Here is a 56,514-nt window from a genome sequence, read left to right as displayed (position 1 = left end):
TCGCGTACGGTGCTGCGCGCCCTGGAAGAACTGGCGCCGGATCTGTCACGCGGACTGGTCGCCGAATACGCTTGGCTCGACCCGCTGAAGGTCGCCGCGCACTACGGCTGTGATCTGCTGGCGCTGAATTGGATGCTGTGCACCCCGGAGCGCTTGCTGAAAGCGCAGAAGCAGGGGTTGCATGTGTCGGTGTGGACGGTCAACGAGCCGGCCCTGATGCGCCGGCTCGCCGATTTTGGCGTGGATAGCCTGATCACAGACTTTCCCGGTTTGGCCACTGCCACGATCGGGAATCGCTGAGCAGGTTCCCCCCGACCGGCTCAGGCCGCCGGTCGGGGTATTTCAAAAAATCCGGTTCAGGCCGTCGAACGCCGCTACGCGGTAGGCTTCGGCCATGGTCGGATAGTTGAAGGTCGTGTTGACGAAGTACTTCAGGGTATTGAGCTCACCCGGCTGGTTCATGATCGCCTGGCCGATGTGCACGATCTCCGAAGCCTGGTCGCCGAAACAGTGCACACCGAGGATTTCCAGGGTGTCACGGTGGAACAGGATCTTCAGCATGCCCACCGGCTCGTTGGAGATCTGCGCACGCGCCATGCCCTTGAAGAAGGCCTTGCCCACTTCGTAGGGGATCTTGGCCACGGTCAGCTCCTGCTCGTTCTTGCCGATCGAGCTGATCTCCGGAATGGTGTAGATGCCGGTCGGTACGTCATTCACGAAGCGCCAGCCATCGTGCTCGACGATGTTGCCGGCGGCCGAGCGCCCCTGGTCGTAGGCGGCGCTGGCCAGGCTCGGCCAGCCGATCACATCGCCCGCGGCGTAGATGTTCGACACCGAGGTGCGGTAGTTCTCGTCCGTCTCGATCTGGCCGCGGCTGTTGACCTTGATGCCGATGTTTTCCAGGCCCAGGCGATCCGTGTTGCCGGTACGGCCGTTACACCACAGCAGAGCATCGGCCTTGATCTTCTTGCCCGATTTCAGGTGCAGGATCACGCCGTTGTCCAGGCCTTCCACGCGCTCGTACTCCTCGTTGTGACGGATCAGCACGTTGTTGTTGCGCAAGTGGTAGCTCAGCGCATCGGAAATCTCGTCGTCGAGGAAGCTCAGCAGCTGGTCACGGGTGTCGATCAGGTCCACCAGCACGCCCAGGCCACTGAAGATCGAGGCGTACTCGCAGCCGATCACGCCGGCTCCGTAAATGATCAGGCGGCGCGGGGTGTGGCTCAGCGAGAGGATGGTGTCGCTGTCGTAGACGCGCGGGTGGTTGAAGTTGATGTCCGAGGGGCGATACGGGCGCGAGCCAGTGGCGATGACGAACTGGTCGGCCACCAGGCGCTCCACGGCGCCGCTGGGGGTGACGACTTCAACGGTGCGCTCATCGACGAAGCTGGCGGTGCCGTTGAACATGTCGATGCGGTTGCGCGCGTAGTAGCCGGTGCGCGAGGAGACCTGCTTGGAGATCACCCGCTCGGCGCTTTTCAGCACGTCCGGGAAGGAGAACCAGCGCGGCTCGCCGATCTGGCGGAACATCGGGTTGGTGTTGAACTCGATGATCTGCTTCACCGAGTGACGCAGCGCCTTGGACGGGATGGTGCCCAGGTGCGTGCAGTTGCCGCCGACCACGCGACGGCTGTCCACCACCGCCAGCTTGCGCCCGTACTTGGAGGCGTTCATCGCCGCCCCCTCGCCTGCCGGGCCCGTGCCGAGAATCACCACGTCGTAGTTGTAGACAGCCATGCGTACTCCTTCAGAACAGGCCGGGGCGCCCGCTTGGCGCTCCCGGCGAAGCCCCGGCACCACATGCGCCGAGGCGGATCGAAATCATTGGCGCAGCTTAGCCCTGCGGCAAAAGGCTGCACATTAGCGGTTGGTCGGCAGGTAGGCGAATTTTGCCGCCACTACATGCACTGACCAGCCTGCGGGCCGCCATCATGCCCGCCAAAGCTTTCATTCAGGCGACGGGAACAGCGCTTCGAAGCGCGTCGTCGCGCGCGTCACGAAACCCTCGCCCTGGCGCACGATGAAGAAGGCCGCCAGCCCATTGCGCTCGGCAAAGGTATAGCCCTCCTCCGGCCCCAGCACCATCAGCAGGGTCGACAGGCCATCGGCACGCAACGCCTGTGCCTCCGCCACCGTGACGGCCGCCAGGGCATGCCTGACCGGTGCCCCGGTGCGCGGGTCGAACGTGTGCGAATAGCGCTGCCCACCCTCCTCGAAATAATTGCGGTAGTCGCCGGAGGTGGACAAGCCAATGCCATCCAGCGCCACCGAACGCTCCACCTGCCGCTCACGCTCGCCGCTGGGCACTTCCAGGGCGATACGCCAGGGTTTGCCATCGGGCTTGTGGCCCACAGCCTTGAGCTCCCCGGTGATCTCCACCAGGTAATCGGTCAGGCCCAGCTCAGCCAGCCGAGCACTGACCCGATCCACCGCGTAGCCGGCAACGATGCTGTCGAAGTCCAGTTGCGCGTCCACGTCCTTGCACAGCTGCTCGCCGTTCAGACGCAAATGTCGATGACCGACGCGGGCGCGCTCACGCTCCAGTGCAGGGGCATCGGGCACCTTCTCACTGCGCGACTGTGGACCGAAGCCCCAGAGGTTCATCAGCGGCTCGACGGTGAGATCGAAAGCACCGCCGCTCTGCTGCGAAAGCTGCTCGCCGTAGCGCCAAAGCGTCAGCATGTCGGCCGGCAAGGCCATGCATGCACCGGCAGGCAAGCCATTGAAACGGGACACCACGGAGTCATCACGGTAAGTGGAAAACTGCTCGTCCAGGCCTGCCAGGATCGCATCGACCTCATTCTTGAGTTTCGCCGCGTCCGGTGACTTGCCAGTTGGCACGTACTGCACGGTGTAGCTGCTGCCCATGGTCGGCCCGCCGAAGTGCTCGACGGATTGCCCGCAACCGCTCAGGGCTGCCAGAACCAGCAGGATCAACAGGCTTGCACGGGACAAGGTCATCTCCTTCAGCCGCCCGGCGAGCGGCGCCGGGTATTCTACCGCAAGCACCCAGCGCCACTGTTTCCGCTCTGGCAAAGGTGCATTACCAAAAGAAAACGGGAGCCGAAGCTCCCGTTTCTCAACCGGTTCAGGCGTCAGCCTTGGCCGGGGACTTGCGCTTGAACAGGTAGCACGCCCCCATCAGCACGATCCACACCGGGATCGCGTACACCGACACGTCGATGCCAGGGATCTGCAGCATGATGCCGAGGATGAACACCACGAAGGCCAGGCACAGCCAGTTGCCGTAGGGGTACCACAGCGCGCGGAAGAACGGCTGTACACCCTTGGCCACCATGGCCTTGCGGAACTTCATGTGGGCCAGGCTGATCATCGCCCAGTTGATCACCAGCGCGGCGACCACCAGGGACATCAGCAGCTCCAGCGCCTGGTGCGGGATCACATAGTTGACCACCACGCAGGCCAGGGTGATGAACGCCGAGACACCAATGGCCAGCAGCGGTACGCCACGGTCATCCACCTTGGCGAAGGCACGCGGGGCGTCGCCCTGCTCGGCCAGGCCAAAGAGCATGCGGCTGTTGCAGTACACGCAGCTGTTGTAGACCGACAGCGCGGCGGTGAGCACCACGAAGTTCAGGATGTTGGCCGCAATGTCGCTACCCAGCAGCGAGAAGACCTTCACGAACGGGCTGCCGCTGTAGGGGTCTCCGGCGCTGCTGATGCTCTGCAGCAGGGCATCCCAGGGGTACAGCGAGAGCAGCACGGCCAGGGCGCCGATGTAGAAGATCAGGATTCGGTAGATGACCTGGTTGATCGCCTTGGGAATCACCTTTTTCGGCTCGGCGGCTTCGGCGGCAGTGATGCCGACCAGCTCCAGGCCACCGAAGGAGAACATGATGATCGCCAGGACCATGATCAGCCCCTTCCAGCCATTGGGGAAGAAGCCACCGTGGGCCCACAGGTTGCTCACCGAGGCCTGCGGACCGCCGGTGCCGCTGACCAGCAGCCAGACGCCGAGCAGGATCATGCCGATGATGGCGACGACCTTGATGATCGCGAACCAGAACTCGGTCTCGCCGAAGGCCTTCACGTTGAACAGGTTGATGGCGTTGATCAGGACGAAGAATACTGCCGCCGTCGCCCAGGTCGGGAAGTCCGGCCACCAGAACTGGATGTACTTGCCGACTGCGGTCAGCTCCGACATGCCCACCAGGATGTACAGCACCCAGTAGTTCCAGCCGGACATGAAGCCGGCGAAACCGCCCCAGTACTTGTGCGCGAAGTGGCTGAAGGAACCGGCAACGGGCTCCTCGACGATCATCTCGCCCAGTTGTCGCATGATCAGGAAGGCGATGAAGCCGCCGATGGCGTAGCCGAGGATCATCGACGGGCCGGCGGATTGCAGAACGCCGGCAGAGCCCAGGAACAGGCCGGTACCGATGGCGCCGCCGAGGGCGATCAGCTGGATGTGGCGGTTCTTCAGGCCACGCTTCAGCTCGCCTTCGTGCAGATGTTGTCCATCCATTTGAAGTCTTTCCGGTTTCAGGAGTTGGCAGATTTTGTCGTTGGAATGGTGGAGCCAGTAACGAAAAACGGGAGCCCGAGAGCTCCCGTTTCCCTTATACCGCCTGAATCAGCGCGGGAAAGCCGGCGGGTTCACGCCAGCCATGTCTTCCATCACGCGGACGACCTGGCAGCTGTAGCCGAACTCGTTGTCGTACCACACGTACAGGACGACGCGGTTGTCGTTGGCGATGGTCGCCTCGGCATCGACGACGCCCGCATGGCGGGAACCGACGAAGTCGGTGGAAACCACTTCCTGGGACGACACGAAGTCGATCTGCTTCTGCAGGTCCGAGTGCATGGCCATCTGGCGCAGGTACTCGTTGATCTCTTCGCGGTTGGTGGCCTTTTCCAGGTTCAGGTTCAGGATGGCCATGGAGACGTTCGGCGTCGGAACGCGGATGGCGTTGCCGGTCAGCTTGCCTTTGAGAACCGGCAGAGCCTTGGCGGCAGCGGTAGCGGCGCCAGTCTCGGTGATCACCATGTTCAGCGGCGCGGCGCGGCCACGACGGCTGCCTTTGTGGAAGTTGTCGATCAGGTTCTGGTCGTTGGTGAACGAGTGAACGGTTTCGACGTGGCCGTTGACGATGCCGTACTGGTCGTTGACAGCCTTCAGCACCGGCACGATGGCGTTGGTGGTGCAGGAAGCAGCCGAGACGATCTTGTCGTCAGCGGTGATGTCGCCATGGTTGATGCCGTGAACGACGTTCTTCAGCGCGCCCTTGCCCGGAGCGGTCAGGATCACACGGTCGATGCCAGGGCACTTCAGGTGCTGGCCCAGGCCTTCGGCGTCACGCCACTTGCCGGTGTTGTCGACCAGCAGGGCATTCTTGATGCCGTACTGGGTGTAGTCGATCGACGCCGGGTCGTTGGAGTAGATCACCTGGATCAGGTTGCCGTTGGCGGTGATGGTGTTGTGTTCTTCGTCGATGGTGATGGTGCCATCGAACGGACCATGCACGGAGTCACGACGCAGCAGGCTGGCGCGCTTGACCAGGTCGTTCTCGGCGCCCTTGCGGACGACGATGGCGCGCAGGCGCAGGCCGTCGCCACCACCGGTCTTCTCGATGAGGATACGGGCCAGCAGGCGGCCGATACGACCGAAACCGTACAGGACCACGTCGGTGCCTTCGCGGGCGCCGCCGTTCTGCTTGCCGACCACGTCGGCCAGCTCGTCCTTGGTGAACTGCTCGATGCTGCGGCCGTTACCTTCGGACTTGAACTTGGCAACCATCTTGCCCAGGTCTACGGAAGCGGCGCCCAGCTTGAGCTCGCTCATCGCCTTGAGGATCGGGAAAGTGTCGTGAACCGACAGCCCGCCTTCTTCGGCCAGGCGGTGACGGGCGAAACGGTGCGCTTTGAGGATCGCGATCACCGAACGGTTGATCAGGCCACGGCCGTAGATCGAGGTCACCACGTTGTTGTTACGGTACAGCTGACCGATCAGCGGAATCATGGCTTCCGCGAGGGCTTCACGATCGATCCACTCACCGAGACACTGGTCGGGCTTCTGGGTCACGGGCAATACCTTCCACATGTAGGAGAAGAAAAAAGGGGCTACATTATGACGGTGTGAACCTTCTCCGGCAATCCGCGACCGTCGCATGACTGACATCCGTCAATCGGGATAGTTACAATCCGGCCGGTCAAATTCCTCGACCGGAGCCACGAACGCCCGTGTCCGTACTGCGCATACCTACACTGCCGACCGCTGCCGGCAAACAATCCTGGGGCAATCTCCCCGGAGCCGCCCTGAGCCTGGCCATCGCAGAAGCGGCCGGCCCAGCCAAACGTTTCACCCTGTTGCTGACTGCCGACAGCCAGAGCGCCGAGCGTCTGGAGCAGGAGCTGCGCTTCTTTGCGCCGGACCTGCCGGTGCTGCAGCTGCCGGACTGGGAAACCCTGCCCTACGACGTGTTCTCGCCGCACCAGGACATCATTTCCCAGCGCGTCGCCGCCCTCTATCAACTGCCGGAACTGCGCCGCGGCGTGCTGGTGGTGCCCATCACCACCGCCCTGCACCGCCTGGCACCGGCCAAGTTCCTGCTCGGCAGCAGCCTGGTCCTGGACGTCGGTCAGAAGCTCGACGTCGAGCAGATGCGCAGCCGCTTCGAGGCCGCCGGCTACCGCTGCGTGGACACCGTCTACGAACACGGCGAGTTCGCCGTGCGCGGCGCACTGATCGACCTGTTCCCGATGGGCAGCGAGCTGCCCTACCGCATCGACCTGTTCGACGACGAAATCGAGACGCTGCGCACATTCGATCCGGAAACCCAGCGCTCCATCGACAAGGTGGAGAGCATCCGCCTGCTGCCGGCCCGCGAGTTCCCGCTGCGCAAGGAGGCGGTGACCGGCTTCCGTGGTCGTTTCCGCGAGCGCTTCGACGTCGACTACCGCCGCTGCCCGATCTACCAGGACCTGGCCAGCGGCCTGACACCCGCCGGCATCGAGTACTACATCCCGCTGTTCTTCGAAGAAGGCGAGACGTCGACGCTGTTCGACTACCTGCCGCAGGACACCCAGGTGTTCTCCCTGCCAGGCATCGAGACCGCCGCCGAACAGTTCTGGACTGATGTTCGCAACCGCTACGAAGACCGCCGCTACGACCCAGAGCGCCCACTACTGCCTCCAGCTGAAGTGTTCCTGCCGGTAGAGGACTGCTTCGCCCGCCTGAAAAACTGGCCGCGCGTGGTGGTCAGCCCGGAGCCGATCGAGGTTGGTGTCGGCCGCGAACGCTTCCCCGCCGAAGCGCTACCTGAACTGGCCATTGAGGCCAAGGCCACTGAGCCGCTGGCACGCCTGCGCCAGTTCATCGAGCAGTTCGACGGTCGCATCCTCTTTACCGCTGAATCCGCCGGTCGCCGCGAAGTGCTGCTGGAACTGCTGGCGCGGTTGAAGCTGCGCCCGGTGGAAGTCGAAGGCTGGCCGGGCTTCCTGGCCCACAAGGACCGCCTGGCGATCACCATCGCACCGATGGACGAAGGCCTGCTGCTGGATGCCGACAAGGGCCAACCGGGCATCGCCCTGGTGGCCGAGAGCCCGCTGTTCGGCCAGCGCGTCATGCAGCGTCGGCGCCGCGAGAAGACCCGCGACGGCGGCGAGAACGTCATCAAGAACCTCACCGAGCTGCGCGAAGGCGCACCGGTGGTGCACATCGACCACGGTGTCGGCCGCTACATGGGCCTGATCACCCTGGAGATCGACGGCCAGAACGCCGAATTCCTCGCCCTGGAATACGCCGACGAAGCCAAGCTCTACGTGCCGGTGGCCAACCTGCACCTGATCGCCCGCTACACCGGCAGCGACGACGCCCTGGCGCCGCTGCACAAGCTGGGCTCGGAAACCTGGCAGAAGGCCAAGCGCAAGGCCGCCGAACAGGTCCGTGACGTCGCCGCCGAGCTGCTCGACATCTACGCCCGCCGCGCAGCCCGCAAGGGCTACGCGTTCAAGGACCCGCAGGTCGACTACGCCACCTTCTCCGCCGGCTTCCCCTTCGAGGAAACCCCGGACCAGCAGACCGCCATCGAGGCGGTGGTCGCCGACATGCTCTCGGAGAAGCCGATGGACCGCCTGGTCTGTGGCGACGTGGGCTTCGGCAAGACCGAAGTGGCCATGCGCGCGGCTTTCGTCGCGGTGCACAGCGGCAAACAGGTCGCCGTGCTGGTGCCCACCACCCTCCTCGCCCAGCAGCACTACAACAGCTTCCGCGACCGCTTCGCCGACTGGCCGGTGAGCGTCGAGGTGATGAGCCGATTCAAGTCCGCCAAGGAAGTCGAAGGCGCCGTCGCGCAGCTCGCCGAGGGCAAGGTCGACATCGTCATCGGCACCCACAAACTGTTGCAGGACGATGTGAAGTTCAAGAACCTCGGCCTGGTCATCATCGACGAGGAGCATCGCTTCGGCGTACGGCAGAAGGAGCAGCTCAAGGCGCTGCGCAGCGAGGTGGACATACTCACCCTCACCGCCACGCCGATCCCGCGCACGCTCAACATGGCGGTGGCCGGCATGCGCGACCTGTCGATCATCGCCACACCACCGGCGCGCCGTCTCTCCGTGCGCACCTTCGTCATGGAAGAGCAGAAGTCGGTGATCAAGGAAGCCCTGTTGCGCGAACTGCTGCGCGGCGGCCAGGTGTACTTCCTGCACAACGAAGTGAAGACCATCGAGAAGTGCGCCCGCGACCTGGCGGAGCTGGTTCCCGAGGCACGTATCGGCATCGGCCACGGGCAGATGAACGAGCGCGACCTGGAACGGGTGATGAGCGACTTCTACCACAAGCGCTTCAACGTGCTGGTGGCCTCGACCATCATCGAGACCGGCATCGACGTGCCGAGCGCCAACACCATCCTCATCGAGCGCGCCGACAAGTTCGGTCTGGCCCAACTGCACCAGTTGCGCGGGCGTGTCGGCCGCAGCCACCACCAGGCCTACGCCTACCTGCTCACCCCGCCGCGCAAGCAGATGACCCCGGACGCCGAAAAGCGCCTGGAGGCCATCGCCAACGCCCAGGACCTCGGCGCCGGTTTCGTGCTGGCCACCCATGACCTGGAAATCCGCGGCGCCGGCGAACTGCTCGGCGATGGCCAGAGCGGGCAGATCCAGGCAGTGGGCTTCACCCTCTACATGGACATGCTCGAGCGCGCGGTGAAAGCCATCCGCAAGGGCGAGCAGCCGAACCTGGAACAGCCTCTGGGCGGCGGCCCGGACATCAACCTGCGCGTACCGGCGCTGATCCCCGAGGATTACCTGCCGGACGTTCACGCCCGCTTGATCCTCTACAAGCGCATCGCCAACGCCGCCGACGAAGACGGCCTGCGCGAGCTGCAGGTGGAAATGATCGACCGTTTCGGCCTGCTGCCTGACCCGGCGAAGAACCTGATCCGTCTGACTTTGCTGAAACTGCAGGCAGAAAAGCTCGGGATCGTGAAGGTAGATGCCGGCCCCCAGGGCGGACGGGTAGAATTTGCCGCCGATACCTGTGTCGACCCACTGGTGCTGATCAAGATGATCCAGAGCCAGCCCAATCGGTACAAATTCGAAGGGGCCACCCTCTTCAAGTTCCAGGTGCCCATGGAGCGCCCGGAAGAACGGTTCAACACGCTGGAGGCGCTGCTCGAGCGCCTCACGCCACAGACTCACTAAGGAACCCTGTGCATGCGCCTGTTCCAACCCTTGCTGCTGTCGCTGGCGCTTCTCTCGCCAGCCGCCTTCGCCGAGCCTTACCAGGTGGAGCTGATTCTCTTCCAGCAGTCCGGCGACGCTGTGTTCGCCAGCCGCCCCGCGCCCGACGACTGGGCCAAGGGCGCGCAACCACCGGGTCCTGACAGCTCGCGCCCAACCGCGATGGATGCCCAGGTCGCCAAGCTCAAGCAGAACGAAGGTTTCCAGGTCCTGATGCACAAGGCCTGGCGCCAGGAGATCGATGCCAATCCGGTGAAGATTTCCCTGAGCGAAGGCGCCCAGCGTGACGGCCACTTCCCGGTGGAAGGTACCGTCACCCTGAGCCAGCAGCGCTTCGTGAACACCCAGACCGACTTCTGGATCAACCAGTTCGGCCAGGACGGCCTGCTCGCCGCCAGCCAGCACATGGTCCAGGAAGCCAGCCTGAAGAACAGCGTATTGACCTACCTCGACCACCCGAGCCTGGGCATGCTGATCAAGGTGACCCCGCTCAACGCCAAGCCTGCCTCCGCCCCGCCGCCAGGCATGGAGGACGAGGCACCAACCGGGCCGGACGCGCCGCAGCAACAACAGGCTCCGGCCGCCCCGGCAGACGGCGGTTTCGACGCACCGCCGCCGGCGCAATAACGAAAAAGCCCGGCATTCGCCGGGCTTTTTCTTTTGCTCTCTGTAGGAGCGAGCTTGCTCGCGAACCACCTGGCACCGTGTCTTGCCGCTTCGCGAGCAAGAACTAGGCGCCCCTCGCTCCTACAATAATGACTCAACTCACCAGCACGCGCCCCAGCACCTCGCGCACCTTGCCGATGCCTTCGTGCAGCGCCTGCTCGATCTCGGCCATGGTGATGATGCCGCTGGACTTGCCAGCCGCCGGGTTCACCACCAGCGACAGACAGGCGTAAGGCAGGTCCAGCTCGCGGGCCAGTGCGGCCTCAGGCATGCCGGTCATGCCGATGATGTCGCAACCGTCGCGCTCCAGCTTGGCGACCTCCGCCACGGTTTCCAGCCGCGGACCCTGGGTCGCGGCATACACGCCATGGCTGCTGTACGCATAGCCCAGCGCCTGCAGGGCGGCGATCAGCTTGAGCCGCAGCGCCTCGTCATAGGGATGGCTGAAGTCGATGTGAGTGACATGCTCGATGTCACCGGCGAAATAGGTGTGCTCGCGGCCCCAGGTGTAATCGACGATCTGATGAGGCACACAGAGATGGCCGCTACCCATGGCGGCATGGATGCCACCCACCGCGTTCACCGCCAGAATGGCCTCGGCACCGGCCTGTTTCAGCGCCCAGAGGTTGGCGCGGTAGTTCACCTGATGCGGCGGGAAACGATGCGGATGACCGTGGCGGGCAAGGAAAAGCACCTCGCGGCCGGCGAACTCACCGCGCTGGATGGCCGCCGACGGCGCGCCATAGGGCGTATCCAGCTCGATGGCGTCCTTCAGGCTCAAACCTTCCAGCTGGGTCAGGCCAGTGCCGCCAATGATGGCGTAGACAGTCATGGCAAATCCTTAATCAATCAGTTGTGCGGCACGCAGCTCGCCGACGGCCTGTTGCCAGCGTGGCAGCTGCTTGTATTCGATACCCGGCCAGGCCTTGGCGCGCATGCGCTGCAGACGCGGCGGTGCAGTGACCTCGAGGCGCTGCAGGGCGCTCAGGGCCAGCTCGGCGGAGGCGCGGTCGTTGCACACCAGGCCCATATCGCAGCCAGCGCTCAGCGCGGCCTCGATGCGATTGGCAGCATCGCCGACGACATGGGCGCCAGCCATGGACAGGTCATCACTGAAAATCACGCCGTCGAAGCCCAGCTCACCGCGCAGGATGTCCTGCAACCAGCGGCGAGAGAAGCCGGCCGGATTCGGGTCGACCTGCGGATAGATCACGTGGGCCGGCATCAGCGCATCCAGTTCGCCGGAAAGGCGCTGGAATGGGACCAGGTCTACAGCGCGGATCTGTTCCAGTGTGCGCTCGTCCTCGGGAATCCCCACGTGGGAATCCACCTCCGCCCAGCCGTGACCGGGGAAATGCTTGCCGGTGGAAGCCATGCCTGCGGCGCGCATACCGCGGATGAATGCACCAGCCAAAGCAACAGCACGCTCCGGATTGCCTTCGAAAGCGCGACTGCCGACCACGGCGCTGCGCTGGTGATCCAGGTCCAGCACCGGGGCGAAGCTCAGGTCGAGCCCCACCGCCAGCACTTCGGTTGCCATCAGCCAGCCGCACTGCTCGGCCAGTCGTTCGGCATTGGGATTATCGGCAATGGCGCGCATCGCCGGCAGACGCAGGAAGCCCTGGCGCAGGCGCTGCACGCGACCACCCTCCTGGTCCACCGCCAGCAGCAGGTCGGGACGTACGGCGCGAATAGCTTCCATCAGCTCGCGCACCTGGCGCGGCGATTCGATGTTGCGGGCAAAGATGATCAGGCCACCGACTTCCGGGTGGCGCAGGATCTGGCGGTCCTCGGCGGTGAGCCAGGTGCCGCCGATGTCGAGCATCAGGGAGCCTTGCATGTGCATTCCTTTCAATTCAGTTGTGCTGCCTGCCAATCGGGACAGGCAGTCTCTTCGATTCGAACCCGGCAATGGAGGGGCACCCGCGGAAAGAGTTCCAGCAGGTCGTCATTGCGCAGGCGGATACAACCGTGGGACAGCGGCGTACCCATGGGTTCGCAGTCCGGTGTGCCGTGCAGATAGATGTAGCGGCGAAAGGTATCGACCTCGCCCATCCGGTTGCGCCCCGGTTCGCTGCCGCTGAGCCAGAGGATGCGCGAGAGAATCCAGTCACGGCCGGGAAAGGCCTCGTGAAGCTCAGCCGTCCAGGTCTCACCGGTCCAGCGTCGCCCCTTCAGTACTGCGCCCCTGGGCAAGCCATCGCCGATGCGTGCACGGACCTGATGCAAGCCTCGTGGCGTGCACCCGGAGCCGTTTCGCTCCCCCGCACCGTTGACGGCGCTGGATACCGGAACACGCAGGACAAGACGCCCTGCGGCAAAGCCGTAGAGCATCTGGTCAGCAAGGGAGATATGGAGAAGATCGAGATCAGCCATGGCCGGCTACTGTAGCCGATCGAACCGACGCAGCCCAGCGCGAAGCCGGGCTCGGATCAGACTTTGGCAGGCGCCTGGGAGGCGCTCGATTTGGTACGCGGCTTGAGTTGCGCGCCCGCCAGCGATGGATCGCTGACACCACTGTCGGCACGCATGCCGGCGGCGAGGAACGGCACCATCAGGCGCATCACCTGCTCGATGGAAGTGTTCACGCCAAAATCGTTCTCGGCCATGGCACGCAGCGCTTTGATGCCGGACATGCTGAACACCGCGGTACCCAGCATGAAGTGCACGCGCCAGAACAACTCCAGCGGCGGCAGTCGCGGCGCGGACTCGTGCACCAGCAGCATGTAGCGGCGGAACACCTTGCCGTAGACCTCTTCGAGGTACTTGCGCAGGTGCCCCTGGCTCTGGCTGAACGCCAGGCCCAGCAGGCGCATGAAGATCGACAGATCATTGCCGCTACGCGGCTTCACCGCCATGGCCTGGACCACGAGCAGTTCGAGCAGCTCTTCCAGGGTGGCGCGCGGCGCATCGGGTTTAGCCTGGCGGCGATCCAGCTCCTTTTCGAGGCTGGCGCAGAACGGACCGAGGAAGCGCGAGAAGACCGCCTGGATCAGCGCCTTCTTCGAGCCAAAGTGATAGTTCACCGCCGCGAGATTCACCCCCGCCTTGCTGGTGATCAGACGCAAGGAGGTTTCGGCGAAGCCTTTCTCCGCGAACAGCTGTTCCGCAGCATCCAGGATGCGTTCGACGGTTTCCGACTGGGCCATGGCTACTCCGCCTGACAAACACTTGTTTGAAACATACGTTTCAGCGTCTTGTATTGTCAAGCAAAGTGCGATGGATTGTTACCAATATCATGGCAATGCGACGAGACACCTTATGTACAGCAAGACGCTTGCCAAGCCCCAAAGGTTACATGCACGAACGTACCACCGACAGCCATGCCCAATAAAAGCATTGCCAGCCCGTCATCACTGTATATAATTCCAGTCACTGTATAAAAAGCCAGAGTATGGACATGCTGAAGCTCACGCCGCGCCAAGCCGAGATCCTCGCCTTCATCAAACGCTGCCTGGAAGCCAACGGCTACCCGCCCACCCGCGCGGAAATCGCCCAGGAACTCGGCTTCAAGTCACCTAACGCCGCCGAGGAGCATTTGAAGGCCCTCGCCCGCAAAGGCGCCATCGAAATGACCCCGGGCGCCTCCCGCGGCATTCGCATCCCCGGCTTCGAGCCCAAGGCCGCCGCCAATGACGACGAACTGCCGATCATTGGCCGCGTCGCCGCCGGCGCGCCGATCCTCGCCGAGCAGAACGTCGACGACACCTGCCGGATCAACCCGACCTTCTTCAACCCACCAGCCAACTACCTGCTGCGTGTACGCGGCCAGAGCATGAAGGATGTCGGCATCATGGACGGCGACCTGCTTGCCGTGCACGTCACCCGCGAGGCGCGCAACGGCCAGATCGTGGTCGCGCGCCTGGGTGAAGAGGTAACGGTGAAGCGCTTCAAGCGCGAAGGCAGCAAGGTCTGGCTGCTCGCCGAGAACCCGGAGTTCGCCCCCATCGAGGTCGATCTCAAGGAACAGGAACTGGTCATCGAAGGCTTGAGCGTCGGCGTGATCCGTCGCTGAACAGGAGATACCCATGCAGTACCCGCAGCCGCAGAACCTGCCGCAACTCCCGCTGTTCCAGGAAGCACTCTGGGCAAGCGGTACTGCTCCCCTGCTCCCGGAGCTGATGGAAGAAGAGCCCATCGCCGAAGAAAGCGCCTTCAGTGAGATAGCCCTGCGTGGCCTCCCCGGCCAGTGCCTGATGCTGCTGGCGCCAATGCTCCGCGAGCTGAGCGAGGAAAGCGACTCGCGCTGGCTGACCCTGATCGCACCGCCGTCCAGCCTGACGCCGGACTGGCTGCGCAAGGCCGGTCTGAACCGCCAGGGCATCCTGCTGCTGCCGGCCCGCGATCAGGCCGCCGCCCAGGCCCTGGCCTGCGAGGCACTGCGCCTGGGCAACAGCCATACCGTGGTGAGCTGGCTGAACCTCAGCGCGAAAGCGCGCGCGCAACTCTCCCGCGCAGCCGTTGCCGGCCAGGCGCAGAGCCTGAATATTCGTCTGGGTTGATCGGATCGAGAAACTTCGCCGCGAACGCGGCGAAGCGGCAGAACTCAGTGCAGGACGCGCGGACCTTCGTCGTCCATGCTCATGTCGCTGCCTTCGGCGAGGCGACCGGCCATCTGTACACCGACATTGAACATCGCCTTGGCGATCTCGATGTGCTGACCCTGCAGGAAGCCCTTGGCATCGGCGGAGAACTCCAGGGTCACCAGCGCCTCCTCCTCGTCCGCACGACGCAATACGATACGCCCGTCAGGCAGCTCGACAATTTCCAGAAATGAGGTTGGCATAGCGACGTTCTCCACAGCAGAACGCGTAGTGTAACAGCCACACCCGCTACACCCTAGCCAAAGCTTGCGCGGACCGACCGGAAGGCCGGCACGCAGTGAAGCAGGGATCAGAGCTCAGTGAGCGAGGCGCGGAAGCGCAGCACCAGCTCCTTCAGGGCTTTACGCCAGGCCTCCAGCTCATCATTGCCCAGCTCGACCGGCGCCTCGTCGTCGACATTCACCGCCTGGATCAGCGGCTGGGTCGGATCGACCTTGGCTTTCTTCGGCTCGGTCGGCGGCTGGAACAGCGCGGCGTAGGCGGCCAGCAGGCGACCCAGCCAGGCTTCCGGCGATTGCGCCAGTTCGACCATCTCCGCCAGCTCCGGGCTTGGAGCGGCAGCCAGCACCTCGGCGTTCAGCAGCATATCGACGCGCGGAGCACCAGCCTGGGGCAGGCGGTAGTAGCCGGCGATCTCATGGGCGACGCCCAGCACCGCCCCATAGAGATGGAACAGCGCCGCTTCGCGCTCGGCCTGGATGCGCGCCTGGGCATTCATCGCGCGCGCGGACTCGGCGTTGCGCCAGGCTTCCAGGGCAAGGCCGGCGAAGAACAGCTTCTGGTTGGTACGGGTATAGAGTTCGTTCGCCATGACCGGGCCCTCTGCAGTCGACTTCGGCAGTATAAGCACGCCCCACCTCAGCGCGGCGCGCCTTCCATCAGCGCTTGTCTTCGACCTTCCACTTGCCGCCGTCGAAGAACGCGCGCCAGCCGGTGGGCTTGCCGTCGACCTCGGACTGCACGTACTGCTCCTTGGTCTTGCGGCTGAAGCGGATGACTGCCGGACGACCATCCGGGTCTTTCGCCGGAGCGGAAAGCAGGAAGTGGTACTTTGGATCCAGCTCTTCCTTGTGCGGCAGCAGTTCGGCCACCAGCGGAGCACGGGTCTCGCGGTTCTTCGGGAACTGGCTGGCGGCGAGGAACAGGCCGGAAGCACCGTCACGCAGTACGTAGATGTCGTCGACCTTCTCGCACTTGAGTTCCGGCATGCGGATGGCGTCCATCTTCGGCGGCGCAGGCTCACCATTCTTCAGCAGCTTGCGGGTGTTCTTGCAGGTCGGGTTGGTGCAGCCAAAGAACTTGCCGAAGCGACCGGTCTTGAGCTGCATCTCGCTGCCGCACTTGTCGCATTCCAGGCTGGGGCCTTCGTAGCCCTTGATGCGGTACTGACCCTCTTCGATCTCGTAGCCGGCGCAATCCGGGTTGTTGCCACAGATGTGCAGCTTGCGTTTTTCGTCGACCAGGTACGCATCCATCGCGGTGCTGCAGATCGGGCAGCGGTGCTTGCCACGCAGTACGCGAGATTCGGATTCGCCTTCGTCATCGGCTGCGATCTCGTCGCCCGGAATCAGGTTCACGGTCGCCTTGCAGCGCTCTTTCGGTGGCAGGCTGTAGCCCGAGCAGCCGAGGAACACGCCGGTGGAAGCGGTACGGATCATCATCGGCCGACCGCACTCGCGGCAGGGGATGTCGGTCAGGGTCGGCTGGTTGGCGCGCATGCCGTCGTTGGCAGCCTCGGCCAGGTCGAGCTTCTTGCGGAAGTCGCCGTAGAACTCGTCCAGCACGTTTTTCCAGTCACGCTCGCCCTGGGCCACGTCATCGAGGTTCTCTTCCATGCCGGCGGTGAAGCCGTAGTCCATCAGGTTGGAGAAGCTCTCGTTGAGACGATCGGTGACGATGTCGCCCATTTTCTCCGCGTAGAAGCGGCGGTTGTGGGTGGTGACGTAGCCGCGCTCCTGGATGGTGGAGATGATCGCCGCGTAGGTGGACGGGCGACCGATGCCACGTTTTTCCAGTTCTTTGACCAGGCTGGCTTCGGAGAAGCGCGCCGGCGGCTTGGTGAAGTGCTGGCTCGGGTCGAGCTTGAGCAGCTTCATCGCATCGCCCTGGTTCATTTCCGGCAGGACGTCGTCCTCGCCCGGCTTGCTCTGCTGCGGCAACACCTTGGTGTAGCCGTCGAACTTGAGGATGCGGCCCTTGGCGCGCAGTTCGAAGTCACCGGCAGCTGCGCTGACGGTGGTGGACAGATACTCGGCCGGCGGCATCTGGCAGGCCACGAACTGGCGCCAGATCAGGTCGTACAGGCGCTCGGCATCGCGCTCCATGCCCGACAGCTGGGTCGGACGCAGGTTGACGTCGGAAGGACGAATCGCTTCGTGCGCTTCCTGGGCACCTTCCTTGCTGGAGTAGAAGTTCGGCTTGGCCGGCAGGTATTTCTTGCCGAACTCGCTGTCGATGAAGCCACGCACCATATCGATGGCGTCGGCCGACAGGTTGGTCGAGTCGGTACGCATGTAGGTGATGTAGCCGGCTTCGTAGAGACGCTGGGCCATCATCATGGTCTTCTTCACCCCGAAGCCCAGGCGGTTGCTTGCGGCCTGTTGCAGGGTGGAGGTGATGAATGGTGCCGAGGGCTTGCTGGAAGTCGGCTTGTCCTCGCGCTTGGCGATGCTGTAGCTGGACGCCTTGAGCTTCTCCAGGGCAGCAGTGGCCTGGGCTTCGTTCAGCGGCTTGAAAGCTTCGCCCTTCTCGCGCACGACTTCGAAGCGGACCTTGTCGTTCTTCGGCGTGCCGAGGTCGGCGTGGACTTCCCAGTACTCTTCCGGGACAAAGGCGCGGATCTCGCGCTCACGCTCGACCACCAGCTTAACCGCCACCGACTGCACACGACCGGCAGACAGGCCGCGGGCGATCTTGGCCCAGAGCAGCGGGGAAACCATGTAGCCCACCACGCGATCGAGGAAGCGTCGCGCCTGCTGGGCATTCACGCGGTTGATATCCAGCTCGCCGGGCTGGGAGAAGGCCTCCTGGATGGCCTTCTTGGTGATTTCGTTGAAGACCACGCGCTTGTAGCGCGAGTCGTCGCCGCCGATGGCCTCGCGCAGGTGCCAGGCAATGGCCTCCCCTTCGCGGTCCAAGTCGGTTGCGAGATAGATGGTGTCGGCATCCTTGGCCAGGCGACGCAGCTCCTCGATCACCTTTTCCTTGCCGGGCAGGATCTCGTACTTGGCCTTCCAGCCGTGTTCCGGATCGACGCCCATGCGGGTGACGAGCTGGCGCTTGGCCTTCTCCTTCGGCGACAGGGCCGGCGCCTCGGCAGCGCTCTTGCGCGTTTTTGCCGCAGGCTCCTTCGACGCGGACGAGCCGCTGGTGGGCAGGTCGCGGATGTGGCCGATGCTCGACTTCACCACGTACTGGTTGCCCAGGTACTTGTTGATGGTCTTGGCCTTGGCCGGTGATTCCACGATGACCAGCGATTTACCCATGGATCGGAAGATTCCTGCGTCGAAAAGATGAATTTATAAGGAGGGAGGAGCTAGGAGCGGCACCGCTATATATAGTGGCGGTCGCGCCAAGGTCAAGCTTGGGTTTCGCCGGACGGGCCGGTCTGGAGACCCAGCGGATCGTTTTCGGCGCTCACCAGAGCGAAGCGCGGAACGTTCTCGCCATTCACCTCTACCGCCTCGGTGAACATGCTCAGCGGGCGTACCCAGAGGCCGAATTCGCCGTACAGCGCCTGGTAGATCACCAGCTCTTCCTCGGTTTCCGAATGCCGGGCGACGCCGAGCACGCGGTACTGCTGTCCCTTGTAGTGTCGATACAGTCCGGGCTGCAAGTGCATGTCGGTTCTCCCTCGGCCGGCCAAAAGGCGGCGATTGTGCTGATTGCGCGGCCGCCGGGCAATCCCCACCCGACAAAAACGAAAGCCGGGGCACAAGGCCCCGGCTCTCCCATCGACGAAAGCTTAGACGCGTTCGAAGACGGTGGTGATGCCCTGACCGAGACCCACGCACATGGTGGATACGCCCAGGGTGCCACTGTTCTGCTTCATCACGTTCAGCAGGGTGCCGGAAATACGCGCACCGGAACAGCCGAACGGGTGACCCAGGGCGATGGCGCCGCCGTGCAGGTTGACCTTCTCTTCCATCTTGTCGAGGATCTTGAGGTCCTTCAGCACCGGCAGGGCCTGTGCGGCGAAGGCTTCGTTGAGCTCGAAGAAGTCGATGTCGTTGATGGTCAGGCCGGCGCGCTTGAGCGCCTTGTTGGTCGACGGAACCGGGCCGTAACCCATGATCGCCGGATCAACGCCCGCCACGGCCATGGCGCGAACCACGGCCATCGGCTGCACGCCGAGGTCCTGGGCGCGCTGGGCGCTCATGACGATCATGCAGGAAGCGCCGTCGGTGATCTGCGAGGAAGTACCCGCGGTCACGGTGCCGCCCTTCGGGTTGAAGGCCGGCTTCAGGGCCGCCAGGCTTTCCAGGGTGGTTTCCGGACGGATGGTTTCGTCGAAGTCGAAGACCTTCAGGAAGCCGTTCTCGTCGTAGCCTTCCATCGGGATGATTTCGTCTTTGAACTTGCCTTCCTGGGTCGCTTTCCAGGCCAGCTGGTGCGAACGCACGCCGAACTTATCCTGCGCCTCGCGGGTGATACCGTGCATCTTGCCCAGCATCTCGGCGGTCAGGCCCATCATGCCCGACGCCTTGGCGGCATACAGGGACATGTGCGGGTTCGGATCGACGCCGTGCATCATGCCGACGTGGCCCATGTGCTCCACACCACCGATGACGAAGACGTCACCGTTGCCGGTCTGGATTGCCTGCACGGCGGTGTGCAGGGCGCTCATGGACGAGCCGCACAGGCGGCTGACGGTCTGGCCGGCACTGGTGTGCGGGATCTGGGTCATCAGCGACGCCATGCGTGCGATGTTCCAGCCCTGCTCCAGGGTCTGGTTCACGCAGCCCCAGATCACGTCCTCGACTTCCGCCGGGTCGATCTTCGGGTTGCGCTCCAGCAGTTTGCTGATCAGGTGCGCGGACATGTTCTCCGCGCGGGTGTTGCGGTGCATGCCACCCTTCGAACGGCCCATCGGGGTGCGGCCGAAGTCGACAATGACGGCGTCTCTCGGATTCAGGCTCATAAATTCACTCTCGCTCTATTCGTTGCGCACTCAACCGAAGAACTTCTGGCCATTCTTGGCCATTTCACGCAGCTTCGCGGTCGGGTGGTACAGCGCACCCAGGTCGGCGTACTGGTCGGCCAGTGCGACGAATTCGGCCACACCGATGGAGTCGATGTAACGCAGGGCACCGCCACGGAAGGGAGGGAAGCCGATGCCGTAGATCAGGCCCATGTCGGCCTCGGCAGCGGTCTCGACGATGCCATCTTCCAGGCAGCGTACGGTTTCCAGGCACAGCGGGATCATCATGTAGTTGATGATGTCTTCGTCGGTCAGCTCGCGCTGCTCGGTGACGATGGACTTCAGCAGCTCATAAGCCTGCGGATCGGTGACTTTCTTCGGCTTGCCGCGCTTGTCGGTCTCGTAGGCGTAGAAGCCCTTGCCATTCTTCTGGCCCAGACGGTTGGCGTCGTACATCACGTCGACGGCAGTCTTGCCTTCCACGGCCATGCGGTCCGGGAAGCCTTCAGCCATCACGTCGCGGCCGTGGTGGCCGGTGTCGATGCCGACCACGTCGGACAGGTAGGCCGGGCCCATGGGCCAGCCGAACTTCTCCATGATCTTGTCGATGCGCACGAAGTCCACACCGAAGCCCAGCAGCTTGGAGAAGCCACCGAAGTACGGGAACAGCACGCGGTTGACCAGGAAGCCGGGGCAGTCATTCACCACGATGGGATTCTTGCCCATCTTCTTGGCGTAGGCCACGGTGGTGGCGACGGCGACGTCGCTGGACTTCTCGCCACGGATGACTTCGACCAGCGGCATCATATGCACCGGGTTGAAGAAGTGCATGCCGACGAAGTTTTCCGGACGCTTGAGCGCCTTGGCCAGCAGGTTGATGGAGATGGTGGAGGTGTTGGACGCGAGGACCGCATCTTCCTTCACGACGCCTTCAACTTCGGCCAGAACGATCTGCTTGACCTTCGGATTCTCGACCACGGCTTCGACGACGATGTCGACGTTGCCGAAGTCGCCGTAGGACATGGTCGGGCGAATGGCGTTCAGGGCCTCGGCCATCTTGGCCGGAGTCATGCGGCCTTTTTCGACGCGCTTGCCCAGCAGCTTCGAGGCCTCGTTCAGACCCATCTGGATACCCTCTTCGCGGATATCCTTCATCAGGATCGGAGTGCCCTTGGAAGCGGACTGGTAGGCGATGCCGCCACCCATGATGCCGGCGCCCAATACGGCGGCCAGTTTCACGTCCTTGGCGATTTCGTCGTACTGCTTGGCTTTCTTCTTCAGGTCCTGGTCGTTCAGGAACAGGCCGATCAGGCTCTGCGCAACCGAGGTCTTGGCCAGTTTCACGAAGCCCTGGGCTTCGATTTCCAGCGCCTTGTCACGACCGAAGTTGGCGGCTTTCTGGATCGACTTGATCGCTTCGACCGGAGCCGGGTAGTTCGGGCCGGCCTGGCCTGCAACGAAGCCCTTGGCGGTTTCGAAGGCCATCATCTGCTCGATGGCGTTCAGCTTGAGCTTTTCCAGCTTCGGCTGACGGCGAGCCTTGTGATCCAGCTCGCGGGCGATGGCGCGCTTGACCAGGTCCAGGGCGGCAGCTTGCAGTTGCTCCGGAGCCACGACGGCGTCGACGGCGCCGACTTTCAGCGCGTCTTCGGCACGGTTTTCCTTGCCCGAGGCAATCCACTCGACTGCGTTGTCGCAACCGATGATGCGCGGCAGGCGAACGGTGCCGCCGAAGCCCGGGTAGATGCCCAGCTTCACTTCCGGCAGGCCGACCTTGGCGGTGGCGCTCATGACACGGAAGTCGGCAGCCAGGCACATTTCCAGACCGCCGCCCAGGGCGATGCCGTTGATCGCGGCTACGGTCGGAACGTTGAGGTCTTCGAAGTCGCTGAAGATCTTGTTGGCTTCGAGGTTGCCGGCCAGCAGCTCTTCGTCAGGCAGTTTGAAGTTGTCGACGAACTCGGTGATGTCGGCGCCGACGATGAACACGCCCTTGCCGCTGGTCACGATCACGCCCTTGACGGACGCATCGGCCTTGATGGTATCGACTGCTTGGCGCAGTTCATTCAGGGTGAGTCGGTTGAACTTGTTGACGGACTCGCCCTTGAGGTCGAAATTCAGTTCGACGATGCCGCTCTCAAGAGCCTTAACCGTGATGGCTTTACCTTGGTAAATCATCAACTGATCTCCACGCTAGGGAAGCTTGAAATCACACGTCGGACACCGTGTATCGGGACCGCTCGGCAGCGCCGAGGATAGTCCCAAAGCTTGCGGCACACCCGCCGACGCGATAGCCGGGGCGTTCTGTCCAAGTCGTTGCACACGGCAAACGCTCGATTCATACGCCCGTTTGATTTGGGTGCGCCCACCTTCTAGCAAAAGCCAATGCTTGTCAATCGGCGAGACGTAACAGTCGCAAAGCGGCCGGGGCGTCTGGGCCGGAGCATTCAGCGCAGCCCTGACACCCTATTCACCACGCCTATCGTGACAATTACTACCTGGCACCGACGTCCCGAGAGCCACTGTTCAAACCCCATGGCCCGCGCTAGAGTCGGGCGCAATGGCGATCTGCCTGCTGCCAACGCCGGCAGACGCCTGGAACCTGTGGAATACAAAACAACAAGAAGCCCATGGCTCCAAGGAGTTGGAACGATGCCCAGCCGTCCGCTCGTGCGTCTGCTGTCTGCGCTCGCGCTCACCACCCTGCCCCTCATCGCTGCCGCCGACGCCGCCAGCGACCTGCTCAACGTCCATCAGACACGCCTCGCCGCCCAGCGCAGCCTCGGCGACTTCTTCATGTTCAATGCAATGGAGGGCGACCAGAAGTACGCCAGGATGGTCGAGGCCTCGTCGCAGAGCGCCACCGACGCGCTGGGCAAGCTTGGGGAAATGCCCGGCAACGAATCGAAGAAGCTCAAGACCGAGCTGCTGGACGAATGGAAGGCCTATGCGGCCCAACTGCACACCCTCACCGGTGCACTGGACAAGAGCGGCTACACCGACCTGCAACCGGTGGCCGACCTCGCCGCGCAGAACCGCAAGCTGCTGGATACCGCCGAGCAGCTCTACACGAAGATCCAGGACGAAAGCGGCAGCAAGGTGCCGCCGCTGACCCAGCAGACCCGCGAGCAGAGCCTGTTGATGCAGGACATCGCGGTGGACTACGCCTCGCGCAACGCTTCGGTGGGCGCCAGCTTCTTCGGCGGCGGCGAGGAGCGCCCGCTGGATGACCTGGCCAACCGCTTCGCGATCAACCTGGTGAAGCTGCAACAGGCGCCGCAGACCACGCCGGAGATCGGCCAGGAGCTACGCGGCGTGGCGATCAAGTGGCGCTACATCGAGAAATCGCTGCAGAACTACAACCAGAACAGCGTGCCCTTCCTGATCAACAAGTACTCCGACCGCATCATCGAAGACCTGGAGAAAGTCTCCGGCCTTTATGCCGCGCAGCAGAGCTGATTGCCTCAGGCATGCTGTTTAAGGAAGGTGGCGACCCGTTCGAGGTCGCTGCTATCGCCCCGCTCCCCCCAATACAGCGCGAGGAACTGGGGCGTTGCCTCGACCATGTAGACGTCCTTGGGCAGGCTGGCCAGAGCCTGCGCCAGCTCGGCGGGGGCGCTCGCCTCGCGCCAGCGATCCAGCCAGACGCCCGGCTCGCTTTGCCAGTAGCACCAGACATCGCGGCTCCTGCCGCGGGCGCGGTGGTACTGCGCGCACTGGCGCGGCGGCTGCCGCTCCAGCCAGTGCGGCCACTCCTGCTGCGCCATCTGCATGGCCAGGCCCAGGCGCCGCGCCTGCAGACGCAGGTCCATCTGCCCACGCTGGCCGCGCGAAGGGATCAGCCACGTCAGTGGGCTGAGCACCAATGCGATGAGAAGAATTACCATCCATGTGGTCATATCGGTTATACCGGTCAAACAGGTCAAGCACGGCCATTGGGGCCATACTGATTGATAACGAGTCCCCCGGAGGAGACGCTCATGCCCTACCAACACATTCTGGTCGCCGTCGACCTCACCGAAGAATGCGATCCGGTGATGAAGAGGGCGGTAGCCCTGGCCAAGGCCAATGACGCCCGGCTCTCGGCGGTGCATGTGGTCGAGCCCATGGCCATGGCCTTCGGCGGCGACGTGCCGATGGACCTGTCGATGCTGCAACAACAGCAGTTCGACCAGGCCAAGGAACGCCTGCACCAGTTCACCCTCACCTACGCCGAGATCACCAGCTCCCAGTGCCACCTGGTCTATGGCCAGCCGCGCCAGGAAATCCACCGTCTCGCCGATGAGCAGGACTGTGACCTGATCGTCGTCGGCAGCCACGGCCGCCACGGTCTCGCCCTGTTGCTGGGCTCCACCGCCAACGACGTGCTGCACGGTGCGCCCTGCGATGTCCTCGCCGTGCGCCTGCAGAAAACCAGCTGAGCCAACCCATGTAGAGAGCGGGCCCTGCGGGGCCCGTTTTGTTTCAGGCGCCGAGCATATCCCCGCTCATCAGCAGCGGCCGCACCTTCTGCAACTGCGCCTCCAGCGAATAGCTCATGCTCGACGCCATGGAGAAGAAGCTGAGGAAGGCCTTCAGGTTCGAGTCTCCGTCGCAGGTCTCGTGAATCCGCTGCCAGAACGCCTGGTTCACCAGCTGCAACTGCTGGAATTGCTTCACCAACCCCTTCAGCTCCCAATCCGCATGCCGCCCTTCACGGAAGTTGAAGTACTGTCGCATCAGGTAAAGCGACACCGCGCGCAGGATGAACTCCTGGTTGCTGGCGAACGGCAGGTGCTGCTGCGCCATCGGCTTGAGCTTGCCCAGCAGCGGGCAGGCGCTGGTGGCCATGATCACGCCGAGCAGCGCGCGCAGCCCCTCTTCCAGCCCCGCGTGCTTGATGTACTCGCGCTCCGGCGTGCGCACCTGCACCGAGACCTTCTTGAAGGCCGGCAAACCACGAAAATCCTCGATCACCCGGTGCAGATCCACCGCCGCCGGGCAGTGGCTGTACTGCGCCGGATTCAGCGGACAGTTGCTGCACCGGTTGTTTTCCAGGCGCGTCCAGCGTGGTGTCTGGGCGGCCAGGTGCGGGTCGTATTGGCGCTCCAGCTCGATGCGGTAACTGAACTCGTGCTCATCATCCAGGGTGATGCGGTACTCGATTGCCATTCGGCCATCCCTAACAGTCTTTGATCAGCGATACGCACGGGCACATCACCGGACCGAACGGATCACTCTTCCAGTTCGGCCCAGCGTTCGATCAGCCGGTCCAGCTCTTCCTGCAGGGTACCGAGCCGCGCCAGGGCGGCCTGGGCTTCGTCCTGCGGGCGCTGGTAGAAGTCCGGCGACGCGGTCTCCTCCTGCAATGCAGTCATTTCCGCCTCCAGGGCTTCGATCTGCCCGGGAATGGCTTCCAGCTCGCGCTGCAGCTTGTAGCTCAGCTTCTTCTTCGGCGCGGCTTCCGCCGGCGCACTCACAACCGCCGGCTGCTCGGGTGCGGGGGCGGCAGCGGGCTTGTCGCCCTTTTCTTCACCCACGCCGAGCAGCTTCGGCGACCCACCCTGGCGCAGCCAGTCCTGGTAACCGCCGACGAATTCGCGCACGCGCCCTTCGCCTTCGAACACCAGCGTGCTGGTCACCACGTTGTCGAGGAAGGCCCGGTCGTGGCTGACCATCAGTACGGTGCCGTCGAAGGTCAGCAGCACTTCTTCCAGCAGTTCCAGGGTTTCCACGTCGAGGTCGTTGGTCGGTTCGTCCAGCACCAGCAGGTTGGCCGGCTTGCTGAACAACTTCGCCAGCAACAGGCGTGCCCGCTCACCACCGGAGAGCGCTTTCACCGGGGTACGGGCGCGCTGCGGGGAGAACAGGAAGTCGCCCAGGTAGCTGAGGACGTGGCGATTCTGCCCATTGATCGTGATGAATTCGCGACCTTCGGAAATGTTGTCAATGACGGTTTTTTCCGGCTCCAGCTGGTGACGCAGCTGGTCGAAATAAGCCACTTCCAGTCGGGTGCCTTCCTTGACGTTGCCGGAAGTCGGCTGCAGATCGCCCAACAGCAGCTTGAGCAGCGTCGTCTTGCCGGTGCCGTTGGCGCCGAGCAGGCCGATGCGGTCACCGCGCTGCAGCACCAGGGAGAAATCACGGATCAGCGCCGGGCCGCCCGGATGGGCGAAGCCGGCTTTCTCGACGACGATCACCTGCTTGCCGGACTTCTCGGCCGTCTCCATCTGGAAGCTGGCCTTGCCCTGGCGCTCGCGGCGTTCGGCACGCTCGTTGCGCATCGCCTTCAGCGCACGCACGCGGCCCTCGTTGCGGGTACGACGGGCCTTGATGCCCTGGCGAATCCACACTTCCTCCTGGGCCAGACGCTTGTCGAACAGTGCGTTGGCCGCCTCCTCTGCCGCCAGTTCCTGCTCTTTATGCACGAGGAAGCTGGCGTAGTCGCCGTTCCAGTCGATCAGGTGGCCGCGGTCCAGCTCGAGGATGCGGGTGGCCACGGCCTGCAGGAAGGAGCGGTCGTGGGTGATGAACAGCACGGCGCCGGGGAAGTCCGCCAGGGCGTTTTCCAGCCAGGCGATGGCGCCGATGTCCAGGTGGTTGGTGGGTTCGTCGAGCAGCAGCAGGTCGGGCTCGGCCACCAGCGCCTGGGCCAGCAGCACGCGGCGACGCCAGCCACCGGAAAGCTCGGCGAGGGTCTTGTCGGCCGGTAGTTGCAGGCGGCTCAGGGTGGTATCCACCAGTTGACCGAGGCGCCAGCCGTCGCGGGCTTCGAGGTCCTGCTGGACGCGCGCCAGCTTGTTCAGGTCCTCTTCGCTTTCGATGTGCATGCTCAGGTGGTGGTAGCGTGCGAGCAGCTCGCCGACCTCGGCAAGGCCCTCGGCAACCACGTCGTAGACGGTACGGTCGTCGGCTCGCGGCAGTTCCTGCGGCAACTCGCCGATCTTCAGCGAAGGTGCACGCCAGATGTCGCCGTCGTCGGGCTTCTGTTCACCCTTGACCAGCTTGAACATGCTCGACTTGCCGGTGCCGTTGCGGCCGATGACGCAGACCCGCTCACCCCGGGCGATCTGCCAGGACACCTTATCCAGCAGCGGAGTGGTGCCAAAGGCAAGGGACACGTCGGTGAACTTGAGCAGGGTCATTGGGTATCTCCACAAACAGGGCGCGCAGTTTAAGGGAAAGCGCGGAAAAGTCAGAGGGGTGCGGATAAAGTGCGCTGACGAGACATTCGTCCGCCTTTGAGCCAGGCAGCCCTGGCGGCGCTTTCGCCCCCCGCGCGCAACAGGCTAAGCTACGTGGCAGCGGGCGCGCGCCATCCAGCGCCCACCGATCACCTTCCCGGAAGAGCCATGCGCGGTCGCCTTTTCTCACTGTTCTCCTGCCTCATCCTCAGTCTGTCCGCTTCGACAGCCAACGCAGCGTCCCTGCCCCAGCAGCGCCAGATGTACGACGAGGCGCAGAAGGCCCTTGCTCGCGGCGACAGCGGCCCGTACTTCAGCTACCAATCGGCATTGGCCGATTATCCGCTGCAGCCGTACCTGGCCTACGACGAACTGACCAACCGTTTGAAAAGCGCCAGCAACGCCGAGATCGAGCGCTTCATCGAGCAGCATGGCGACCTGCCGCAGATCAACTGGCTGAAGCTGCGCTGGATGCGCCAGCTCGCCGACCGCGGTGACTGGAACACCTTCGTCCGTTATTACGACCCGAAGATGAACTTCACCGAACTGGACTGCCTCTACGGCCAGTATCAGCTGGGCCACGGCAACAAGGCCGAAGGCTACGCCACCGCCGAGAAGCTCTGGCTGGTGGGCAAGCCGCAACCCGACGCTTGCGACACCACCTTCGCCCTGTGGCAGGCCGATGGCCAGCTCACCGAGGAGAAGGTCTGGAAACGCCTGAAGCTGGCTGCCGAAAAAGGCAACTACAGCCTCGCCACCGTTCTTTCCAAGCGCCTGCCGACCCTCGGCAGCCAGGGCACACTGATGGTCAATGTGGCGCAGAACCCTGCGCAACTGAGCCAGACCACGCGCTTCGGCGCCCGCGACCACGCCACCGCCGACGTAGTCGGCCTGGGCCTGCGCCGCCTGGCCAAGCAGGACCCGGAAAAGGCCATCAACCTGCTCGACTACTACAGCTCGGTGCTGCCGTTCTCCAGCGACGAGAAAGTCTCCATCGCCCGCGAGATCGGCTTGAGCCTGGCGCGCCGCTACGACCCACGCGCGCTGCCGATGATGGTCAAGTACGACCCGCAACTGCGCGACGACACCGTCACCGAATGGCGCCTGCGCCTATTGCTGCGGCTGGGCCGTTGGGAAGAAGCCTACGAGCTGACCCGCGCCCTACCGCCGTCGCTTGCTGAGACCAACCGCTGGAAATACTGGCAGGCGCGCTCGCTGCAACTGGCGCAGCCGCAGAACAAGCAGGCCATCAGCCTGTACCAGCCGGTGGCCGGCGAACGTGATTTCTATGGTTTCCTCGCCGCCGACCGGATCAACGCCCCCTACCAGCTGAACAATCGCCCGGTATCGCTGGACGCGGCGACGATGCAGCGCGTGCGCAATGCGCCGAGCACTCGCCGCGCCCTGGAGTTCTACGCCCGTGGCGAGATCATCAACGCCCGCCGCGAGTGGTACCACGCTGCCCGCCACCTGAGTCACGACGAGTTGCTGGCCCAGGCGAAGATCGCCTACGACATGCAATGGTACTTCCCGGCCATCCGTGCGATCAGCCAGGCCAAGTACTGGGACGACCTGGATATCCGCTTCCCCATGGCCTACCGCAACACCCTGGTGCGCGAGGCGCGCAACCGCGGCCTGCACTCCAGCTGGGTATTCGCCATCACCCGCCAGGAAAGCGCCTTCATGTCCGATGCGCGCTCCGGCGTCGGTGCCACCGGCCTGATGCAGCTGATGCCCGCCACCGCCAAGGAAACCTCGAAGAAATTCGGTATCCCGCTGGCCTCGCCACAGCAACTGATCGTGCCGGACGTGAACATCCAGCTCGGCGCCGCGTACCTGAGCCAGGTGCACGGCCAGTTCAACGGCAACCGCGTGCTCGCCACCGCCGCCTACAACGCCGGCCCCGGCCGTGTACGGCAGTGGCTGAAGGATGCGCGTCACCTGGCCTTCGATGTCTGGGTCGAGACCATTCCGTTCGACGAGACCCGCTCCTACGTGCAGAACGTGCTGTCCTACGCAGTGATCTACGGGCAGAAGCTCAACGCGCCGCAGCCCATCGTCGACTGGCACGAACGCTTCTTCGACGAACTCTGACCCCTTTACCGCCCGGCACCCGCCGGGCGGTCTTCATCCCCTCAAGGAAAAGGAAATTCCATGCGCCAGTCGCTCCTCTCCCTCACCGTCCTGACCGCCGGCCTGCTCAGCGCGAACCTGGCTCTCGCCGCCTGCGAGAAGCCGCGCAACGCCTTCGACAGCGTGTACTGCCTGAGCACCGAATACGCCCAGGTGGACCGCGAGCTGAACAATGAATTCGGCACCCTGCGCAAGATGCTCAACGATGGCCAGAAGGCTGCGCTGAAGAAAAGCCAGATTGCCTGGATCAAGGACCGCGACGCCCAGTGCAGCTACGAGCGCGACGGCGGCTACTTCGTCAACCTGCAATGCGCCGTGGACAAGACCAACGAGCGCCTGGTGGTGCTGCGCGAACGCGAGCGCGAGTGCCAGAGCACCGGTTGCGTCGACAGCAAGCTGTAAGTTCCCGCGTCATCCGGCGCGCCCGTCCGGGCGCGCCGCCTCAGCGTCATTCCAGCGTTATTCCAGCACTTCCACCGGCATGCCCAGCTTCAGCTCGCCGCGGTTCTCCGCCAGCAGGTTCTGGCCGAACAGGGCTTCGCCATTGACGTTGCGATAGCCCAGCAGGGTCGCCAGTGGCTCGCGAGCGGCATCGCGCTCGCCGGTGTGCGGGTCGATGGTGGTCAGGATGCAACGCGAGCAGGGCTTGGCCACCCTGAAGGTGACCTCGCCGATACGGATGCGCTTCCAGCCATCTTCGGCGAAAGGTTCCGCGCCGGTGACCACCAGGTTCGGGCGGAAGCGCAGCATCTCCAGCGGGCGACCGACCTTGGCCGACAGATCGTCCAGCGAACCCTGGCCAATCAGCAGCAGCGGGAAGCCATCAGCGAAATGCACGTGCTCACCGGGTTCGGCGTAGGCGGTATCCACCTGCCGCGCGCGCTGCTCCGGCATTTGCACCAGACGCACATCACGACCGAGGAAGCGGCTCAGCCACTGCGCGGCCTCATCGCCGGCGTCCGGCACCTGCAGCATGTCGCGCCAGATCAGCACGCCGCGCAGGTTGTCGTCGCGGCCAGGCACCTTCACCAGCAGCTCATCCATGCCGGGTGCGCGCAGGCGCAGGGCGGCGAAGTCATCCTGCCAGCGCGCTTCGATGCGACCCATCTGCGGCAACAGGCGCTGGGTCAGGAAGCGGCCATTGGACGCCTCCACCACCATCCAGCGTCGATCCCCTTCCAGGCCCAGCGCATCCAGGCGGATGGACTGCAGGGGCTCGTAGGCGGTGGACTTGACCGGGTAGCGGTAGAGCTCGCTGAGCGTGTACATCGGAGGCTTCCTTTCGTGCAGGCGAAAGCGACCTTATACGGCGTGGGACGGGCGTCTAGCAATGCCGGCGGTCCTGCAAGAGCGAGCTTGCTCGCGAACGCTTTTCTCCGGACGCAAAGGCATCAGGCGGTTCGCGAGTATGAACCAGGCGCCCCCTCCTGCGGAAAGCAGCTAGGCCGGCACCTTCTGCAACCGACGACGCACCACTTCCACCAGTTGGTCGGGCTGGAACTTGGAGAGGAAGTCGTCGCAGCCGACCTTCTTCACCATGGCGTCGTTGAAACTGCCCGACAGCGAGGTGTGCAGCACCACGTAGAGGTCACGCAGGCGCGGGTCGTTGCGGATCTCGGTGGTCAACCGGTAGCCGTCCATCTCCGGCATCTCGGCATCGGTAAAGACCATCAGCAGTTTCTCTTCCATGTCGATGCCTTCGTCTGCCCAACGCTTGAGCTGCTGCAGCGCGCGCAAGCCATCGGTGGCCACGTGCAGGCGCAGGCCGAGCTGGCCAAGGGTGTCACGCAATTGGGAGATGGCAACGCTGGAATCGTCCACCACCAGTACTTCGCGGCCACGGGTCTGGCTGAGCAGCTTGTCGTCCAGGCGGTCGCTGGAAACGCGGGTGTTCATCGGCACGATCTCGGCGAGCACCTTCTCCACGTCGATGATCTCCACCAGGCGGTCCTCCACCTTGGTGATCGCGGTCAGGTAATGCTGGCGGCCGGCGCCACCGGGCGGCGGCTGGATCGACTCCCAGTTGAGGTTGAGGATGCGCTCCACGCCGCCCACCAGGAAGGCCTGCACCGAGCGGTTGTACTCGGTGACAATGATGGTGCTGTTGGCATCCGGGGTCAGCGCGCGCATGCCGATGGCGCGAGACAGGTCGATCACCGGCAGGGTCTGGCCGCGAAGGTTGATCACCCCGCAGATCATCGGGTGGCGCTGCGGGATCAGGGTCAGGCGCGGCAGTTGCAGCACTTCCTGCACCTTGAACACGTTGATCGCGAACTGCTGCCGCCCGGCCAGGCGGAAGACCAGGATTTCCAGGCGGTTCTCGCCTACCAGTTGGGTGCGTTGATCGACAGTGTCGAGAATACCGGCCATGCCTGCTCCAGATTCGGAATGAGTCGTGCGGGAACGCTATCGGCCGAATCCTGCAGAACAAGATACTGGCCGTGCGCCATCATGCACGACTTGTCCGGTCCGGGCCAGACTGCTCAGCCCATTGGTGCGCCGAGCCGCCCGACGGACGAAAGCAGCGGCGAATCCGCCGGCAAGTGCATGGAGAGCGCCGCCGGGCGGACTTCGAAGCGAAGTTTGCGACCTTCCAGCGGCTCGCCGTCGAGGTTGACGTCCAGCCCCTCGCGAGCCTCCACCTCGACCCAGGGCACCCGCGCGCGGATGAACACATCCTGCGCACCGAAGCCACTGCCGAGCAATGCGCCAAGCGTACCGACCATGTCCTGCGGGGTCGGCAGGATGCTTACGTCCAGCAACCCGTCATCCGCCGTCGCCTGTGGGCAGAGCACATGTCCACCGCCCGCCTGCCGGCCGTTGCCGATACCCAGGGCAAGGAACTCGCCTTCCCATTCGAAATCCGGCCCAGTGAAGCGCCCCTGCGCTGCATGCACTTCGGAAAAGCGCGTCAGCCCCGTGAGCAGGTAGGCCGCTCCGCCGAGCAGCTTCTTCAGGTCTTCCGGAGTGTTGGCCGTGACCTTCGAGCCGAAGCCGCCGGTAGCCATGTTGAGGAACATCTGTCCGTCCACTTCGCCCAGGTCGATGGGCCGCGCCGGCACCTCCAGCAGGGCCAGCGCAGCGGCCGGCTCCAATGGCACGCCGGCGGCACGGGCGAAGTCGTTGGCGGTGCCCAGCGGCAGGATCGCCAGGCTCGCCTTGCCACCGGCCTGGGCCAGCGCCTCGGCGACATCACGGACGGTGCCATCGCCGCCGCCGGCGATCAGCGTCGTGTAGCCCGCCGCCAGCCCCTCTTCCACCAGCCGTCGGGCGTCCCCGCCCTCCCAGGTCACCCTGACATCCAGCGCTCGACCCGTCTCGCGCGTGGCCAGTACGGCGGCGCGGACCTCTTCGTTGGCAGCTTGCTTGCCGTGCAGGATCAGCAGGGCCTTGGGTTGTGTCATGGCGGGTTTCCTCCCGGTGAGTCCACTGGATATGGACTCAGACTAGCGCGAGGAAAATTCCTCCCACTTGATTTGCCGGTCAGGCCGGGTACCCGGTGATCTCCCGGATGCTCTGGTACAGCGGCTTGAGCTGCTTGTACATGCGCTGGTAGACCTCGCTGTACAGCCGTTCGTAGGTGCGCTGCGCCTCGGGGCGCGGGTGGAAGACATCACCGACACGGGTCATGCCGGCGATGGCGCTGGTGAAGTCCGGATAAAGCCCCAGTCCCACCGCGCAGTCGATGGCTGCGCCCAGGCCGGAAGCTTCGTAGACATGCGGGCGTTCCGCCGGCAGGCCGAAGATGTCGGCGGTAAGCTGCATCGCCGCATCGCTCTGCGAACCGCCGCCGGCCACGCGCAGGCGCTGGATGCGGGTGCCGGAGCGCTTCTCGATGCGCTCCTTGCCCTGGCGCAGCGCGTAGGCCAGGCCTTCGAGGATGGCGCGATAGATATGCGCGCGGGTGTGCACGTCGCCAAAGCCGATGATCGAGCCCTTCGCCTCCAGCCCCGGCTCGCGGATGCCCGGCGTCCAGTAGGGTTGCAGCATCAGCCCCATGGAGCCGGCGGGCACGCTGTTGACCAGTTCGTCGAACAATTTCTCCGGCTCGATACCCAGCTCCTGCGCGCGCTGCATCTCGCGCAGGCCAAATTCGCGCTTGAACCAGCTGACCATCCAGAAGCCGCGGTAGATCATCACTTCGGTATTGAAGTGATCGGGAATCGCCGCCGGGTAAGGCGGAATCAGCGGGATAGTCTCCAGATAGCGCGAGCGAGTGGTGTTGATGGTCGCGGTGGTGCCGTAGGACAGGCAGGCCACGGTCGGATCGATGGCGCCCGCGCCGAGCACTTCGCAGGCCTTGTCGGCGCCGGCGGCGATCAGCGGCAGGCCCTCGGGAATCCCGGTCAGCCGGCTGGCTTCGGCGCTGATCTCACCCAGTTTCTCGCCGGGCTTGAACAGCTCGGGCAGCTGTTCGTGGCGCACGTCCAGCACCTGCCATTTCCAATCGCGCGGCGCAGCCCATTGCAGCTTCTTGTAGTCGAACGGCAGGTAGGCCACGCTGCAGGCCACCGAGTCCACGTAGCGGCCGCACAGGCGCTGGGTGAGAAAGCCCGAGAGCAGCAGCAGCTTGTGCGTGCGCTGGTGGATGTCCGGCTGCTGCTGGGCGACCCAGTTCACTTCGGCCTGGGTGCGGAAGTAATCCACCGCGCCCTGCGCGCCCACCAGCTTGAACAGCCATCCCCAAGGCCCCTTGATCGACTCGCCCAGCTCGGCGCGGCGCTGGTCCAGCCAGATGATCGCCGGGCGCAGAGCCTGGCCGGCCTCGTCGACATGGATCACCGTCCCGCGCTGGGTGGTCAGCGAGACGCCACGGATGCAGCTGCGGTCGATGTCTACACTGGCCCACAGGCGCTTGCAGGCCTCGCCCAGTTGCTCCCAGTAGTAGTCCGGGTGCTGCTCGGCCCAGCCGGGCTGCGAGGAGAAATAGGCCTCCAGCTCGACCTTGCCCTTGCCCACCAGATTGCCCTGGAGGTCGAAGAGCAGCGCACGCACGCTCTGGGTGCCATTGTCGATGGCCAGCAGGTAGTTGTTGTTATCCATGCTGTTGTTCATGTCTCTCTCGGTCAGTGCGGAAGGCTGTAGCAGCGACGCCACAGCGCCAGGTAGTCCTGTTCTTCGCGTTTCCACCGGTTGTCATCCCAACCCAGGCGTGGCTGGCACAGCGCGCGAATCCTCGGCAGCTCGTGGGCGCCGCCATCGGCCAGCAGCAGGCCGACGCGGGTACGGCGCAACAGCAGGTCATCCAGGTGCAGCACCAGCTCCCCCTCCGCCGCCCAGGCCAGCTCGGCCCAGAGCGAATCGGTATGACCGATGCATTCGCTACCCACGGTTTTCAGCACCCGCGCCAGCTCCGGCAGCGCCCGACCATGTCGGCCGCGCAGGCGGGTCTGCTGCGGCGGCGTCAGCCCCGGCAGATCGACAGTTTCGACAGTTTCGACAGGCTCGAAGACCTGCTCGCCGGCTGCCTCGAGCGGCCGCTCCAGCATCGGCGCACAGGCCGCCAGAACTTCCAGCGCCAGCAGGCGGAAGGTGGTCAGCTTGCCGCCGGCCAAGGTCACACAGCCCGGCTCGACCCACAACGCGTGCTCGCGCTTCTCGTCCGAGGGCTTGAGCGATGGCGCGCCATCGCTGACCACCGGACGCACGCCGGCCCAGGTGGAGCGCACATCGCCGGCGGTGATCTGTGCAGAAGGAAACTGCTGCGCACAGGCGGCCAGCAGGTAATCCACTTCCTCGCGGCTGATGGCAGCGTCATCGTCCAGCGTGTCGCGGTGATCCAGGTCGGTGGTACCGACCACAGTCGCACCCTCCCAGGGGAAGACGAACACCGGGCGTTTGTCCTGCCCATGCATGAAGCTGAAGGCGTGGGCCACCGGCAGGCGCCAGGCCGGCAGCAGCAGATGGCTGCCACGCAACGGGCGAATATGCTCGCCGCCGTTTTTCTGCCGCAGCGCATCGGCCCAGGCGCCAGTAGCCAGCGCCACGGCACGGGCGCGGAAAGTGAAGAGCTGGCCACTCTCGCTGTCCTCGGCGACCAGTCCCTGAACGCGACCATCTCGGCGGTCCAGTTCGATCACCTTCAAGCCGTTAAGGGCTTCACCGCCTTCGGCGCGCGCTTCGCCGAGCACACGCATCACCAGGCGTGCGTCGTCAGTCACCGCGTCCTGGAAGCGGGTACCGCCCAACAGGCGGTCTTCCTTCAGGCCCGGCGCCAGGTAGCGCAGTTCTTCGAGGCGATGGAAGAGGTGATTGCGCCGCCCCGCCAGCGCGTCGTACAGCGACAGCAGCGTGCCGAACACGCGCGGGCCGGGGAAGCCGCCCTGGTAGTGCGGCATGATGAAGCTCAGCGGATCGACCAGCCCCGGCGCCTCGCCCAGCAGGCGCTGGCGTTCGCGCACCGAGTCGCGGGTCAGGCCGAACTGCCCCTTGGCGATGTAGCGCAGCCCACCGTGAACCATCTTCGACGAGCGGCTGGAAGTGCCCCAGGCGAAGTCGCGCTGCTCGATCAACAGGCAGCGCCAGCCACGCCGTGCGGCCTCGCGCAGGATGCCAGCGCCGGTGATTCCACCGCCGACCACGAGCAGATCCCAGTCGCGCGCCGCCAGTTCCGGCAACGCCTCGGCACGCCAGGCTGCATTCCAGGCAGGCATCGGCTCAGTCCTGCAGCAGAGTGCCGGGGTTCAGCCGGCCGGACGGGTCGAAATGCCCGGCCAGCGCCTTGATCGCCGCCATGCCCAGCGGGCCCTTTTCCACCGGCAGATAGGGCGCGTGGTCCTTGCCCACGCCGTGCTGGTGGCTGATGGTGCCGCGGTGATTGGCAATGGTCTGGCTCGCAGCGTGCTTGAGCTTGCGCCAGCGCTCGTGCGTCTGCGCATAGCTGGCCGCCGGGCGGAACACGTAGGTGGTGTAGATGCTCGAGCCTTCGCCATAGACGTGCGACAGGTGGGTGAACACATGCACGCGCTCGCCTTCGGCGGCCAGGCCCTCACGCAGGCTGTTTTCGATACGGTTCAGCAGATTGTCGACGTTGGACCAGTCGGTGGCGGTTTCCAGGGTGTCGACTACGTAGCCGTTCTCCCACAGCGCTTCGCGCAGGTAGGGGAAGCGGAAGCGGTTCTGCGCCCACTTCTTGCCCAGCAGGGTGCCAGTGAACACGCCGCCAAAGGCCTTGAGAATGCGCCGTGCAGCACGCAGCGAGATCGCATTCTGGGCGCGATCGCCGGTGACGCCGAAGGTCAGCATGCACTTGCCCTCGGCCGCGCCGCGCAGCTTCAGGTAGCGCTCCAGCCAGGCGATCTGCCCCGGATGGCCGGCCAGTGCGAGCTGGGTGGTGGTTTCCACGGCATTGGACAGGCGCAGCATGGACAGCGGTACGCGCGCCTGCACCAGGGTGCGGATGCCTTCCAGCGCCTGCTCCCAGGACGGCAGGAATACCGCGTAGAAGCGCTCGTCCTCGGCGATGCGCGTGACCCGCACCTTCACCGACGAGAGAATGCCGAAGCGACCTTCGGAACCCATGACCACTTCGCGCAGGTCCGGACCGGCGGAGGACGCCGGGAAGGTCGGAATCTCCAGGCTGCCGGCGAAGGTTTCCAGAGTGCCGCCGGCGAACAGTTGCTCGATGCGTCCGTAGCGCAGCGACTGCTGGCCACTGGAACGGCTGGCAACCCAACCACCGAGGGTGGAGAGCTCCCAGGACTGCGGAAAGTGACCGAGGGTATAGCCACGGGCGCGCAGCTGGCTTTCTACTTGCGGGCCGTTGGCGCCGGGGCCGAAGGTGGCGATCAGGCTCTGCTCGTCCAGTTCCAGCAGGCGGTTCATGTGCTCCAGGGAAACCGTGAGCACCGCCTTGTCGGACACCGGCGGGTTGATGTGGCCGGCCACTGAAGTACCGCCGCCGTAGGGGATCACCAGGCAGTCCCAGAGCTCGGCGAACTTCAGCAGCTCGCGAATCTGCTCGGCGGTCTGTGGGTAGGCCACGCCATCGGGGAACACGCCGAAGTCGCCTTCGCGCATCGCCAGCCAGTCCGGCAGGCTCTGGCCGCGGGCGTGCAGCAGCCGGTCGCGGGCCTCGCGCACCACCAGCGGATGTTCGGGCAGGCGCGAAACCGGCACCTTGGCCAGCACCTGCTCCAGCGTCGCGTCCGGCAGCGTCAGGCCAGGGCCGACCAGATCGGCGAGAAAGCCACGCCCGTTATCGGGCAGTTCCACCACCGTCGTTTCTTCACCCCAGCCGTTCCAGCGTCGCATGCCCGCTCCTTTTATTCAGCGTCTCTGTCTGCAATTTCGATTGCTATTTCGGTGCCGCTTGATGGCTGCCTATACTAGCCAGCCGCCCTGCCCTGTCACTGTCGGATCAAGACAGGCGCAGTTGCCGATCGAGACACCCAGAACAAGAACTCACGCCATGCATTCCCTCGGCTACACATCCGTCCCTGCACTGCTGAAGTACCTGCGCCACGCCGAATCGCTCGGCATGGACCTGGACGTCGCCCTTCAGGCAGCGGGCCTGGAGCGTTCGCAACTGAGCGACAACAGCCAGCGCCTGCCCAGTGAAGCCCACGAGCGCCTGCTGCAACACCTGAGTGCGCATTCCGGCGATCCGCTGTTCGGCCTGCACTCCGCACGCTTCGTGCAGCCGGGCTCGTGGAGCGTGCTCGGCTACATCACCATGAACTGCGCCAACCTGGGCGAAGCCATGGGCCGCATCATTCCCTACGAGAAGCTCGTCGGCGACATGGGCGTCAGCCGTCTGGAGCCTGGCGCGGACCACATCAAGCTGATCTGGAACTGTCGCCACGAGGCTGCGCAGATCCGCCGGCACATGGTGGAAAACGTGCTGGCGTCCTGGCTGCTCTATGCGCGCTGGATCGCCGACACCAATGGCTCGCCCCAGGAGGTCTGGTTCGAGCACGCGCAGCCCGAAGGCACCGACGTCACCGAGTACGAGCAGCTGTTTGGCTGCCCGGTGCGTTTCGAGCAGCCCTTCAGCGCCCTGCTGGTCCCCCTGCAGTTGCTGAGCTATCCGTTGCGTCAGGCTGACGCCAACCTGCTGCGCACCCTGGAAGAACACGCCCTGGCGCTGATGGCCGAGCTGGACGACGACGAGCCGCTGCCACTGAGGGTAAAGAACGCCCTGCGCCTGCTGCTCAAGGATGGCCTGCCGCGCAAGGAGCGCGTCGCCGAGCGCTTCGACATGACCGTGCGCACCCTGCAGCGCCACCTGCAGCAGGCGGGCACCAGCTACCAGCAGATCCTCGACGAACTGCGTCAGGAACTGGCCGAGCACTATCTGGTTCACAGCGACCTGCCGATCCAGGACATCGCCCAGTACCTGGGCTTCACCGAGTCGCGCTCGTTCCATCGCAGCTTCAAGGGCTGGACCGACCAGACGCCCGGCGAGTACCGCCAGCAGCATAAAAAAACGCCGGTCTGAGACCGGCGTTCTTCATTGTGCTCCCAACACTCAGTCCAGCAGTTCGCTGAGCGGAATGAAGGTCAACCAATCGCCTTCAGCCAGGGTCGTCCCCTCGCGCACTTCCGCCAGTCCTTCGGCCCAGGCTGCGCTGCGCAGCACACCAGAACTCTGGTTGGCATAGGGCACTGCGCGGCCATTCTCCAGGCGCGCACGCAGGTACTCGCGGCGGTTGCCCGGCTTGGTCCAGTTGAATCCGGCGGGCACCTGCAAGCGCAGCGGCTCGACCTTCTGCATGCCGAGACGGTGCATCAGGTAGGGCCGCGCCAGTAGCGCGAAAGTCACCAGGGTGGACGCGGGATTACCCGGCAGGCCGATCACCGGCACCTGCTGGTAATGGCCAACGGTCAGCGGTTTGCCCGGCTTGATCGCCAGCTTCCACAACGCCAGCTCGCCCGCTTCGCGCAGGGCCGCACCGAGGAAGTCCGCCTCGCCGACCGACACGCCGCCAGTGGAAAGAATCAGGTCGACATTCGAAAGACCGGCCAGCGCGGCGCGGGTGCGCTCCAGGTCATCCGGGAGAATGCCGGCGTCCACCACGTCGCAACCAAAACGTTGCAGCCAGGTGCGCAGCAGATGGCGGTTACTGTTGTAGATCTGCCCGGGTGCCAGTGGCTGGCCCGGCTCCACCAGCTCATCGCCGGTGGACAGCAGCGCTACGCGCGGACGGCGGCGCACAGTCAGTTCGGCATGGCCGAGGGAGGCGGCCAGCCCGATCTCGATCGGCCCCAGCCGCGTGCCCGCCGGCAACACACAGTCGCCCTTGCGGGTTTCCTGGCCCTGCGGGCGCACGTGCTGCCCCACCTCGAGCGCTTCGAGGAAACGTACGCGGCCGTCTTCCAGGACCTCGACGTTCTCCTGCATCTCGACGCAATCGGCGCCTTCGGGTATCGGTGCGCCAGTGAAGATGCGCACGCAAGTGCCCGGCAACAGCGGCTCGCCCGCCTGCCCGGCGAAGATTTTCTGACTGACCGGCAACGCCTCGCCCTGCCAGTCGGCCTGGCTCAACGCATAGCCGTCCATCGCGCTGTTCGGCCAAGGCGGCAGGTCCAGCCCGGCGAGCAGCGGCTCGGCCAGTACGCGGCCATCTGCCTCGCTCAGCGGAAGAGTTTCGATATCGAGGATCGGGGACTGCTCCGCCAGGGTCAGCAGGCGTGCCAGGGCGTCCTCGACCGGCAGCAGCCCCGGCTTGTCGCAGCAGCTCATCCGCGGCTCTCGCAGGGCGCCGCCTTCTTCAGGTGCGGCACGAAGTTGCACGGACGATGGCTGGCGTCCAGCTGTTCGCCGAGGATGCCATCCCAGGCGGTGCGGCAGGCATTGGTGGAACCCGGCAGGCAGCAGACCAGGGTGCCGTTGGACAGGCCGGCCAGCGCGCGGGACTGCACGGTGGAGGTGCCGATGTCGGCCACGGAAATCTGCCGGAACAGCTCACCGAAACCGTCCACTACCTTGTCCAGCAGGCAGGTTACCGCCTCCGGAGTACTGTCGCGGCCAGTGAAACCGGTGCCGCCGGTCACCAGCACGACCTGCACTTCGTCCTCGGCGATCCAGGTCGCTACCTGGGCACGGATGCGATAGAGGTCATCCTTGAGCAGGACGCGAGCGGCCAGGTTATGGCCGGCGGCCTTCAGGCGGTCGACGAACAGCTGGCCGGAGGTGTCGGTTTCCAGGGTGCGGGTGTCGCTGACGGTGAGAACGGCAATGTTCAGCGGGACGAATGGCTGCTCGGCCTTGTGGCTCATGATGAGGGCCCTTGCTTGTGAGGTTGGAATGCGCGGTGTTATATCACAGGCCCGCCCCGGAGACCCTGACATGCCACAAGCCCCGCTGCCCTCCTGTTCCGTCCTGATTCTCGCCGGAGGACGCGGCCAGCGCATGGGCGGCCAGGACAAGGGCCTGCTGGAATGGCAGGGCCGCCCGCTGGTGAGCTACGCCGCCGCCCTCGCCCGCCCGTTCAGCGACGACCTGATCATCTCCTGCAACCGTAACGCGGACCTCTACGCCGGCTTCGCCGACCGTCTGGTGCAGGACGACAGCACGGACTTCCCCGGTCCGCTGGCCGGCATTCGCGCAGGCCTGGCCAGTGCACGCCACACCCACCTGCTGGTACTGCCCTGCGATGCGCCGCGCCTGGATGCCGACCTGCTGGAGCGCCTGCTACGCGCATCCGCCGCCGCGCCGGACCTCGTGCACATGCTGCGCTGCGGCACGCAGTGGGAGCCGTTGTTCAGCATCATCCCGGTGGCAATGCGGGCACAGATAGAAGCTGCCTGGAACCAGGGCGATCGCAGCCCGCGCCATGTGTTCTCGAACTTGGGCCTGCAGGCCGTGGATTGCCCGGCCGATGACCCGCGCCTGGCCAATCTGAATACCCCGGAGCTGCTCTATCACGCCCGATAGCGACACAGGCGAATATTTTCCGGGAACTATGCTGCAAAGCTTCCGGTCAGACTTTTCGTACTTTTATGTTCGCTCATCAGGAGATTCACCCATGAACAAACGGATGCTTCCCGCCTTCCTGCTCGCCCTGGGCTTTAGCGTGCTCGCTGGTTGCTCCACCCCGTCCGTCATCACCCTGAACGATGGACGCGAGATTCAGTCGGTCGACAAACCCAAGTACGACGAAGAATCCGGCTTCTATGAGTTCGAACAGCTGGATGGCAAAACCGCCCGCGTGAACAAGGATCAGGTACGGACCGTCAAGGACCTCTGATTCTCCCGGTGGTACGAACGCCCCACAGGCCCTGATCGGTCTGCGGGGCGTTCGTGTATTCAGGGGGCCTGGAAATTTTTTTCAAAAATTTTTAGCTAACCCCTTGTGCATCAAATGTTTTTCGGTAGAATGCGCGCCATCAAACGGAGCGTAGCGCAGCTTGGTAGCGCGTCTCGTTCGGGACGAGAAGGTCGCTGGTTCGAATCCAGTCGCTCCGACCAAATCCCGAAAAACCCGCCTAACGGCGGGTTTTTTATTGCCTGCAATTTTCCTCGGACGAAGAATTCACAGGCATGAAAAAGCCCGTCCTGTTGGACGGGCTTTTTCATGGGCGAATCAGAGCTGCCCGGACTTGCGCAGCGCAACCTGCGACAGGGCGCTCCAGTCCAGCTCGCCGTCACCGTGGGCGATGGCTTCGAGAAGATTGTCACGCAGGACGCTGGCAAGCGGCAGCGGCACGCGTTGCTCATGCCCGGCCGACAGCGCCAGGCCGACATCCTTGAGCCCCAACACCAGGCGGAAGCCAGCCGGATCGAAGCGCTGCTCAGCGATCTGCGCGCCGTAGTTGCGGTAGACCGGCGCGTTGAACAGGGTGTTACCCATGATCTCCATGAACTCGCCCGGCGCCACGCCGTAGGTCTTCACCAGCGCGGCACTCTCCCCCATCGCCTCGATGGCACTGGCGATCATGAAGTTGCCGGCGATCTTCACGGCGACGGCGCGCAGCGGGTCGTCACCCAGCGGCCAGGTCTTCTGCCCCAGCACATCGAGCACCGGCTGCGCCTTGGCGATGGCCGCCTCGGGGCCAGCCACCAGGATATTCAGTTTGCCGGCGGCGGCGACATCGGTGCGACCGAATACCGGCGCGGCAACGAACTCGACGCCCTGCTCGCGGTGCAGCTCGACCAGCTCACCCACGAAGGCAGTGGACAGCGTGGCCATGCTCAGGTGTACCAGCCCGGCCTTGGCCGAAGCCAGGGCGCCGCTGTCGAGCAGCACGGCACGGGTAGAGGCATCGTCGGCCAGCATGGAAATCACCAACTCGACATCGAACGCCTGCACGGGTGTGACGGCGGCGATGGCTCCCAGCTCTACCAATGGCTCGGCGGCGCCGGGCGAGCGATTCCACACAACGATTTGGTGGCCGGCCTTGATGAGGTTGGCAGCCATGGCAGCACCCATGCCGCCCAATCCGAGAAATCCGATCTTCATTGCAATGCGCCTCGCATCGGTTGATTGAGGAGGGGAAAGCCGCCGAAGGCATCAGCGGCTGAGGAAGACAGCGACCTGCTCGGCGTCGAAGGGCCAGTTGAGCTCAGCACCGGAATCACAGCGGCGCAGGACGGGAATGGTCAGGCCGTATTGCTCGACCCATTCCTCGCGGTCGGCGATGTCCACCAGTTCGACCAGCAGGCCGTGCTCGACGAAGGGCATCAGCACGGCTTCGGCCACTTCGCAGAGGTGGCAGCCAAGGGTGCCGAAGAGTTGGCATTCCGGAGGCATGGAGGGCTCCTGAGTGGATGACATGAATTCAGACTCCAGCGTGCTTGAGCAGCGTGTCTGCCACGGCGCGGGCTTCTCGCCCTTGCTGCGCCGGCCCCTGCATGTGGGCCATCACCAGCACGCCTTCGAGCAGGTATTGCAGCTGGCGGGCCAGGGCTTCCGGCTCCGTCGCCCCCAATCGCGATAGCTGGGCTGCGAAGAAGCGGCCGAGAAAGGCCTTGTGCTCGGCGGCCTGCTGGTGGATGGGATGCTCGCGGTCGTGGAACTCGCCGGCGGCGTGGATAAAGGCGCAGCCGCAGAAGTCCGGGCCATTGAGCACTTCCTGCAGGCCGTCGAAGACCGCCAGGATCGCCTCGCGCGGTGCGAGGATGCGTTCGGCCGCTTCCACGCGCTCGACCATGCGGGCATGACGCTCTTCCAGCGCCGCCATGATCAGCTCGTCCTTGGACTTGAAGTGCTTGTACAGCGTCATCTTCGCGACGCCCGACTCGGCAAGGATTCGGTCGATACCGGTGGCGTGATAGCCCTCACGGTAGAAGAGATCCTGGGCGGTGGTGAGCAGCAGCTCGCGTTTGCTGGATGCCATGGCATTACCTCCTGACCGGACATTATGCGCGAGGCTCGGCGCTCGTGGGGAGCCGGACCACTGTCGACGGCGACAATGCGGATGCCGATTGGTGGACGGTCAATTCGCTTGAACTATACAGACCTGTCTGTCTAATATCTATCTCGTCGTCCCCACAACAACATCGCAAAGGACTCCCGCCATGAAACTCCACGACGTCCCGCTTTCCGGCAACTGCTACAAGGTTCGCCTGTTCCTCGGGCTCATTGGCCAGAAAGCCGAGCTGCTGCCGGTGGACCTGATGGGCGGTGCGCACAAACGCCCCGCCTTCCTGGCGATCAACCCGCGCGGCCAGGTGCCAGCACTGGAAGATGGCGAACTGCGCCTGGGCGATTCCCATGCCATCCTCGCCTACCTCGCCCGGCAGTACGCCGAGCCGCACTGGTACCCGCAGGACGCCGTTACCCAGGGGCGCATCGCCAACTGGCTGAGCTTCTCGGCCAACGAGGTGCAGCACGGACTGGCGATGGCGCGGGTGATCCAGTTGTTCAAACGTCCTGGTGACCTGGCTGCCGCTCAGGCCAAGGGGCGTCATGCGCTGGAACTGCTGGACGCCACGCTGGCCGACCACCGCTGGCTGGCGCAAACGGACAAGCCGAGCATCGCCGACATTGCCGTCTACCCCTACGTCACCCTGGCGACGGAAGGAGGCCTGGAGCCATCCGGCTATCCCTATGTGCAGGACTGGCTGGCCCGTGTGCGCGCCCTGCCCGGCTACGTCGCGCAACCCGCCTTCTGACTCTTTTCTGATTCTCTTGTAATTGACCGCGCCGCCGCCCATACGGCGGCGCTCCCTTGCGCTCCACGAACAGGAAATTCCGATGCGTCTGCCACCCCTGTTGCTGGCCGGGCTGCTCGCCCTTGCCTGCCTGAACGTCCAGGCTGCCGGCCTGCGCTTTTCGCTGATCCGCACTTCCGGTGTCACGACCCTGGATGCATTTACCGTGGCCGGAGGCGGCTGGACGCAAAAGGTCCCACTCAACCATACCGCCGTGCTGATCCAGCACCACGCCGCGACCCTGCTGTTCGACACCGGCCTGGGAAGTCAGGCGGACGCACAGTTCAAGCAGGACATGCCCTGGTGGGACAAGCCGCTGTTCCAGTACGAAGGGCTGAAACCGGTGCGCGAGCAACTACAGGGAAGCGGCATCCGCCTCGATCGGATCATCCTGTCCCATGCCCACTGGGATCACGCCTCGGGCCTCGCGGATTTCCCCGACGTGCCGGTCTGGGCGACCTACGAGGAAATCAATTACGCCCACATCGCCCGGCCACCGGCCGTGTTTCCCAGCCAGTTCCGCCATCCGGTGATGTGGACGCCCTTCCAGTTCGAGTCCGGCCCTTTCCTGGGCTACGACCGCAGCCTCGACCTGTTCGGCGACGGCAGCCTGGTGCTGGTACCGATGCGTGGTCACACGCCTGGCTCGGTCGGCTTGTTCATTACCCTCGAAGATGGCCGGCGCTTCTTCTTCAGCGGCGACACCACCTGGCGCCTGTCCGGCTTCACCGGTCCCCGCGAGAAGTTCTGGGTCAGCCGCAAGCTGGTAGACAGCGACCGTGACCAGACCCTGGCCGAAGTGGCCCGCGTGCACGAACTGATGCTTGCCTATCCAAACCTCACCGTGGTGCCCGCCCATGACGCCCAGGTGCAGGACAAACTGGGCTACTACCCCCACTGGATTCAGTGAAAGCCACGCCAGTCGCCGCCCAGCGCTTCAATAGCCAGCTCACTAATCAGCGACTAAGGTCTAAGGGTCGTCAACATTCGGTAATGATTTAGTAGATAGGCTGTAACAGATTGACATGCCGACCCTGATCCAGTCGGCATCATCAAACTGCCCCAAGCGCTCGAGGAGACAATAACAATGAGCAAGACCCCGATCGCCCGTGCCGTGGCTTTGGCCACGCTGGGTACCAGCTTGACCGTTCCGACCATTGCCCATGCCGACTTCATCAAGGACAGCAAGGCCACCGTCGAACTGCGCAACTTCTACTTCAACCGCGACTTCCGCCAGGACAGCCCGGCCCCTACCCAGAACAAGGCCGAGGAATGGGCCCAGGGCTTCATCCTCAAGTACGAATCGGGCTATACCGACGGCACTATCGGTGTCGGCGTCGACGCCCTGGGCACCCTGGGCCTGAAACTCGATTCCTCGCCTGACCGCAGCGGCACAGGCCTGCTACAGCGCTCGCGCAGTGACGGCCGCGCCGAAGACAGCTACGGCGACCTGGGCGTTACCGCCAAACTGCGTGCATCCAAGACCACCCTGAAGGGCGGCACCTTGATGCCGAAAATGCCGGTGGTGCAGTTCAACGATACCCGCCTGCTGCCGCAGACCTTCAGCGGCTTCGCCCTGAACTCCGCGGAGCTGGACGGCCTGACCGTCGATGGCGGCCGCCTCTACCAGGTGAACCAGCGTGACTCCTCCGACTACGAGGACATGACCATCACCGGCGGTGGCAAGCGCAACATCAAGTTGGGCGATGCCACCACGAGCAACAAATTCCTGTTCGGCGGCCTCACCTACAAGTGGACCGACAGCCTCAGCACCAGCTACCACTACGGCGGCCTGGAAGACATCTACAAACAGCACTACCTGGGCCTGATCCACGTGCTGCCGATCGCCGACAAGCAGTCGCTGAAGTCCGATATCCGCTGGGCCAAGTCCGATGACGACGGCGGCAGCAACGTCGACAACAAGGCGCTCAACGCCATGTTCACCTATGCCCTGGGCTACCACGCCTTCGGCGTCGGCTACCAGAAGATGAGCGGCGACACCGGCTTCGCCTACATCAACGGCACCGACCCCTACCTGGTGAACTACATCCAGATTGGCGACTTCGCCAACAAGGACGAGAAATCCTGGCAGGCTCGCTACGACTACAACTTCGCCGGCCTCGGCATCCCCGGCCTGACCTTCATGACCCGCTACGTGAAAGGTGACAACATCGACCTGATCACCACCGACGGCGAAGGCAAGGAATGGGAACGCGACACCGACATCGCCTATGTCTTCCAGGACGGCCCGCTGAAGAACCTCGGCGTGAAGTGGCGTAACGCGACCATGCGCACCAACTACACCAACGATTACGACGAGAACCGTCTGATCGTCAGCTACACCATGCCGCTCTGGTAACCCTCACGGCGTGACGAAAAAGCCCGGCATCTGCCGGGCTTTTTCTTTGCTTCACGTTGGACGATTCAGTCCTGGCTGAGCGCACCGATCTTGTGGATCGACAAGTCGGCGCCGTAGTACTCCTCTTCCTTCGTCAGGCGGATGCCCACCGCCGACTTCACCAGGCCGTACACCAGCAGGCCGCCGGCGAACGCCACCACCACACCGAGCAAAGTCCCGATCACCTGGCTGGCCAGACTGACACCGCCCAGCCCTCCCAGCGCCTGCTGGCCAAAGATACCGCAGGCGATGCCGCCCCAGGCACCGCACAGGCCGTGCAGTGGCCAGACACCCAACACGTCGTCGATCTTCCAGCGCACCTGGGTCGCGGTGAACGCCCAGACAAACAGCGCGCCCGCCACCATGCCGGTAGCCAAGGCTCCGATAGGGTGCATCAGGTCGGAGCCGGCGCAAATCGCCACCAGCCCAGCCAACGGGCCGTTGTGCAGGAATCCCGGATCATTGCGACCGACCAGCAGCGACGCCACAGTGCCGCCAACCATAGCCAGCAATGAGTTCACCGCCACCAACCCGCTCGCCCCTGCCAGCGACTGGGCACTCATCACGTTGAAGCCGAACCAGCCGACAATGAGAATCCACGACCCCGCCGCCAGGAACGGAATGTTCGACGGCGCGAAAGCGACCAGTCGGCCCTCGCGATAACGACCATTGCGCTGCCCCAGCAGGACCACCGCCGCCAGCGCCAGCCAACCGCCAAAAGCGTGCACCACCACGGAACCGGCGAAATCATGGAAGGCCGCGCCGAACTCGGCCTTCAACCAATCCTGGAAGCCGAAGTTGCCATTCCAGATCAGCCCCTCGAAGAACGGATAAACGAAGGCCACGATCAGCGCCGTGGCGCACAACTGCGGGCCGAAGCGGGCCCGCTCGGCGATACCGCCGGAAATGATCGCGGGAATCGCTGCGGCGAAGGTCAGCAGAAAGAAGAACTTCACCAGCGCGTAGCCGTTTTCGTTCGCCAGCGTCGCCGCCGGCTGCAGGAAAGTGACGCCATAGGCGATCCAGTAGCCGATGAAGAAGTAGGCCAGGGTCGAGATGGCGAAGTCCGAGAGGATCTTCGACAGGGCATTCACCTGGTTCTTCAGGCGCACCGTACCCACTTCCAGGAAGGCGAAGCCCGCGTGCATGGCCAACACCATGACCGCGCCCATCAGGAGGAACAGCGTATTGGAGCCGTGGACCAGCGTCTCTACGGCACTATTGAGGTTTTCCATCGCTACAGGCAGCCCCGGAGGTCAAGGGGAAAGCACCAAAACGGCTCGCGGCGACCCTGCGTCGCACCACGCTGAAGCAATGGCGCACCACGGAGGAGCCGAGTGCTGAACCAGAATGACCCACGAGCCATCCGACCAGCTTCGCAATTTCTTGTACTTCCTTATGTTTTTCAGTGAGTTGAGCTCATATTCCCGAGCGCTTCAGGCACCGGGAACGCCCCGCCGTGGGGCGCTCTGCTCTCCATGCGCACCAGAGAAATGCAAGCGGCATACCACCAGTGAAACCATCAGCGACTAGGCTTCAACTCGCACACGAGAGCGGCCCCAGCTCGAATTTATGAGAAACTTTCTTCCGCCCCCGGGGCTCGAAAACTAGGAACCTCAACCCGCACAAGGAGCATCACATGCCTCGCAAGACCGCAGTGAACGCCGCCAAGGATGAACTCCTGGCCGAATTCCAGGCCCTCGTCAGCGACACCGAGAAACTCCTGCAGAGCTCGGCCGACCTGGCCGGCGCCGAAGCCGACCAGATGCGCGCGCAGATCCATGAGAGCCTCAAGCGCGCCCGCGATGCCATCTATTCCACCAAGGACTCCGTGCGCGACCAGGGCAAAGCTGCCGTGGACGCCACCGAAGACTATGTCGGCGATCACCCATGGCAGGCCGTGGGTATCGCCGCCGGTGTCGGCTTCCTGCTCGGCCTGCTGGTCAGCCGGCGCTGATCCATGAGCGACGGAATGGACGCCGCGCCGAAGACTTCGGCCAACTCCCCTTCCCCGCGGCGCTTCGGCGCCGCGGTTCTGGGCCTGCTGCACGGGCACGTCGAACTGCTCGGCATCGAGTTGCAGGAGCAGAAGACCCGCACCGTGCAGATGCTGCTGATGGCCGGCCTCGCGCTGGTCTTCGCCCTGCTGCTGCTAGTCGCCCTGTCGGTGCTGGTGCTGATCCTGTTCTGGGACAGTTACCGCCTGCAGGCCGCCATCGGGCTCTGCCTCTTCTACGTCGGCGGCAGCCTGTTCTGCGCCTGGCGCTTGCACATGCTGGTCAGCGACGAGAGCTCGCCGTTCAGCGCCACCCTCGAAGAACTGGCCCGCGACCGGGAGCGACTGTTGCCATGAGCGAAATGCCCGATGCCCGCAACCTGACCCGAGCCGAACTGCGCAAGGCTATCGTCCTCCTGCGCATGGAAATGCAGCGCCAGCAGATTCGCCAGGAGGGCGAATTGTTGCTGCAACCTCTGAAGCAGGCTCGTAATGTAGGCCAGAGCGTACGCGGCAGCCTGGGCGGCAGTCTCCCGCTCTGGGGCGCCGGCGGCGCCGCAGCCCTGGCGTTGCTGTTCGGCCGCAAGCGCCGCTGGATACGACTGCTGCGCGTAGGCATCGCCCTCGTCCCGATCATCCTGCAGATGCGCAGCAAGCCCGAGCCCCAGGACCCTCCCGCTCCCTCGACACACCTCTGACGTCTAGACTGGCCACATTCTTGCTAAGTGAGAGTGAGCTGCGCTTGAGCGCTTCCCTGTCACGCCACTAAGGATGTGTCCCTTGATCGACGGGCAACCCATCGCCTGCTTCCAGCCCTTCATCGACACCGCGACCGGCCTGATCGCCGGTGTCGAAGCACTGGGCCGGCTGCGCCAGGAAAACGGCGACCTGCAATCGGTCGGCCCGTTGTTCTTCAACCCAAGAGTCGGCCTGGCCGAATTGCGCCGTCTCGACCGACAGATCCGCGACGCTGCCCTCGCTCGCATCCACGAAGCACCCAAGGACTGGTTCCTCAGCCTTAATATTTCGCCGCGCTGGATCAGCCGCCTGCGCCCGAACCAACCGCTGCCCAGCCTCAAGCAACTGCAGCAGCAAGGCGTACCACCGGAGCGCGTGGTCTTCGAAATCACCGAACTGGGCGGCGCCCATCAGCGCCTGCCGGAAGTGGTGGCGCGCTACCGCGAAGCTGGCGCGCGGATCGCCATCGACGACTTCGGTGCCGGCTACTCGCAGCTGGACCGCGTACTGGCGCTACAGCCGGACATCCTCAAGCTGGACATGCGCCTTTTCCAGGAAGCCGCCCGCGGCGGCCCGAGCGGTGAAGTGGTGAAAGCCCTGGCGCAGATGGCGGAGAAGACCGGCTGCTGGATCATCGCCGAGGGTGTGGAAACCGAGGAGGAGATGGACTTCGCCCTGGAGTGCGGCGCGCGCTACGTGCAGGGCTTTCTGTTCGCCAAGCCAGCTCTGGAATTCCCTGCCAGCGACGCCTTCCGCGAAGCCTTTGCCCTGCGCCGCGACCAGTATGTGCGTCGCAAGCTGCAGGAGCGTTCCAACCTCATCCAGCTGCGCCAGCAACTCTCCGAACTGATGAACATGCTGCGCCCCTGGGCAGAAGGCGGCGCCATGCTCAGCAGCCTGCCGCCGGCGCCGGAATCCTTCAGCCGCCTGCTGCGCATCTACCAGTGCGACCGCCACGGCACCCAGACTTCGCCGAACCTGGAATGGAACGGTCTGTTCTGGAAGGAGAACCGTCGCTACCTGGGACACAACTGGTCCTGGCGCCCCTACTTCTACCAGTTGCTCGCCGAAGGCTGGGAAGAACGCCGCCTGACACTCTCCAACACCTATCGCGACGCCACCACCAACCAGTACTGCATGACGGCAGGCCAGTTCATCGACCAGGGTCGACGTCTTCTGCTCATCGATATCGACGCCGAAGGCCTCTAGCGCCGCGATTGAGATTGCCAGCGCGAACAGCTAGCGTTGCCGGTAACTCTCTCGATTGCGGAAAGAAGAATGGATTGGCACACCCTGCTCCCCCGGGAGCGCCTCGGCAAACCGGTGCACAGCAGCGCCGAGCTCGGCCGCAGCGCCTTCCACAAGGACCACGACCGCATCATCTTCTCCGGTGCCTTCCGCCGCCTGGGGCGCAAGACCCAGGTGCACCCGGTGTCGAGCAATGACCACATTCATACTCGCCTGACCCATTCACTGGAGGTTGGCTGCGTCGGCCGCTCACTGGGCATGCGCGTTGGCGAGATCATTCGTGACCGCCTGCCGGAATGGTGCGATCCGTCGGACATGGGCGTGATCGTGCAGTCTGCCTGCCTCGCCCACGACATCGGCAACCCGCCCTTTGGCCACTCCGGCGAAGACGCCATCCGCCACTGGTTTCAGCAGGCTGCCGGGCGCGGCTGGCTGGATGGCATGAGCGAGGAAGAACGCTCCGACTTTCTGCACTTCGAAGGCAACGCCCAGGGCTTTCGCGTGCTCACCCAGCTCGAGTACCACCAGTTCGACGGCGGCACGCGCCTGACCTATGCCACCCTCGGCACTTACCTGAAGTACCCCTGGACGGCTCGCCACGCCGACTCCCTCGGCTACAAGAAGCACAAGTTCGGCTGCTACCGCAGCGAGCTTCCACTGCTCGAGCAGATCACCCAGAAACTGGGCATGCCGCAACTGGAAGACGAGCGTTGGGCACGTCACCCGCTGGTCTACCTGATGGAGGCGGCGGACGACATCTGCTACGGCCTGATCGACCTGGAAGACGGCGTGGAAATGGAGCTGTTGGACTACAGCGAAGTCGAAGCGCTGCTGCTCGACCTGGTCGGCGACGACCTGCCGGAAACCTACCGCCAGCTCGGCCCGAAGGACTCGCGCCGGCGCAAGCTGGCAATCCTGCGCGGCAAGGCCATCGAGCACCTGACCAACGCCGCCGCTCGTGCCTTCGTCGAACAGGAAAAGGCCCTGCTCGCGGGAAGCCTGCAAGGCGACCTGGTAGAACACATGCATGGCCCGGCCAAGCGCTGCGTGCAACGCGCCAAAGCGATGGCGAGGGAGAAGATCTTCCAGGACAAGCGCAAGACCCTGCACGAGATCGGCGCCTATACCACCCTGGAAATCCTGCTGAACTCCTTCTGTGGCGCTGTACTGGAACAGCACCGCCAGTCTTCGCCGTCGTTCAAGAACCAGCGGATCCTCGACTTGCTGAGTCACTACGCGCCGGACCCGAGTTGGACACTCTATCGGTCCTTCCTGCGCGTAACAGACTTCATCGCCGGGATGACCGACAGCTATGCCACCGAGATGGCGCGCGAAATGACCGGCCGCTCCAGCCCGAGCTGAACGGCCGTGCAGGCTAGGCGGCCAGCTTGCGCAATTGCTGCAGCAGATCATCCTGCAAGGTCGCCATCGCCTGCTCTACGGCCAACGCTCGGTTGCGCAATTCCTTGCTGTCGAGACCGTCCTTGCAGCCACCTTCGAGCTTGCTGCACAGGTCCTGAAGCATGCCAGCATTGACCAGGCGTGCGGCCCCCTTCATGCGGTGGGCCAGATCGGCCAGTTGCTTCCAGTCACCTGCCTCCCAGAGTGGGCGAACCTGATCGATATCGATCCGGTTGCTGCTGTGCAACTCCTCCAGGAGGCGGCGGATCAGACCAGGATTTCCGCCGGTCATCTCCCTCAGTGACTTCAGATCGAACTCGTCACCCTGTTTTTCTTCCACAGCAACCGAGTCGTCAGGAGTAACTGAAATCTTCGGTACGGCGTCCAACCTTACCCGCAGGTTATCCAGGCCAATGGGTTTGAACAGGCAATCGTCCATACCAGCTCGCCGACAGTTCTCTATCTCGTCGGGCTGTGCGTTGGCGGTGAACCCGAAGATCACGCAGTGTTCAGCCTCCATCTCTTCCTCGAGATCGCGAATACGCCGAGCGAGACCATAGCCGTTGAGCACAGGCATATTGCAGTCGGTGATGACCAGATCGAAATCCCCCGGATGCCACAACTGCAATGCCTGGGAGCCGTCGGAGGCCACCTCGACCTGATGCCCCAGGTGCTCCAGTTGCTGGGTCAACAGCAACCGGTTGGCCACATGGTCATCGACCACCAGGACCTTCAGCGAATGGGAAGTCCTCGGGACCACCTCCGCCCGCCCAACGTCACATTCGGGCAGGCTTTCCAAGGTCTGCAGCAACAGGCGCACCGTGACCGTGGTGCCCTCGCCGGGCCGGCTTTCCATGCGTACAGTCCCGCCCATCATCTCCGCCAGCTTACGGCAGATGGTGAGCCCCAGGCCCGTGCCGCCTCGACTGGCAGCACCACTCCGGGCAACTTGACTGAAAGGCTCGAACAACTGGCGCTGTTCATCCTCGGAAATGCCGATCCCGCTGTCCTGCACACTCACCTCGAGCGCCAGTCGCTCACCGGCGACACGCTCGCCATAGACGCGAATCCTCACCTGGCCGGCGTCCGTGAACTTGATGGCGTTGCTGACCAGGTTCGACAGTATCTGCTTGAACCGCAGGGGATCGATCAACACATCGCAGGCGGTCTCCGCCTCGATTTCCATCCTGAGCTCCAGGGACTTTTGCCGTGCCAGCCCATCGAACACGCGCGCAACGGACTCCACCAACTCGCGCAGGTGGGCGCGCTCCGGCATCAGCGTCAGACGTCCGGACTCGATCTTGGCCACGTCCAGGATGTCGCCGATCAGCGTCAACAGGGAGCGAGCCGAATCGTAGGCCACTTCGACCGGCTCTCGCTCCCAGTGCCCCTGATCCGAGCGGGTCAGTGCCAACTCCAACATGCCGATCACGGCGTTCATCGGTGTGCGGATTTCATGGCTCATGGTGGCGAGGAAAGTGCTCTTCGCACGGTTGGCTTCCTCTGCCTGCTCCTTCGCAGCCTCCAACTGGTGGTGCAGCCGTTCACGTTCGGTGACATCGATCCAGCCCGTCACGACACCAGAGATATCCCCACTCGGGCCACGGTACGGCGTAGCCCAGTAATAGATTTCCCGAACCTCGCTTCGAAGCTGCAGTATCAGGTCGGAAGCCACCTTTGAGTCCTGCTCCATGGCCTGTTGATGAATCTGCTGCAGCACTTGCGCATCGGCTGCCTGCAACCAGGGACAGTCGACAACCCGTGAACCGTCTGCCGACTCGCGAGGCATCCCGGTCTCCTTGATGAAACCGATATTGCAGGTGACCAGGCGTCCATCACGATCACGTACTGCCACAGGCTGAGGAATGCCATCGATCAAAGCACGCTTGAATTCGAGACGGTAGCTGAGCTCTTTCTCCGAATCCCGACGACGACGCATCTTGCGCCACAACCACCCGTTCCACAGCAGCACGACAAGCAGCGTCAACGCTGCTGCCCAGGCGAGCTGGATGAATTGCTTGCGGTAGCCCTTCCAGATGCTGTCCGGCCTTTCCGCGCTGGCCGACCAACGCGCCGTGATATTGCTCAGATCCTCAGGCGAGATGGCCAGTAGCGCCTTGTTGAGAATGCTGAGCAGTTCCGGGTCTGCCTGTGACACCGCCAGCGAGAACTGTCCGGGCTCACGGTCCAGGGCCAGAGCGATCCTGAGGTCAGGGTAATAGCGGGAGATCAGGTAGTTGGCAGACGACAGCAGGTGAATGCCGGCGTCCACCTTCCCTTCACTGATCATGGAGAGATCGTCGATATTGTTCTCGACTTCCAACAGTTTTACCTGCGGATGGCGAGCACGCATGAAGTCCGCGATGACGGAACCTCGGGGAACAGCGACGCTGTGTCCGTCGAGATCGTCCAGGCTGTGCAGCCAGTCACTGCCTTCCGGCACCACGACCACGAAGGACGCGGTCATGTAAGGGCGTGTGAAACCCAGCCATTCCTCACGCTGCGCAGTCGGTGTAAGCGCGGCAATAACGTCGGCTTTTCCCGTACGTACCTGCTCCAGCATCGCCGTGACGCTTGGCTGCGGGCGCACATCGAACTCAACACCGGTGCGGCTCTGGATAAGTTCAAGCAGGTCGGCGGTGATACCTCGGAACTGGCCCTGGGCATCGAAGAAGGAAACGGGCGCCAAAGCCTGATCGATCACGACCCTCGGCCGCGGATGACGGTCCACCCAGCGCTGCTCCTGAGGCGTCAGGATGAGCCGCTGGCCAGCGATGGGACTGCTGCCGCCGGGACTCCAGCGACGCTGAATGGTAGTCTCGACCTGCCGAGGAATGGAGGCCAGGGTACGGTCGATGATCCCCAGCAACGTCCGGTCAGAAGCATTCAAGGCAAAGCTGAAACCCTGGCCATTGAAGCTGGCAAAGTTGAGGAGTTTCAGATTCGCCAGATATCCCTGGCTGATCAGGTACTGCGCACTGAATGCATCGCCAACGAACAGGTCTGCCTGACCGAAAGCCACCGCCTCCAAGGCCCGGCGCACTGACTGATAGCTTTGCACCGTGGAACCCGTGAGGTATTTATCGCGCTCCCCTGCCGGGTAGTAGTCACTGACTACCGCAATGCGCTTGCCAACGAACTGCTCGCTGCTTTCCAGGCGCGTGCTCGCCGGCCCGATGATGACCGGTTGATTGGAGAAGTACGGTACAGAGAGTACAACGCCTGGCCGTGCAGCCTCGTATCCCGTGGCACGGCTCAATAGATCGATATCTCCGCGCAACAACGCAGCCACGGCGGCATCTCGATCGGGGTAACGTCGTACTTCGACTCGAACATTGAGCGAGTCGGCAATGATTCCGACGACATCGGCGGTGATGCCTTCAAGGTCAGTGCCGCTGCCGGTGATATCAAACGGGGCGTAATCCGGCGCGGTCACGCCCACGCGCAGCACGCGTTTGTCTCTTAGCCATTGCCAGTTGGAATCGCTAAGTTGCACCCTGACTGGCTCGTCGGCCGAACGAGCCAGCAGGTTGATCGAGGCCCAATCGTGCTGCTCCGCCATCACCCATCCGCAGCAGATGAGTAGCAACACACTGACGAAAAAGCGGAAGCGGCACATCCAACACCTCAGACCAGCGCGTTCCGCTTGGCAAATTCGATCAAGTCAACCAGCGAATGGGCATTGAGCTTCAGCAGCAGGCGGGTCTTGTAGGTGCTGACCGTCTTGTTGCTGATGAACATCTGTTCGGAGATTTCCTTGTTCGAATAACCGTTCGCGAGGTACTGGAGCACGGCCATCTCGCGATCGGACAGCCGCTGGATGAGTTCCTGATCATCCATCTGCCCGTTATTGCGACGCGTCTGGCGCACGGCCGTACTGGGGAAGTAGTTGTAGCCGGCGACCACCGCATTGACCGCACTGATCAGCTCGGACAGCCCCCCTTGCTTGCAGACAAAGCCTGAAGCCCCCGCCTGCATGCAGCGCATGGCGAACAACGAGGCGCTCTGCCCGGTCAACACCAGCACCTTGAGCGGCAACTCGAAGGCGGAAATACGGCTGATCACCTCCAGGCCATCAAGGCGGGGAATACCGATATCCAGAACGACCAGGTCGGGAATCAGGTCCTTGACAAGCGAAAGCGCGTCCACGCCATTGTCGGTTTCACCAACGATGACATGACCTTCCTTTTCCAGCAGCACACGCATCGCCATGCGAATGACTGGA

The 56,514-nt window shown here is 64.0% G+C and carries 50 protein-coding genes, 1 tRNA gene and 1 pseudogene (1 of these 52 only partly in view); 21 read left to right on the top strand and 31 right to left on the bottom strand.

Annotation, left to right across the window (positions count from 1 at the left end):
• On the top strand, window positions 1–300 hold the 3' end of the coding sequence (locus tag FAS41_RS24775; RefSeq protein WP_138526011.1) for a glycerophosphodiester phosphodiesterase. 423 nt of this gene lie to the left of the window's left edge; the window shows 300 of its 723 coding nt (coding positions 424–723); its start codon lies beyond the left edge, outside the window; it ends in the stop codon at window positions 298–300.
• 42 nt (window positions 301–342) lie between these two features.
• On the opposite strand, the gene sthA is transcribed toward FAS41_RS24775, so the two are convergent.
• From sthA to FAS41_RS24755, 4 genes and pseudogenes are all read right to left on the bottom strand, one after another.
• Window positions 343–1,737, bottom strand: coding sequence for a Si-specific NAD(P)(+) transhydrogenase (sthA, locus tag FAS41_RS24770; RefSeq protein ID WP_045211662.1), 1,395 nt, complete (start codon window positions 1,735–1,737; stop codon window positions 343–345).
• A 210-nt stretch (window positions 1,738–1,947) separates the two neighbouring features.
• Window positions 1,948–2,961, bottom strand: coding sequence for an FAD:protein FMN transferase (locus FAS41_RS24765; RefSeq protein WP_138526010.1), 1,014 nt, complete (start codon window positions 2,959–2,961; stop codon window positions 1,948–1,950).
• A 157-nt stretch (window positions 2,962–3,118) separates the two neighbouring features.
• Window positions 3,119–4,486, bottom strand: a pseudogene (locus tag FAS41_RS24760) (amino acid permease); the annotation flags it as partial.
• A gap of 108 nt (window positions 4,487–4,594) precedes the next feature.
• Window positions 4,595–6,061 (bottom strand): glyceraldehyde-3-phosphate dehydrogenase, encoded by a 1,467-nt coding sequence (locus tag FAS41_RS24755; protein ID WP_138526008.1) that lies wholly within the window; start codon window positions 6,059–6,061, stop codon window positions 4,595–4,597.
• A 140-nt stretch (window positions 6,062–6,201) separates the two neighbouring features.
• On the opposite strand from FAS41_RS24755, the gene mfd reads away from it, so the two are divergent.
• Both mfd and FAS41_RS24745 read left to right on the top strand, forming a co-directional pair.
• Window positions 6,202–9,666 carry a transcription-repair coupling factor gene (gene mfd / locus FAS41_RS24750; RefSeq protein ID WP_138526007.1) on the top strand — a complete coding sequence of 1,155 codons (3,465 nt, stop codon included), beginning with the start codon at window positions 6,202–6,204 and terminating at the stop codon, window positions 9,664–9,666.
• 12 nt (window positions 9,667–9,678) lie between these two features.
• Window positions 9,679–10,332, top strand: coding sequence for a CsiV family protein (locus FAS41_RS24745; protein WP_138526006.1), 654 nt, complete (start codon window positions 9,679–9,681; stop codon window positions 10,330–10,332).
• Between the two features lie 133 nt (window positions 10,333–10,465).
• On the opposite strand, the gene FAS41_RS24740 is transcribed toward FAS41_RS24745, so the two are convergent.
• The 4 genes from FAS41_RS24740 to FAS41_RS24725 are packed head-to-tail and all read right to left on the bottom strand — an operon-like array spanning window position 10,466 to window position 13,520.
• Entirely contained in the window at window positions 10,466–11,203 is a 738-nt protein-coding gene (locus FAS41_RS24740) for an S-methyl-5'-thioinosine phosphorylase (protein WP_138526005.1), read from the bottom strand.
• 9 nt (window positions 11,204–11,212) lie between these two features.
• The gene (gene nagZ / locus FAS41_RS24735; protein WP_138526004.1) at window positions 11,213–12,211 is read right to left on the bottom strand and encodes a beta-N-acetylhexosaminidase; all 999 of its coding nucleotides are present in this window, start codon (window positions 12,209–12,211) and stop codon (window positions 11,213–11,215) included.
• Between the two features lie 11 nt (window positions 12,212–12,222).
• Entirely contained in the window at window positions 12,223–12,747 is a 525-nt protein-coding gene (locus FAS41_RS24730) for a L,D-transpeptidase (protein WP_138526003.1), read from the bottom strand.
• 56 nt (window positions 12,748–12,803) lie between these two features.
• Window positions 12,804–13,520, bottom strand: a complete 717-nt coding sequence (locus FAS41_RS24725) for a TetR/AcrR family transcriptional regulator (RefSeq protein WP_138526002.1) — start codon at window positions 13,518–13,520, stop codon at window positions 12,804–12,806.
• Between the two features lie 251 nt (window positions 13,521–13,771).
• Between FAS41_RS24725 and lexA the strand changes: the two genes are divergently transcribed.
• On the top strand, window positions 13,772–14,386 hold the full coding sequence (gene lexA, locus FAS41_RS24720) for a transcriptional repressor LexA (protein ID WP_138526001.1): 615 nt from the start codon (window positions 13,772–13,774) through the stop codon (window positions 14,384–14,386).
• 13 nt (window positions 14,387–14,399) lie between these two features.
• Window positions 14,400–14,873, top strand: coding sequence for an SOS-induced cell division inhibitor SulA (sulA, locus tag FAS41_RS24715; protein WP_138526000.1), 474 nt, complete (start codon window positions 14,400–14,402; stop codon window positions 14,871–14,873).
• Between the two features lie 44 nt (window positions 14,874–14,917).
• Here the strand turns inward: sulA and FAS41_RS24710 are convergent, their stop codons facing one another.
• From FAS41_RS24710 to fadB, 6 genes are all read right to left on the bottom strand, one after another.
• Window positions 14,918–15,157, bottom strand: a complete 240-nt coding sequence (locus FAS41_RS24710) for a hypothetical protein (protein ID WP_138525999.1) — start codon at window positions 15,155–15,157, stop codon at window positions 14,918–14,920.
• A gap of 107 nt (window positions 15,158–15,264) precedes the next feature.
• Window positions 15,265–15,786, bottom strand: a complete 522-nt coding sequence (locus FAS41_RS24705) for a DUF6586 family protein (RefSeq protein ID WP_138525998.1) — start codon at window positions 15,784–15,786, stop codon at window positions 15,265–15,267.
• A gap of 67 nt (window positions 15,787–15,853) precedes the next feature.
• Window positions 15,854–18,460: a type I DNA topoisomerase gene (topA, locus tag FAS41_RS24700; RefSeq protein WP_138525997.1), complete on the bottom strand. Its 2,607-nt coding sequence runs from the start codon at window positions 18,458–18,460 to the stop codon at window positions 15,854–15,856.
• A gap of 92 nt (window positions 18,461–18,552) precedes the next feature.
• Window positions 18,553–18,816, bottom strand: coding sequence for a DUF1653 domain-containing protein (locus FAS41_RS24695; RefSeq protein ID WP_045211689.1), 264 nt, complete (start codon window positions 18,814–18,816; stop codon window positions 18,553–18,555).
• A 123-nt stretch (window positions 18,817–18,939) separates the two neighbouring features.
• On the bottom strand, window positions 18,940–20,115 hold the full coding sequence (gene fadA, locus FAS41_RS24690) for an acetyl-CoA C-acyltransferase FadA (RefSeq protein ID WP_081519444.1): 1,176 nt from the start codon (window positions 20,113–20,115) through the stop codon (window positions 18,940–18,942).
• A gap of 30 nt (window positions 20,116–20,145) precedes the next feature.
• Window positions 20,146–22,293, bottom strand: a complete 2,148-nt coding sequence (fadB, locus tag FAS41_RS24685; protein WP_138525996.1) for a fatty acid oxidation complex subunit alpha FadB — start codon at window positions 22,291–22,293, stop codon at window positions 20,146–20,148.
• A 474-nt stretch (window positions 22,294–22,767) separates the two neighbouring features.
• Between fadB and FAS41_RS24680 the strand changes: the two genes are divergently transcribed.
• Window positions 22,768–23,574: a hypothetical protein gene (locus tag FAS41_RS24680; RefSeq protein ID WP_138525995.1), complete on the top strand. Its 807-nt coding sequence runs from the start codon at window positions 22,768–22,770 to the stop codon at window positions 23,572–23,574.
• A 5-nt stretch (window positions 23,575–23,579) separates the two neighbouring features.
• On the opposite strand, the gene FAS41_RS24675 is transcribed toward FAS41_RS24680, so the two are convergent.
• Window positions 23,580–24,014 carry a hypothetical protein gene (locus FAS41_RS24675; RefSeq protein ID WP_138525994.1) on the bottom strand — a complete coding sequence of 145 codons (435 nt, stop codon included), beginning with the start codon at window positions 24,012–24,014 and terminating at the stop codon, window positions 23,580–23,582.
• Between the two features lie 81 nt (window positions 24,015–24,095).
• Here FAS41_RS24675 and FAS41_RS24670 point away from each other — a divergent pair, with 81 nt between their 5' ends.
• A complete protein-coding gene (locus tag FAS41_RS24670; protein WP_024766849.1) occupies window positions 24,096–24,536 on the top strand; it encodes a universal stress protein in 441 nt (146 codons plus the stop codon).
• 43 nt (window positions 24,537–24,579) lie between these two features.
• Here FAS41_RS24670 and FAS41_RS24665 read toward each other — a convergent pair whose 3' ends face one another.
• Entirely contained in the window at window positions 24,580–25,266 is a 687-nt protein-coding gene (locus tag FAS41_RS24665) for a DUF6901 family protein (RefSeq protein WP_138525993.1), read from the bottom strand.
• 62 nt (window positions 25,267–25,328) lie between these two features.
• Complete coding sequence (locus FAS41_RS24660; protein ID WP_138525992.1) at window positions 25,329–27,239, bottom strand: ATP-binding cassette domain-containing protein; 1,911 nt, start codon at window positions 27,237–27,239, stop codon at window positions 25,329–25,331.
• A gap of 207 nt (window positions 27,240–27,446) precedes the next feature.
• Here FAS41_RS24660 and FAS41_RS24655 point away from each other — a divergent pair, with 207 nt between their 5' ends.
• Together FAS41_RS24655 and FAS41_RS24650 are read left to right on the top strand one after the other, a co-directional pair.
• On the top strand, window positions 27,447–29,372 hold the full coding sequence (locus FAS41_RS24655) for a transglycosylase SLT domain-containing protein (RefSeq protein ID WP_138525991.1): 1,926 nt from the start codon (window positions 27,447–27,449) through the stop codon (window positions 29,370–29,372).
• 60 nt (window positions 29,373–29,432) lie between these two features.
• Entirely contained in the window at window positions 29,433–29,813 is a 381-nt protein-coding gene (locus FAS41_RS24650) for a lysozyme inhibitor LprI family protein (RefSeq protein WP_138525990.1), read from the top strand.
• A gap of 57 nt (window positions 29,814–29,870) precedes the next feature.
• Here the strand turns inward: FAS41_RS24650 and FAS41_RS24645 are convergent, their stop codons facing one another.
• The 6 genes from FAS41_RS24645 to FAS41_RS24620 all read right to left on the bottom strand — a co-directional run bounded on the left by FAS41_RS24645 (window position 29,871) and on the right by FAS41_RS24620 (window position 37,664).
• The gene (locus FAS41_RS24645; RefSeq protein ID WP_138525989.1) at window positions 29,871–30,680 is read right to left on the bottom strand and encodes an MOSC domain-containing protein; all 810 of its coding nucleotides are present in this window, start codon (window positions 30,678–30,680) and stop codon (window positions 29,871–29,873) included.
• A 171-nt stretch (window positions 30,681–30,851) separates the two neighbouring features.
• Window positions 30,852–31,781 carry a chemotaxis protein CheV gene (locus FAS41_RS24640; protein WP_138525988.1) on the bottom strand — a complete coding sequence of 310 codons (930 nt, stop codon included), beginning with the start codon at window positions 31,779–31,781 and terminating at the stop codon, window positions 30,852–30,854.
• 113 nt (window positions 31,782–31,894) lie between these two features.
• A complete protein-coding gene (yegS, locus tag FAS41_RS24635) occupies window positions 31,895–32,815 on the bottom strand; it encodes a lipid kinase YegS (RefSeq protein ID WP_138525987.1) in 921 nt (306 codons plus the stop codon).
• 79 nt (window positions 32,816–32,894) lie between these two features.
• Window positions 32,895–34,454, bottom strand: a complete 1,560-nt coding sequence (locus FAS41_RS24630) for an FGGY-family carbohydrate kinase (RefSeq protein ID WP_138526030.1) — start codon at window positions 34,452–34,454, stop codon at window positions 32,895–32,897.
• 23 nt (window positions 34,455–34,477) lie between these two features.
• Complete coding sequence (locus tag FAS41_RS24625; protein ID WP_138525986.1) at window positions 34,478–36,064, bottom strand: glycerol-3-phosphate dehydrogenase/oxidase; 1,587 nt, start codon at window positions 36,062–36,064, stop codon at window positions 34,478–34,480.
• 4 nt (window positions 36,065–36,068) lie between these two features.
• Window positions 36,069–37,664, bottom strand: a complete 1,596-nt coding sequence (locus tag FAS41_RS24620; RefSeq protein WP_138525985.1) for an FAD-binding oxidoreductase — start codon at window positions 37,662–37,664, stop codon at window positions 36,069–36,071.
• 157 nt (window positions 37,665–37,821) lie between these two features.
• On the opposite strand from FAS41_RS24620, the gene gliR reads away from it, so the two are divergent.
• A complete protein-coding gene (gliR, locus tag FAS41_RS24615) occupies window positions 37,822–38,850 on the top strand; it encodes an AraC family transcriptional regulator GliR (protein ID WP_138525984.1) in 1,029 nt (342 codons plus the stop codon).
• A 30-nt stretch (window positions 38,851–38,880) separates the two neighbouring features.
• On the opposite strand, the gene FAS41_RS24610 is transcribed toward gliR, so the two are convergent.
• Window positions 38,881–40,095 (bottom strand): molybdopterin molybdotransferase MoeA, encoded by a 1,215-nt coding sequence (locus tag FAS41_RS24610; protein WP_138525983.1) that lies wholly within the window; start codon window positions 40,093–40,095, stop codon window positions 38,881–38,883.
• Window positions 40,092–40,631, bottom strand: a complete 540-nt coding sequence (gene moaB / locus FAS41_RS24605) for a molybdenum cofactor biosynthesis protein B (RefSeq protein WP_081519428.1) — start codon at window positions 40,629–40,631, stop codon at window positions 40,092–40,094. Before moaB ends, FAS41_RS24610 begins: the two co-directional genes overlap by 4 nt.
• 70 nt (window positions 40,632–40,701) lie before the next feature.
• On the opposite strand from moaB, the gene mobA reads away from it, so the two are divergent.
• From mobA to FAS41_RS24590, 3 genes are all read left to right on the top strand, one after another.
• Complete coding sequence (gene mobA, locus FAS41_RS24600; protein WP_138525982.1) at window positions 40,702–41,289, top strand: molybdenum cofactor guanylyltransferase MobA; 588 nt, start codon at window positions 40,702–40,704, stop codon at window positions 41,287–41,289.
• 91 nt (window positions 41,290–41,380) lie between these two features.
• Window positions 41,381–41,602 (top strand): YgdI/YgdR family lipoprotein, encoded by a 222-nt coding sequence (locus FAS41_RS24595; RefSeq protein ID WP_081519426.1) that lies wholly within the window; start codon window positions 41,381–41,383, stop codon window positions 41,600–41,602.
• A 144-nt stretch (window positions 41,603–41,746) separates the two neighbouring features.
• Window positions 41,747–41,823, top strand: a tRNA-Pro gene (locus FAS41_RS24590).
• Window positions 41,824–41,938: 115 nt separating this feature from the next.
• Here FAS41_RS24590 and FAS41_RS24585 read toward each other — a convergent pair.
• From FAS41_RS24585 to FAS41_RS24575, 3 genes are read right to left on the bottom strand one after another with little or no spacing between them, the layout of a single operon-like run.
• Window positions 41,939–42,814 (bottom strand): NAD(P)-dependent oxidoreductase, encoded by an 876-nt coding sequence (locus FAS41_RS24585; protein ID WP_138525981.1) that lies wholly within the window; start codon window positions 42,812–42,814, stop codon window positions 41,939–41,941.
• Between the two features lie 51 nt (window positions 42,815–42,865).
• Entirely contained in the window at window positions 42,866–43,105 is a 240-nt protein-coding gene (locus FAS41_RS24580) for a glutaredoxin family protein (RefSeq protein ID WP_280055757.1), read from the bottom strand.
• A 28-nt stretch (window positions 43,106–43,133) separates the two neighbouring features.
• Window positions 43,134–43,691 carry a TetR/AcrR family transcriptional regulator gene (locus FAS41_RS24575; RefSeq protein WP_138525979.1) on the bottom strand — a complete coding sequence of 186 codons (558 nt, stop codon included), beginning with the start codon at window positions 43,689–43,691 and terminating at the stop codon, window positions 43,134–43,136.
• 181 nt (window positions 43,692–43,872) lie between these two features.
• Here FAS41_RS24575 and FAS41_RS24570 point away from each other — a divergent pair, with 181 nt between their 5' ends.
• From FAS41_RS24570 to FAS41_RS24560, 3 genes are all read left to right on the top strand, one after another.
• Window positions 43,873–44,469: a glutathione S-transferase family protein gene (locus FAS41_RS24570; RefSeq protein WP_138525978.1), complete on the top strand. Its 597-nt coding sequence runs from the start codon at window positions 43,873–43,875 to the stop codon at window positions 44,467–44,469.
• 82 nt (window positions 44,470–44,551) lie between these two features.
• Window positions 44,552–45,418 carry an MBL fold metallo-hydrolase gene (locus FAS41_RS24565; RefSeq protein ID WP_138525977.1) on the top strand — a complete coding sequence of 289 codons (867 nt, stop codon included), beginning with the start codon at window positions 44,552–44,554 and terminating at the stop codon, window positions 45,416–45,418.
• Window positions 45,419–45,595: 177 nt separating this feature from the next.
• On the top strand, window positions 45,596–46,867 hold the full coding sequence (locus FAS41_RS24560; protein WP_138525976.1) for an OprD family porin: 1,272 nt from the start codon (window positions 45,596–45,598) through the stop codon (window positions 46,865–46,867).
• Window positions 46,868–46,932: 65 nt separating this feature from the next.
• Here the strand turns inward: FAS41_RS24560 and FAS41_RS24555 are convergent, their stop codons facing one another.
• Window positions 46,933–48,141: an ammonium transporter gene (locus FAS41_RS24555; protein ID WP_138525975.1), complete on the bottom strand. Its 1,209-nt coding sequence runs from the start codon at window positions 48,139–48,141 to the stop codon at window positions 46,933–46,935.
• 404 nt (window positions 48,142–48,545) lie between these two features.
• Between FAS41_RS24555 and FAS41_RS24550 the strand changes: the two genes are divergently transcribed.
• The 5 genes from FAS41_RS24550 (at window position 48,546) to FAS41_RS24530 (ending at window position 52,250) form a co-directional block, all read left to right on the top strand.
• Entirely contained in the window at window positions 48,546–48,863 is a 318-nt protein-coding gene (locus FAS41_RS24550) for an ElaB/YgaM/YqjD family protein (protein ID WP_045211754.1), read from the top strand.
• A 3-nt stretch (window positions 48,864–48,866) separates the two neighbouring features.
• Complete coding sequence (locus tag FAS41_RS24545; protein ID WP_138525974.1) at window positions 48,867–49,259, top strand: phage holin family protein; 393 nt, start codon at window positions 48,867–48,869, stop codon at window positions 49,257–49,259.
• On the top strand, window positions 49,256–49,600 hold the full coding sequence (locus FAS41_RS24540) for a hypothetical protein (protein ID WP_171049544.1): 345 nt from the start codon (window positions 49,256–49,258) through the stop codon (window positions 49,598–49,600). The genes FAS41_RS24545 and FAS41_RS24540 overlap by 4 nt, the downstream gene beginning before the upstream one ends.
• A gap of 82 nt (window positions 49,601–49,682) precedes the next feature.
• Entirely contained in the window at window positions 49,683–50,849 is a 1,167-nt protein-coding gene (locus FAS41_RS24535; RefSeq protein WP_138525973.1) for an EAL domain-containing protein, read from the top strand.
• A 69-nt stretch (window positions 50,850–50,918) separates the two neighbouring features.
• Window positions 50,919–52,250 (top strand): deoxyguanosinetriphosphate triphosphohydrolase, encoded by a 1,332-nt coding sequence (locus FAS41_RS24530; RefSeq protein WP_138525972.1) that lies wholly within the window; start codon window positions 50,919–50,921, stop codon window positions 52,248–52,250.
• Window positions 52,251–52,263: 13 nt separating this feature from the next.
• On the opposite strand, the gene FAS41_RS24525 is transcribed toward FAS41_RS24530, so the two are convergent.
• Window positions 52,264–55,908 (bottom strand): transporter substrate-binding domain-containing protein, encoded by a 3,645-nt coding sequence (locus FAS41_RS24525; protein ID WP_138525971.1) that lies wholly within the window; start codon window positions 55,906–55,908, stop codon window positions 52,264–52,266.
• An 8-nt stretch (window positions 55,909–55,916) separates the two neighbouring features.
• Window positions 55,917–56,514: response regulator transcription factor (locus FAS41_RS24520; protein WP_246084933.1), on the bottom strand; the 598-nt coding region annotated here is incomplete at its 5' end.

Origin of the sequence: Pseudomonas nicosulfuronedens, assembly GCF_005877905.1 — a bacterium.
GTDB classification, from domain to species: Bacteria; Pseudomonadota; Gammaproteobacteria; order Pseudomonadales; family Pseudomonadaceae; genus Pseudomonas; species Pseudomonas nicosulfuronedens.
The sequence above is the reverse complement of the archived record's forward strand: the minus strand, read 5'-3'. Positions and strand labels throughout refer to the sequence as shown.

Bases quoted from the DNA above. Each gene is read 5' to 3' on its own strand.
- FAS41_RS24555 (WP_138525975.1), bottom strand. From the start codon at position 48,141: ATGGAAAACCTCAATAGTGCCGTAGAGACGCTGGTCCACGGCTCCAAT.
- FAS41_RS24680 (WP_138525995.1), top strand. From the start codon at position 22,768: ATGCCCAGCCGTCCGCTCGTGCGTCTGCTGTCTGCGCTCGCGCTCACC.
- sulA (WP_138526000.1), top strand. From the start codon at position 14,400: ATGCAGTACCCGCAGCCGCAGAACCTGCCGCAACTCCCGCTGTTCCAG.
- moaB (WP_081519428.1), bottom strand. From the start codon at position 40,631: ATGAGCCACAAGGCCGAGCAGCCATTCGTCCCGCTGAACATTGCCGTT.
- FAS41_RS24655 (WP_138525991.1), top strand. From the start codon at position 27,447: ATGCGCGGTCGCCTTTTCTCACTGTTCTCCTGCCTCATCCTCAGTCTG.
- yegS (WP_138525987.1), bottom strand. From the start codon at position 32,815: ATGACACAACCCAAGGCCCTGCTGATCCTGCACGGCAAGCAAGCTGCC.
- FAS41_RS24705 (WP_138525998.1), bottom strand. From the start codon at position 15,786: ATGGCGAACGAACTCTATACCCGTACCAACCAGAAGCTGTTCTTCGCC.
- FAS41_RS24550 (WP_045211754.1), top strand. From the start codon at position 48,546: ATGCCTCGCAAGACCGCAGTGAACGCCGCCAAGGATGAACTCCTGGCC.
- FAS41_RS24645 (WP_138525989.1), bottom strand. From the start codon at position 30,680: ATGTACACGCTCAGCGAGCTCTACCGCTACCCGGTCAAGTCCACCGCC.
- FAS41_RS24530 (WP_138525972.1), top strand. From the start codon at position 50,919: ATGGATTGGCACACCCTGCTCCCCCGGGAGCGCCTCGGCAAACCGGTG.
- FAS41_RS24660 (WP_138525992.1), bottom strand. From the start codon at position 27,239: ATGACCCTGCTCAAGTTCACCGACGTGTCCCTTGCCTTTGGCACCACT.
- FAS41_RS24570 (WP_138525978.1), top strand. From the start codon at position 43,873: ATGAAACTCCACGACGTCCCGCTTTCCGGCAACTGCTACAAGGTTCGC.
- FAS41_RS24670 (WP_024766849.1), top strand. From the start codon at position 24,096: ATGCCCTACCAACACATTCTGGTCGCCGTCGACCTCACCGAAGAATGC.
- FAS41_RS24620 (WP_138525985.1), bottom strand. From the start codon at position 37,664: ATGCGACGCTGGAACGGCTGGGGTGAAGAAACGACGGTGGTGGAACTG.
- FAS41_RS24755 (WP_138526008.1), bottom strand. From the start codon at position 6,061: ATGTGGAAGGTATTGCCCGTGACCCAGAAGCCCGACCAGTGTCTCGGT.
- FAS41_RS24740 (WP_138526005.1), bottom strand. From the start codon at position 11,203: ATGACTGTCTACGCCATCATTGGCGGCACTGGCCTGACCCAGCTGGAA.
- FAS41_RS24595 (WP_081519426.1), top strand. From the start codon at position 41,381: ATGAACAAACGGATGCTTCCCGCCTTCCTGCTCGCCCTGGGCTTTAGC.
- nagZ (WP_138526004.1), bottom strand. From the start codon at position 12,211: ATGCAAGGCTCCCTGATGCTCGACATCGGCGGCACCTGGCTCACCGCC.
- FAS41_RS24545 (WP_138525974.1), top strand. From the start codon at position 48,867: ATGAGCGACGGAATGGACGCCGCGCCGAAGACTTCGGCCAACTCCCCT.
- FAS41_RS24710 (WP_138525999.1), bottom strand. From the start codon at position 15,157: ATGCCAACCTCATTTCTGGAAATTGTCGAGCTGCCTGACGGGCGTATC.
- FAS41_RS24540 (WP_171049544.1), top strand. From the start codon at position 49,256: ATGAGCGAAATGCCCGATGCCCGCAACCTGACCCGAGCCGAACTGCGC.
- FAS41_RS24765 (WP_138526010.1), bottom strand. From the start codon at position 2,961: ATGACCTTGTCCCGTGCAAGCCTGTTGATCCTGCTGGTTCTGGCAGCC.
- FAS41_RS24745 (WP_138526006.1), top strand. From the start codon at position 9,679: ATGCGCCTGTTCCAACCCTTGCTGCTGTCGCTGGCGCTTCTCTCGCCA.
- lexA (WP_138526001.1), top strand. From the start codon at position 13,772: ATGCTGAAGCTCACGCCGCGCCAAGCCGAGATCCTCGCCTTCATCAAA.
- gliR (WP_138525984.1), top strand. From the start codon at position 37,822: ATGCATTCCCTCGGCTACACATCCGTCCCTGCACTGCTGAAGTACCTG.
- FAS41_RS24580 (WP_280055757.1), bottom strand. From the start codon at position 43,105: ATGCCTCCGGAATGCCAACTCTTCGGCACCCTTGGCTGCCACCTCTGC.
- FAS41_RS24730 (WP_138526003.1), bottom strand. From the start codon at position 12,747: ATGGCTGATCTCGATCTTCTCCATATCTCCCTTGCTGACCAGATGCTC.
- FAS41_RS24630 (WP_138526030.1), bottom strand. From the start codon at position 34,454: ATGGATAACAACAACTACCTGCTGGCCATCGACAATGGCACCCAGAGC.
- FAS41_RS24565 (WP_138525977.1), top strand. From the start codon at position 44,552: ATGCGTCTGCCACCCCTGTTGCTGGCCGGGCTGCTCGCCCTTGCCTGC.
- FAS41_RS24665 (WP_138525993.1), bottom strand. From the start codon at position 25,266: ATGGCAATCGAGTACCGCATCACCCTGGATGATGAGCACGAGTTCAGT.
- FAS41_RS24650 (WP_138525990.1), top strand. From the start codon at position 29,433: ATGCGCCAGTCGCTCCTCTCCCTCACCGTCCTGACCGCCGGCCTGCTC.
- sthA (WP_045211662.1), bottom strand. From the start codon at position 1,737: ATGGCTGTCTACAACTACGACGTGGTGATTCTCGGCACGGGCCCGGCA.
- FAS41_RS24610 (WP_138525983.1), bottom strand. From the start codon at position 40,095: ATGAGCTGCTGCGACAAGCCGGGGCTGCTGCCGGTCGAGGACGCCCTG.
- FAS41_RS24675 (WP_138525994.1), bottom strand. From the start codon at position 24,014: ATGACCACATGGATGGTAATTCTTCTCATCGCATTGGTGCTCAGCCCA.
- FAS41_RS24525 (WP_138525971.1), bottom strand. From the start codon at position 55,908: ATGTGCCGCTTCCGCTTTTTCGTCAGTGTGTTGCTACTCATCTGCTGC.
- FAS41_RS24725 (WP_138526002.1), bottom strand. From the start codon at position 13,520: ATGGCCCAGTCGGAAACCGTCGAACGCATCCTGGATGCTGCGGAACAG.
- mobA (WP_138525982.1), top strand. From the start codon at position 40,702: ATGCCACAAGCCCCGCTGCCCTCCTGTTCCGTCCTGATTCTCGCCGGA.
- FAS41_RS24625 (WP_138525986.1), bottom strand. From the start codon at position 36,064: ATGCCTGCCTGGAATGCAGCCTGGCGTGCCGAGGCGTTGCCGGAACTG.
- FAS41_RS24560 (WP_138525976.1), top strand. From the start codon at position 45,596: ATGAGCAAGACCCCGATCGCCCGTGCCGTGGCTTTGGCCACGCTGGGT.
- fadB (WP_138525996.1), bottom strand. From the start codon at position 22,293: ATGATTTACCAAGGTAAAGCCATCACGGTTAAGGCTCTTGAGAGCGGC.
- topA (WP_138525997.1), bottom strand. From the start codon at position 18,460: ATGGGTAAATCGCTGGTCATCGTGGAATCACCGGCCAAGGCCAAGACC.
- fadA (WP_081519444.1), bottom strand. From the start codon at position 20,115: ATGAGCCTGAATCCGAGAGACGCCGTCATTGTCGACTTCGGCCGCACC.
- FAS41_RS24585 (WP_138525981.1), bottom strand. From the start codon at position 42,814: ATGAAGATCGGATTTCTCGGATTGGGCGGCATGGGTGCTGCCATGGCT.
- FAS41_RS24575 (WP_138525979.1), bottom strand. From the start codon at position 43,691: ATGGCATCCAGCAAACGCGAGCTGCTGCTCACCACCGCCCAGGATCTC.
- FAS41_RS24695 (WP_045211689.1), bottom strand. From the start codon at position 18,816: ATGCACTTGCAGCCCGGACTGTATCGACACTACAAGGGACAGCAGTAC.
- FAS41_RS24640 (WP_138525988.1), bottom strand. From the start codon at position 31,781: ATGGCCGGTATTCTCGACACTGTCGATCAACGCACCCAACTGGTAGGC.